Genomic DNA, 57,671 nt, shown 5'->3' on the forward strand with positions numbered 1-57,671 from the left:
AAAATGAGTGTTCTTAATGCTGTAAGAAACAAATTATTACATATTGCTATGGCTGTAATTAGAAATCAAACTTTTTACCAAAATCGCTTGTTTTTATCATAGAAATCGAACTGACAATTAGTTATTTCTCAGTGAATTATGAATTACATAGTGATTTCTTAGGTCGAACTCACGTGATATTACTAAAATATGAACTTTCAGAATGACGACTTTACAACTTTATAATGCTTAATAGATTTTCTAAGAACCTCTCCAAAAACATCAAGACAAAAAAATATTTTATCTTGATAAGTTGCACAAAACATCTTGATAAAAAATAATTTTATCAAGATGAAATTTATGGCGACTTAAAGTAAGTTGAAAAGTTAGTGTTTATTTTTCTTCTTCATTCTCACCTTGCAACTCCAAAATCATATCTTGAATAAATAACGGTAAGTCCTTAATCTCATACGATTTTGGGAAGAATTGATTGTTCAAAATACTGGCTGGCGTATAATGTACATCGTTGATATCGCACCATTGTTTGTGCGCTTCCAAATATTCGATAACCATTGAATTTTCAGAAATGCCAAACTTTGCCTGCCACGCGTCTACGTTTCTATTGGCAAACCAGTCTTGTAAAGCTTCGTACGATTTTTTGGGATCTTTTATGTATAAATCAACCAATTGAGAAGCAATTTGTGTGCTTTTATTGTCGGTATTTGGTGGTACATTAAAAATGAATTCAAGTTGAATATCATTTCCGTAGGTCTTCATTAATTTGTCATACGATTCAAAAGCTGCCGTGCAAAAACCACACAACGGATTGGTAACGCCTTGCAATTTGATTGCGCCATTTGGATTTCCAAACACAATACGCAATTGCTCAGGAATCACATTCGAATTGATGACCGATTGCTCTTGCAACATGGTTTTAAACAACTCTGGATTGCGCTTAAACTTTAAAAAGTCTGTTTCGGTAGTAGCCAATTTTTCGTGACTTTCCCAATACGATTTGCAATACGTCCAACCGATGTACAACAGCGCAAAAATGCTCACCAATTGTACTACATATTCAGCGAAAAAATACCAAGCATATTCAAAAGTCACCAATAATAAAGCAGTTTGTAAAACCAAAATTCCCGCAATTAGCAGACATAACGCACACCATTTTTTCAATACGACACCTTGTCGATACAACGCGTATAGTACAATAGGAATTCCCGCTAAGGACATTCCGAGTAATGTTGCTTGATGAAAGCCGATAGACGACAAGGCTAAAAATAATCCCGCAAAAAACACAAAAGAAGCATCGCTCAGCGAAATAACTCCAAAGATTTTGTTGCCTTTGGTATTGATAACTTCACCACAGGTACTATTTTTTGAAATGGCGCCGCATACTTTAGCAACAGCTTTACTTTTAATGCCCAAATCTTCTCGAATGATTAAAATGCTAACATACAGTCCAACAAGTGTCAATGCCGTATATAATAAGTACACCAAACTAAAATTGATAATCACATTGGCGGAAGCAACTGCTGCCACAATAAAATAGGGAAGTGCTGCCTGAATTGATTTTACATTCGAGATTTTTTCCTGCTCTTCAACCGCTACAATCGTTCCTGTCCAAATTTCGGTAAAAGCTACTTCAGAAAGTTTCTCTTTCTTTTCATCTGCTTTGGTAATTCGAATATCATTTCGCTTCTTTTCTGCTAACACAACTTCGTCGCCACGTTCTCCTTTTACCAAGGCTAAAAACGTATTCGGCATTTGGTCTAGTGCTTCTTTGGGAACAGTTGCTGCCAAATTATCAATTCCAAAATAATCAAGCGTATCGGTAATCGATTTTAAGCTCGGATATTCTGGATGCGATAAAAATTGTAGGTTTAATAATTCCCGATTGACATCTAAATAGCCATTATTAGTTAGCAAAGAAAGTATGATATGTTCCATCTAATTTCGTTTAATTTTGGTAGGGGAAATTAAAACTGTTTTTTTTACAGACTAAATATAGAAAGTATTTTTGAGCTAGAAGCAATGGATAGTTCTTTTTAAGAATTCACTTTGTTTAATTTATAAAATAGCACATTACTAGTTTAAAAAAGCGGACGCAAGTCCGCTGTATAATTTTCTCAGAATGATGTTCTTACTATGCGCAAGGTGAATTATATGGCAATTCACACAAAGGTGCGCTCCAATAACCGCCACAATTAAGGCATTCTTCTTCTGTTCGTGGCCAAGCGCCACCAGTAATTGTACTTTGTTCTTTTTTTCCGAGTACGGTTCCTAATTTTGAAATACTTTGTAACATGATTTGTATTTTTTTGGTTAATAATACTCAAATTACAAAACAGATGTAAGAAAAGTTTACGGTTATTCCGTACTTAACGTTTTTTTAATTTTTTGAAGGAATTAGGATGATTACCACTCATTAATGCGATTGGCATCCAACTTTATAAAGATAAATAGTAATATGGTGAAGCCCCAAAGTCCCGAACCACCATAACTAAAGAACGGCAGTGGAATTCCCACAGTAGGAAATAAACCAATCACCATTCCGATGTTAATGGCAAAGTGAAAGAAAAGAATTGCGGCGACACTATAGCCGTACACGCGACTGAATTTATTTTTTTGTTGTTCGGCTCTGTTTAAAATTCGTAAAAGTAAGATTACAAATAAAAAAATCACGACTGAGCTCCCAACAAATCCCCATTCTTCACCAACGGTTGTAAAAATGTAATCAGTATCTTGCGCTGGAACAAAATCACCTCGCGTACGTGTCCCTTTTTGCCAACCTTTTCCCCAAAATCCACCAGAACCAATCGCAATTTCTGATTGATTGGTGTTAAAACCAATGGTTTGTCGCATTTTTTCCTGCTTTACAGGATCTTTTTCCAAGCCCAATACCAAGGTAAAACGATCGCGTTGATGTTGTTGAAATACATTGTAAAAGATATAGTTTACAGCTAAAATAAATCCAATCGCAGCCACTAAAGAAGTAAGTGCTAAGGTCGTTTTTCGTTCTTGCTTTAGCTTCTTTTTAAAAATGATAAAAATGCACGCCAATCCGAACACGGCTGTCCCAATAATGGTGTAAATATATCCGAGCTTTAGCGTGATAACAAAGAGTAATACGAGTGAAAAACCAATCCATAAATAAATAGCAGGCAATCCTTCGCGATATAGCACAAAGAAAAAAGCCATATATACCATGGCACTTCCTGCGTCGGGTTGTAACATGATGAGCATTGGCGGCAATAAAATAATCGCAAAGGCAAATAATTGATGCTTAAAGTAGTTGATATTTGTTTGAATATCACTCAGAAACTTTGCCAATGCCAATACTGTGGCGACTTTGGCAAATTCGGAAGGTTGTAGTGTAAAGCTTCCAATAGCATACCAAGACGTAGCGCCATTGATATTTTTTCCTAACACCATTAAACCAAGCAAACTTGCCAAGGAGATAACGTATATAATACTCGAAAATCGTTCGTAAAATTTGGCTTCTATAGAGAGAATTAAAATAATGATTGCCACACTTGTGCCAATAAAAAACAACTGTTTTCCATACAATTGGTTCATATCGAAAAAGCCACCTGCACTTTCGGTAATGGAAGCGGAGTAGATATTTATCCAGCCCATTCCAACTAGTAAAAAGTATAGCAATATGGAAAGCCAGTCTATTTTTTTGACAAATTTTACTTCTCTACTCATTAATTGTGAATGGTTTTCCGCTTAGTGGTTTTGCATATTCTTCTTCCAAACTCTTCTCCAACACTTCCTTCTCCATGTATTTTAAAGTAACTTCGCCTTTTAAATATCTTTCTATTAGTAAACTAGAAATTTTTCCTGCCCAACGCGCTCCATAGTATCCATTTTCTACAAAAACAGCAATGGCAATTTTAGGATTTTCTTTTGGCGCGAATGCAATAAAAATAGAATGGTCGGTCAACTGTGTGCGTACTCCGTCGATTTTTACAAAGTTTTCAGCCGTTCCTGTTTTTCCACAAATTTCAATGCCTGGCACATTCAAAAAACGAGCGGTTCCACCTTTTTTCATGCTAAATACATCGTGCATTCCCTGAATAACAGGCTCAAAATGTTGTTTGTCTATCGTAGTATGTTTCGGTTCAGTAAAATGTGGATTGTCTATAGGTTTTCCGTCTATTTTTTTGATGATGTGTGGCGTGTAATAATGTCCTCTATTTGCAATAGCAGCTGTCATATTTGCCAATTGAATTGGTGTCAATTCTACTTGCCCTTGTCCAATGGCGTTGGAAATGGTATTGAGAACATGCCATTTGTCATGCTTAAAATAGTGATTGGTATAGTAATCTCCTGTGGGAATCAATCCTTTTCTTCCGGTAGATAAATCATTGCCAAAATAATCGCCCAAACCAAAACTTTTGATATGATTGCTCCAAACATTCATGCCTTCTCGTGGCGAATCGTATTTGCTAATGATTTGACGATAGGTATTCGCAAAATACGCATTACACGATTTGGCAACACCGTTGATGACATTTCGTTTTCCGCCGCCACAATGGCAACCCATTTTTCGTCCGCTACGTCCGTAAATATATCCGTGATGACAGGTATAGGTAGACGTTGGTGTAATGACACCTTCTTGCAAACCAACCAAGGCATTTAAGGTTTTAAAAGGCGAACCTGGCGGATACGACGCTAGCAAACCTCTGTCGTATAGTGGTTTACTGATAGAATCGTAATGCAATTCATTATAATTTTTGGAACGTTCGCGACCAACGAGCAAATCTGGATCATAGCTTGGTGCAGAAACCAATGCTAAAATTTCTCCTGAAGAGGGTTCAATAGCCACAATTCCACCGCGTTTATTGATCATCAATTTTTCACCGTATGCTTGCAATTCCGCATCAAGCGTAATTTGAATGTCTTTTCCGTTGACGGGAAGCGTGTCTAAACGCCCATTTTTATACGGGCCGATAACGTTGTTGTGAATGTCTTTTTGAATGCGTCGTACACCTTTTACACCGCGTAAAACTTCTTCGTACGATTTTTCAATTCCGGTACGCCCAATGAGTTCTCCCGATTGGTAGTTTGTATTTTTTTCTAGGTCTGAATTGTTTACTTCGCTAATAAACCCTAATACATTGGCACCATGATCGGTTTGATAGTTACGAATGGAACGTTTTTGAATATAAAATCCTTTGAAACGATGCATTTTTTCTTGAAGATACGCGTAATCCTTTTTAGCCATTTGTGCGACAAATACGGAGGGAATTCGCTTTGAATAGCTTTTGGCTTTTTCAAGTTTCTTCTCGTATTCTTCAGGTGTAATGCGTAATAGTTTACAAAACTCAGGAATGTTAAACGGTTTCACTTCGCGTGGAATGACCATCACATCATACGACGGCTGATTTGCCACAAGTAACTTTCCGTTTCTATCGTATACATAGCCGCGTTCAGGGTAGGTGTATTCTGTTTTGATGGCACTATCGTTTTGAAAATTCGTTGCCACTTTTTCTTCATTAAATAATTGAAGATAGGAGAGACGTCCTGTATAGATGACTCCAACAGCAATGACAACAAGGTATAACAAAAGTTTCCTCATGAATTTTTTCGACTAAATAAAGTTATTGATAGCGCGATGATTAGAATGGTAAAGATACTAAAGAATGCTGTATTTCTTAGGATGATTAGGATAGAAGAAATGTTAAATATTTCTAAGAGAAAAAAGAAGAAATGATGAATTACAGTTAAGATGATAATGTACACCAAACGCTGTCCTGTCGCTGTATTTTCAAGTTTTACAGATTGATGCTCGTAACTCACACCAAACGCAAAACGCAATACAAACGGACGAATGTAGGCAATAACAGTGCAGGCAAAAGCATGTGCGCCGCCTGTGTCTGAAAACATATCTACCGTAAGGCCTAACAAAAAAGCAATGATTAAGAAAGTACTTCGGTTGGCATTTAACGGAAATAGAAAGATAAAGTAGATATATACCAACGGATTGATATAACCCAAGAAGTCAATATGATTGCATATCAACACCTGCGCTAATACCGCTAGGACAAATCGGATGCTATTCCAAAAAATGACTGGGCCCATTTAGTTTTCAGGAGCTAATAAGTTATCAATTTCTTCTCTGTGCAAGTTTTCAATGATGTATACATGTTCCAAATCGGTCATGTCGTTGAACAATTGCACGTTTATCTTGTATAAGTTTTCTCGGGTATTGAGTTGAAAGTCTTTGACCGTTCCAATGGGAATGCCTTTTGGAAATAGCGTAGAGTTTCCACCTGTAATAATCGTATCGTTTTCGGTAAATTGAGCCAATTTTTCAATGTCTTCTAACTGTACGATATTTGGATTTTTCCCATCCCAAGTCAACGTTCCGAAATGATTGGTGTTTTTAAGTTGCGCATTGATTTTAGAGATGGAGTTTAAAATACTAATCACCGTTGCGTGACTGCCACCGACACGATCTACAATTCCAATAACGCCTTTGGCATTGATAACGCCCATGTCCGTCGCAATGCTGTCGTTGCTTCCTTTGTTAATCAGCAAAATGTTGTTACGACTTGAATAGCTGTTTTTGGTAATTTTTCCTGAGCGAAATAAATAATCTGTCGCATACGAAGTGCTATCCACAAACTGAATGGTTTGTAAGCTGTCTTCTTTATTGTAAAGAATGTTTTTGAGTCGGCGATTTTCTTCTACCAAACGTTCATTTTCTGACTTTAGATTGAAATAGGAAGAAATTCCATTTGCCTTTTCGTAAATACCGCCCGAAAGCCAATTGGCAGAGTTGATGAACTTACTTTTATGATACGAATGCGATTGAACGGTAAAGAGCAACGAAATAGATAGCAACATCAAAAACAGAATAAAATTTTTATTCCTGATTAGAAAGTTAATGATATGTTGCATGTCTTACTTAGTTCTTCTTCCCAATTAGTACACTTTTGAACTTGTTGAGGTTTTTCAGCGTAATTCCTGTTCCGCGCACTACAGCACGCAATGGATCTTCGGCAATATACACAGGTAAGTCAGTTTTTTGCGAGAGACGTTTATCCAATCCACGAAGCATAGAACCACCACCTGCAAGATAAATTCCTGTATTGTAAATATCGGCAGCCAATTCTGGTGGCGTTTGCGATAGGGTTTCCATCACCGCATCTTCAATTCGTAAAATAGATTTATCTAAGGCTTTGGCAACTTCACGATAGGAAATTTGTACTTGCTTTGGTTTTCCTGTGAGCAAATCACGTCCTTGTACTGACATTTCTTCTGGCGGAACTTCTAAATCTTCCGTCGCGGCACCAATTTGAATTTTAATTTTTTCAGCGGTACGTTCTCCCACATACAAGTTGTGTTGCGTACGCATATAGTACACAATATCGTTGGTAAATACATCACCTGCTACTTTTACCGATTTGTCACAGACAATTCCACCCAAAGCGATTACGGCGATTTCCGTAGTTCCACCACCAATATCTACAATCATGTTTCCTTTTGGTTGCATGATATCGACACCGATACCAATGGCTGCTGCCATTGGCTCGTGTATCAAATATACTTCTTTTCCATTCACTCGTTCTGCCGATTCTTTTACGGCGCGCATTTCCACTTCTGTAATTCCGGATGGAATACAAATCACCATTCGCAACGAAGGTGGAAATAATTTCTTTTTGAGTGCTGGAATATTTTTTATGAACAGACTGATCATTTTTTCAGAAGCATCAAAATCGGCAATCACACCGTCTTTCAATGGGCGAATGGTTTTAATGTTTTCATGAGTTTTTCCCTGCATACGAGCCGCTTCTTGACCCACCGCAATGATTTTATTCGATATGCGATCCCTGGCGACAATTGACGGACTGTCAACAACCACTTTATCATTGTGAATGATTAAGGTGTTTGCAGTTCCTAAATCTATCGCTATTTCCTCGGTTAAGAAATCAAAAAATCCCATCTGTTATGTCTGCTATTAATATGTGTTTTAGTAATTCCGTGTTTGTAACTTTTAAAGGTACGAAAATTTTAATGTTTAAAGTGTCTTGTGCCCGTAAATATCATTGCAATATTGTGCTCGTTACAGTAATCTACACTTAATTGATCTTTGATAGATCCACCAGGTTGAATAACCGCTTTTATTCCTGCCTTGTCTGCGATTTCTACACAGTCTGGAAACGGAAAAAACGCATCACTTGCCATGACAGCTCCGTTTAAGTCAAATTTGAAACTATTCGCTTTTTCAATCGATTGACGCAAGGCATCTACACGACTTGTTTGTCCAGTTCCGCTGGCACACAATTGTTTGTTTTTGACCAATACAATTGTGTTCGATTTTGTATGCTTGCAAATTTTAGAGGCAAATAATAAATCTTCTAACTGCGAATCTGTTGGTTTATTGTTTGTTGGATACGTTATATCTTCTAATGAATCCGTTTTATTGTCTTTATCTTGAACTAGCGCACCATTTAAACAGGTACGTACTTGTGTTTGTGGCAATTCCACTTCGTTTTGAATCAAGATGATTCTGTTCTTTTTCCCTTTTAAAACGGCTAACGCATCGTCATCATACGAAGGCGCGATTACGACTTCACAGAAGAGTTTGTGAATTTCTTCAGCCGTAGCTTTATCAATTTTTGTATTCGCGATTAAAATTCCACCAAAAGCAGATACAGGATCACCCGCTAAGGCATCTACATACGCTTGGTGAATGGTTGGGCGCGTTGCAAATCCGCAAGCGTTGTTGTGTTTTAAAATCGCGAAAGTTGGATCGTCTCCTGTAAATTCGTTCATCAAGTTTACAGCGGCATCTACGTCGAGTAAGTTGTTGTAGCTGAGTTCTTTTCCGTGTAATTTTTCAAACATTTCGTCAAAGTTTCCAAAGAAGAATCCGCGTTGGTGTGGATTTTCTCCGTAGCGCAATACTTTTCCTTGCGTTTCGCTAATTTTCAACGAAGCAATCGAATGATCGTGATTGAAATAGTTGAAAATTGCCGTATCGTAATGCGAAGACACATTGAATGCTTTCGCCGCAAAGGCTTTTCTATCTGCCAAAGAAAAAGCACCTTCTTGTGTTTCTAATAACTCCAAAAAGCTTCCGTAATCGTCTACCGAAGAAACGCACATCACATCGGCAAAGTTTTTCGCCGCAGCTCTGATGAGAGAAATTCCTCCAATATCAATTTTTTCAATGATATCTTGCTCACTCGCCCCAGAAGCAACGGTTTTTTCAAACGGATATAAGTCTACAATGACAATATCGATTTGTGGAATTTCATATTGTGCCAATTCGGCAACATCACTTTCATTGTTTTGACGATTTAAAATACCACCAAATACTTTTGGATGTAAGGTTTTTACGCGTCCGCCCAAAATGGAAGGATACGAGGTTACATCTTCTACAGGAACGACAGGAATACCAAGGTCTTTGATAAATTTTTCTGTTCCTCCCGTGGAGTAAATAGTAATATCTAATGCGTGTAGTTTTTGTACGATGGGCGCTAAACCGTCTTTGCTAAAAACCGAAATTAAAGCTGATTTCGCTTGTTTTTGGGAATTCATTCTAATTGAGTTGTTTAATTGTGTTGTGTGAAGCTGCAAAAGTACTAATTCACACGAAAAAAAAGGTATTTTATGTTAATAAAAAATTATGATCTAAATATTTCTATCCAATTCAAAAAAATGCATTTGAGCAATATATTTTTTCTTACTTTTATTGAAATAATAATTTTAACATGAGTATCGTAGAATCTTCTTTTGACTTTGTTAAGTCTATGACTGACAAATCAAAACCCTTGAGAACAAGATTAATTATAATCTTTTCGCTTTTAACATTGGTTCTTATATTCGAATTAGGCTTCAAAACAAGTTATAACATTCATTTAAATAATAAACTTTCTCAACTAGAAAAGTTACAAGATTTAAAAAAAGATTTTAGTAATGATCCTGTGAAAATGAAATCTATTTATGTATTAGAAAACGAAGTTATTGGTAGAAAGCATTATTTGGACTACTTTAGAACAAATGAGTTTAAGAAATATACTAATGCTGAAATTTTCCTGTTTCTAGAGAAGACAAATAAAAGAATAGATTCTTTGAATAGAATTATAAATTCTCTAGATGTTGATAGTCTAAGTAAATATTTAAAATATGAACACAGTAACATTGTTATTAAGTCCGTATCAAATGATAATAGTAATGATTTGTCATTATTTTGGACTTTTATATCATTTAGCTATCTAACTTTAGCATTCTTTGCAGGACTTATATTTGCTCCTTTGTTTGATAAAGACTTAAAACTTAAAGATTACTTTTTTGGACTAATTTTCTATTTAATATTTTTTACAGGAATAACATTTATCTTAGTATTGGTAGGTTCTTTGATTCCTGTAATTAATAATAATCCATTAATTAATTATTTTATATATGGAAGTGTTCATCTTGTATTAAGTTTATTAATAGTTTATTTAATACGCGGAAGAATATTTTAAGAAATTAAATTACTGTAAAAAAAAAACAGACAAACGCATCTTTAAATAGCATTTGTCAGTTTCAATATGTGTGATGCTGAACCACACTTCAATTCAACTCAGTGTAAAAGTTCAGCATGACATCTTTAATAACTAAAAGATTTCTTAGGAAAGTATCTCAATACTCACTACTAACATCTCAAAACCAATTTCGTTTCAAAGTACTTCTCGATACAAAATTTTTCCAAAATTTCACTCGAAGTGACGGTTTGGAACAATGTAAGATTATAGGTTCTTGAAACGTCACTTCGAGTGTTTTTCGTCAGAAAAATATATCGAGAACAGCTGTGAATTTCAGAACTTTATACGTTTAGATAGTTTTTTTTAAGAAAGAATCTCCGCCACTTTCGCATTCACAAATTCCAAAAATGCTTCGTCTTCTTTCGTAAACGGATCTGGCGTGTGTGAATCAATATCAATTTGTCCAATATTTTCACCGTTAACAAAAAGTGGAATCACGATTTCCGCTTTTACGTGAATGCTACACGCAATATAATTGTCTTGTGCGCTTACGTCTGGAACCAAGAAGTTTTCGTTAGAAACCGCTACTTGTCCACAAATTCCTTTTCCAAATGGAATAATCGTATGGTCGGTTGGTTCGCCCGCAAAGGCACGTAGTTTTAGTTCAGGTTTGTCGCCATTTTTAAAGTAAAAACCAACCCAGTCGTAATGTTCAAAGTTTTCCTGTAATACTTGGCAGACTTTCGTCAATCGGTCATCTACAGATAGGTTTTCTGTGGAAATGATGCTTGCTATTTGAGGTTTGTAGGTTTCGAATTTCATGTAGTTTTTCTTTAATACGAGACAAAAATAGTCGAAAAAAAGCTAAAAATCTTTCATCAAACTAAGAATAAAATCACAGAAAAAGCGAATACGACAAAACTTGTTGAAAATGTGATATTTTAAAGGTTTTAGAGTATGTTTGTAAGTGAATTTAAAAACTAGGTTTTAAAAATAAACCTTATTACAAAGGATAAAATTTTCGTTTTTAATTTTCGTTTTCTTTGCTTGCCCAACATTTCGACTGCGCTCAATGTGACAAGCGTAAACAAGAAACTTTTTACTTTTCACGAGTAATGAGGCTATGGATATGAAATTAAATTTTTACTGTGTTTAAAAGCATTCAAAAATACAAATCAGCACTGGGTTTTATCGTCAAGTTTTTTGTCGTGTATGCAATGTTGACGTATGTGTATAGTTTGTATTTGTCCAATTTTGATGGCGAACCTGATGGTGTCACTCGAATTGTAGCACAACAAACAGAAAGTATTATTAATACGCTAGGATATGAAGCTAGTGTTGAAGTGCACGATGCTGAACCTACCATGAAATTGTTAGTGCATGGTAACTATGTGGGGCGCATTGTGGAAGGTTGCAATTCGGTCAGTGTGTTGATTTTGTTTATTACGTTTGTGATTGCCTTTACAGGAAATTTGAAAAATACGGTGGTGTTTTTGTTAGTCGGAAGTGTGTTGGTATATCTGGCAAATTTGATTCGAATTGTGATTTTAGGCATCGGATTGTACAGTTTTCCTGAACAAGAATACTTGTTGCATCAAATTGTATTTCCGACGATTATTTACGGAATGGTGTTTTTGTTGTGGATGTTGTGGGTGCAAAAATTTTCAAAAAAGTAGATGAAAAAAGTTTGGAAATATATCGTAATCGGATTCCTTTTTGGATTGTTAGTGCTGATTCGTGCGTTTGAATATCAATTGTTTTACGATCCGTTTTTGGACTTTTTTAAGTACGATTATTTCCAAGGAACCATTCCCGAATATGAAACGTGGTCGCTCTTTTGGAATCACGTATTTCGCTATGGTTTGAATATGTTAGTTTCCTTAGCCATTATTTACGTAGCTTTTGAAAATACAAGTGTTGTAAAATTCTCAGTAGGTTTATATTTGGTAGCGTTTCTCATTTTGAGTTCGCTGTATTTTTATTTGATAAAACACGATTTGGCAGAAGATTATTTACTCACCTTTTACGTACGCCGTTTTTTAATTCAGCCACTTTTTGTGTTGATTTTGTTGCCAGCGTTTTACTATCAGCGGAAAATTAAGCATGAGGAATTTTGAATCGCTGCGCTGTTCGCTGCGCTTAATTCAAGGATTTAAAAATTCAATGATTCAAGGTTTTTCTTTTTGCTTTGCTGTTCGCTGCGCTCAATTCAAGGATTTAAAAATTCAATGATTCAAGGTTTTTTTCTTCGCTTTTTAGATTACTGTCGCTTTTAGAGTTTAGACCGCTTCGCTGTTCGCTGCGCTCAATTCAATGATTCAAGGTTTTTTGTTTGGTTTTACTCAATTTAAGGATTTAAGTTTTTTAGATTGTAGGCGGGAATCATTTTTGAACACTACAGTAAAGCTTCAAAATGCTGCCAATGTCTTTTTTTATAAGATTGTAGAGTAGTGGGATGTTTGTTGGTTTTAAGTGTTGTAATTTATGTGGCAAAATGTTCTTTTTACTAATTCTCATTAATTCCCCTAACTCTATCAATGAATGTTGAGAAATCGATTTCATCAGTGCCAAACCTCTGTATAAGTCGCTCAGAAATACTTCTTCCTCATTTCGATTTAGAATGAATATCCATTCCCTCTAGCAGTAACAACTTTTTTTGTAAAATCTATGACGTTGTAATGATTCTTTTTTGTAATAATCAAGAGAATGCAGAATCACCATTTTACGAATAGATCATACATCAAATAAATTAGTTGCCGTTCTACTGGTGGAACATTTTTTCCAACTTTAAATCCCATGAATAATATTATTGCATCTAACTGTTTTACAGTATGAAACGGTTGGGTTTCTAAGTGTGTTTTTATTCATCATGGAAAAAGTTGATGTGGAACAAATACCTGCAAGTATTGAATCCCAACTATTTTGTAATGGCATGTCGTGGACGGTTGATTATTAGAGCTATAATAGTCATTAATCCAATTTTAATAGATTAAGTCTCTTCTTATTAATTTTACCCTTATCAGTATCATAAAAAGCTTGATAGAAGGAAAATTCTTTTCTATCATGTTGTTTACATTTCTTCTCTATAATTCTCATTATATCGAGTTTGTGAGATTTTAATGTTTTTATTCCAAAAATAATTCCCTCTAAGTCATTAAAATCATATTTTAACTTTCGATTTTCTTTCTCGTGGTAAGCATTAAGCATATTAGTAATAATAAGTCGAAATTCATTCTCATAATCCCAATCATCTAGTTTTGTTGTCATCCCTATTTTATAATTTTCATGATGTTTTTTTATCCACTCTCCTGACTTATCTGTTATTGGTTCGGCACATGAACTTATATTTCCATTATCGTCTGTATACCATTGAGATTTTAGAACACCAACTTGTAATCTTCCTAAGTTTTTAAAAAAATTAATTTCTACATGTCTATTTTCATAAATAACCTCATGGAAAGTATGAGGTCGCATTCCAATTATTGGACCTGTATCATTATGACCGTATTCTGTTATCAAATCAATTTGCTTCTTAGATCCATGTGATTTGGTTTTGAATATTAAACATACTCCTCGGTGCTTGTCTGCATAGTTGCCCCAAACAGATGAGTTCTCACAAGTAGACATAAAACAAGCAGTAAACCACTCAGGATAAATCATAGTTTCTGCCTTAATTAAAAATGCATCAGGAAATTCTTTAAAAATAAAACTATATTTTGGCGGAATTTCTTTATCAAGATTATTATATGATGATATTAGGTCTAATTCCATTACAATAGAGTTTGTTGTAGAAAACAATTTTTCGCTTAAATTTTCTATTTCATGAAATTCTTTTTCTGATTTATTTATTAAAATAAAGTTATTAGAACTCTCTCTTTTTTTATCAAGGAATTTTTCTACGCTATTAATCTTAAATGGTTTTTTGAGTAATTGATTCTCATAATAGACAATTGAAATGATATTTATTAGCTTATAATGAATAAGTCTTAAATAAGATAATAGCTCATGACGGCGTATTTTATTTCTCCTATTAGCCAAATTTGCTGGTAACTCTTTCAATAACTCATCTTTGAATGACTTTTCTAAAATCTTTGTAATTATTTTTTTGTAGTTCGGAGATGGATATTGTTTGTGGTTCTTTAAAATTGGTATACTTTTAATGTCAATCAGCGAATCCTTTTTTGAAACAATGGTCAATGCAAACACATGCTCTAGACAGAGAATATAATGTTTTAAAAAGTTTTTCCAAATAATTTTATCTCCTTGCCAGAATAAGTCAAGATAACCTTCAATAGGGTCATTTAATTCTTCTAGTGAGGCAAAATAGATTTCTTGATTCTCAAGTTCTTTGTATTTACCTAATATATTTTCAATTGTTCGAAATCTATACATTCAAATGTTGATTTTTAGTAGCTATGCTTAGTAGTCCATAGCATACGTATAACAGAGATTCCTGTTATTTTTATTATAAACAAACATGTGTGTCTGTTGCGTTTTTATTTACGCTTAAAACTACAATTTTCTTATGTAGGGTCAAAATTAATTCATAATGAAGAAGTAGCATCAATCAAAAAGAACACTTAAAGCAAACTTATCAAAACACAAACAACAAACAACAAAGAACCAAAAAAACCTAATCACTTTCCACAAGTTCAATAATCCGTTTTTCGGAAATCAGGCTTACATCTTTGGAAATACCTTCAATATACATGACAATGGCTTTAAGGTTTATTGTTTGTATCAGTTTATATGTCAAAAGCCACAATAGAAAATCACTAGCCATAATCAAAAATTTTCTTTACAAATATTTCTTTTTGGATATAATGAAGCACGCTTTTTAGGTGTTGGTTTTTGGCTTTTGCATAAAAGTACGTGGAATTAGCATTGAATCGCAAAGTCTTGTTTTTAAATACATTATAAAATAATTCTCAGATTTTCATCCGTTCCCGTTCTCTTGATTGTCTAAAGAGTATAAACCACAAAATTATATTCAAGATGAAAGACAAAATGAAACAAGTCCAAATGCAAGATTACGGTTCACCCGAAGTTCTAAAGTTGGTTGAAACTGAAATTCCAACTCCAAATGCTGGCGAAGTGCTAATCAAAGTAAAAACAATAGGTGTAAACTACTCTGATATTCTTCGTAGAAAAAACACGTATTTTCAAGAAACACCATTACCGTTTGTTTTGGGTACAGAGGCAGTAGGCGAAATCGTTGCTGTTGGTGAAGGTGTAACTATTCCTTATATAGCTGGAACAACGGTATTAGCCATCTTACCACACGCAAGTGGATATTCCGAGTATGTCACGGCTATTGCCCAATACTGTGTTCCGTTACCGCCTGAAATTGATGAAGAAAAGGCTACAGCAATTTTCGTTCAGGGTACGACCGCTCAACTAATTATTTCGAAAGTTGCCAATGATTTAAAAGGAAAAATAGTTCTTGTGAATGCATCGGCAGGCGGTGTTGGTTCGCTTTTGGTGCAATTGGCGAAACGCAATGGGGCAACTGTTATAGGTGCAAGCAGTTCTGATACAAAGATGGAAATATCTAAAGAGTTGGGTGCTGATTTTACGGTCAACTATTCCAAACCTGATTGGTCAAAAAAAGTTAAAGACTTGACTGATGAAAAGGGTGTAGATATTGTTTTTGAAATGGTTGGTGGCGAAGTTTACAACCAAAGTTTACAGTGTCTAAAGCAAGGTGGTCAGATTATTGTTTTTGGTTGTGCCAGTGGTGTTCAGGGAAGTATTCATCCAGAGTTTTTTGTAGATGAGAATATCACACAATCAGGTTTTAATTTAGCATACTTTATCAATCATAAAATGGGATTATGGCGAGAAGCCTTGGAAACTGTTATCGGTCTTTTAATGCAAGGAAAACTAAATGTTGAAACAACGCATAGGTTTGCTCTTGAAGAAGCTTCTTCTGCTCACAAATCGATAGAGAGCAGAATCACTACAGGTAAAGTGATACTCACTACGAAATATCAAAATTGATTAATTTTATAAAATGAAACATACAGATCAGGATTTATTATTAGATGCGTTGAATGGAAACATCAACGCATTTCAATCGTTGTTTGCGGAATTTCAACCACAACTCAAATCGTATTTGTATCGTCTGTTGGCAAATCGAAATGATGCAGAAGATATTACACACGATACTTTTATTAAGGCATACGATAACCTAAAAACATTTAAAGGCGAGGCATCTTTAAAAACTTGGGTTTTTCAAATTGCTACAAGTATTACTTATAATTATTTGAAACGTAGAAAAAGATGGGTCCCAAATGTTTCCGAACAGGCAAAGAATTTGGTTCTGAGTAATGCTGATTTAGCAGGCAGAATTGTAAAAGTGGCTCAGACTTCTGAATATGGTAAATATGAAATAAAAGAGCATATTGACACTTGTTTCACTTGTATCTCAAAGAATTTGCCAATAGAAAATCAAATCGCTTTGATACTCAAGGATATTTATGATTTTTCCGTAAATGATATTTGTATGATACTTGAAAAAAGCGAAGGAACTGTTAAGTACCTTTTGAAAAATGCTAGAGGTTTAATGACAGATATTTTTGATAATCGTTGTGCACTGGTCAATAAAAATGGTGCTTGTAATCAATGTTCAGAATTGAATGGTTGGTTCAATCCAAAACAAAACCAGCAAGAGGCACTTTTAAAATTGGACTTGGTCAAAAAATCCAAAAAGTACAATCGAGAAGAGTTGTTCAAATTGAGAACCACTTTAGTCAAAGCAATCGACCCATTAAAATCAGATGGTTTTGAGTTACAGGAAATTTTATTAAAATGTAATCAGATGGCGATGGGTGAAATTCAAAGAGAATAAAGGTTCAGTTCAGAGTTAATTTTAGTTCAAATTGTGATTTTCGCGTATTGTGTACAACGTTTCGGCTATGCGCAGTGTACCGAAAGGCATTGCGTATAGGTTTTGTTGTTGGTAGTTATTTCTCATTTAATTCGACTACAAATTCTTTTCTTAGGTCTGATTTAATATTCACTTTTACAGGTTGAAATTCAACTGGCTCCTTATTCGATTCAAAATACTCCTTTGTACCTGTAGTGTCTTTTTCAAAATTCTCTGGTAATATGTTTAATCCAATCATAAAATTCAGAGTTATAATTGAGTCAGTTGTCTGAAAATAGCAAAAGGTCTGAGGCGTACTAAGTCCATGGTAATAACCTAAAGTGTCATTTTCGTTATTTGTCACAAAGCACCAAATTTCTTTAGGTCGTTTAAAAATTTTGTCAGGCAAATAACCTTCACTAAGTCCTAAAGTGTCAGTCCAATCTACGTAATACAAGTTCCTTTCATAGTCTTCTGGAATGAGTTCGTATTTCAACTGAATTTTGCTTTTGTCAGGTTTGCTAGTCTTCTAGCAACCAAATAGAATCATGATTAGAAAAAGTAATATGTAAATCTGCTTTGTCATTCTTTAATTGCCGCCAACGTACGTATAACAGAAACTAATTTTAAAAAGTAACTTCCTATTATTTTTCATAAATGTAAAACAAAACCCACAGATACACAATGCGGTTTTCCGTAAAGGTGAAAATTTACCTCTCAAAAACTCACACACTCATACACTCAAAACACAACAAACAACCAGCAACTAGCAACCAACACTTCGACAGGTTCATTGTGGACAAAAAACTAATCACTTTCCACAAGTTCAATAATCCGTTTTTCGGAAATCAGGCTTCCATCTTTGGAAATGCCTTCAATATACATGACAATGGCTTTAAGGTTTCTGTGTTGTACGCTAAAGTTGAGTGCGCCTCTTCTAGGAATCGTATTATTCGGTCGCCAATCGATAGCGCCAAATCGTTGGAATGTATTATCTGTATACGATTGGTATTTGGGTTCGTAATATTGTTTGGGAACACTAAAACCAATCGGTGGCGTATAGGCTACGTATGATTCGCGAGGAACATTTTCGCCAACGACTAACGGATTTTTTCTAGTGAAAATTTTAATCACACCACCAACGCCTCGCACGCCATATCCTTGTCCCGTTTTGTTGACAATAATTCGATCTACATTGGCGGAGGAAAAATTCCGTAGCATCGCAAAATCGGTTAAAGGCGCACCATCTACAAAGATTAACGGCGAAATATATCCTGGCGGATTTCCCGCTTGTAAGGTGAGTTTTTTGCGAGTAAATATGCGTAAATTTTGCATGTCAAAAGGATCATCAGAAACATCGTAACCACTGTTTTCAATAAAATCTTTTACTTGCGGATATTGTAAATATTCCTTCTCGCCAAATTTTGTTTCTTTTCCGTTGACCATCATCGGGTCGCGGGTTTCCTTTGTTTTTTTGTTAGAACCTTCTAAAAGCACAGCATCCAAGTCTACCGCGTCTTTTGGGAAGAATCCGTCAGGTAGGATGAAAATGGTGTTTTTGTTTAAGAATGAACGGTCAATTTTTGTATTTTTTGGAAGTGTTTCTTTTTCATTATTCGCACTGTAATTCAAGTATAATTTGGGTTTGATAAACGTTTGATTGTACCCAACCGCCGAAAAACGAAGTGCTTCTCCTTCTTGCGGATATAAATTTTTAATCACAAATTTTCGCTCATTGTTTAAAGGAATAAATTGTGCCGCTTGTGCTTTGGTATCATGTAAAAATAGTCCTTTTACACGTTTTACGGGGAAATTTAGCGTTCCGTTGATGGTAATTCCCCTGTCGGTGTTTGACTTTTTGGGAGCTTTTTCAAAAATAGGTGTCCAATCGTACGCGCTCCAACCTTGTGTAATGAGCAATGCGTCTAGCGCTTCTCTTTTCGTTTTGGTAGTATTTGGGAAGTAGTATTTCGGATTTTCAATTTCGCCACGCACATACGGTTTTAAATAAAATTCCGAAAAAATACTATGTGCGGGATTGTACGCTTCTGTTGTTGCAGGCAACACAGAAATGCTCACATTGGCATCTAAAATCCCCGATTTCCGCTTGACGAGATATACTGAAAAACTCGCATATTCGTTTTCAACAGTATCTTTTTTTACCATGACAGAAAGTTTTTTGGGTACTTTCTGATTGAAAAACATGCGTTCCAACACAGGAACTTTTCCATCAAAAAGCGTGATGGTATTTACACCATGAAAAAGTCGATTACGCGGAATACGGAGCAATGCTTTTTTATCATCTTTAAAGGAAAATGGCAATGTTCGTGCTTTTCCGTCTTTGTGAATTAATAGCGTATATTCTTTGGAAATGATAGACGACAAGGTTTCCGAATTGGTCTGTAATGAAATTTTGATGCTGTCTTGTTCAAAAGCATTTACTTGAATGGCAATTCCAGTATTTTTTGCTTTTGGCAAGAATTGCTCGCTAGTTTTTTCTTCTTCAAAAGTAATTTTTGCTTTGTAATTGGTGTTATTTTTTGGAGTAAGTTGAAATGTGCCAATTCCGTAGTTATTGCCTTCAAATGTGGTGATTTCAGTATTATTTTCATCATAAATTTGACCAGAAACATACACGCCTTTTCCTTCTTGATTGATGGCTTTAAAAGCAACCGTATTTTCAATATTCTTGACCAAATGTCCGCCTTCGGGTAAAAATTGAATATCGTAGGCTTTTGTTGTTTGCGAATCAGCTAGTTTATTTTTACCATAAACAACAATTTCTGCAATAAATGCATCTTTTTTTTGAACGTCTAGCATTTGTTGAGTAGCTGCTTTGATATAGTATGTCCCCGAATTGAATTTTTCATCCAATTCAAAGTTTCCATATCCTAATCCTTGTTGTAGTCGGATGAGTTTTTTTGATATTTCGGTGCCGCTTGCATCGTAGATTGCTACGTATAAATTGGTAGGATAGATGGCAATTTTTTCATCTTTTCTGCTAAAAGTATAGGCTTTGAACCAGACTTCTTCTCCCACCAAATAACTTGTTTTGTTAAGATGAAGATATACGGAAGCTTGGTCTGAGAGTTTAAAATGCGTTTGATACCGTTCAGAAACAGTTGTTGTTTGCGAAAATGCATTCCAACCAAAACAAAGCAATATGCATACAAAATAATAGATCTTTTTCATAGATAGCAAGTGCAACAGTTTTCATTTTTGACAATTGTACCCGACACTGTTAGGCGTTACTTGTAAATGATTTCTGCTGAAGTTTATAATTTCCTAAATGGGGGAATTTTATAAAAAAATAAACAACTACTGTATGTTAATTTAAAATACAGTAGTTGAAAATTAATCTACGTAAAAGATACTCTAAATTTTTGAAATTGAAAATGACGCGTTTTTATCGAATTTGGATCGTTTTTCGCTCCGAAATCAACTGTCCACTTTCGGAAATTCCTTCAATAAATAGTGTGATGTTTTTGGTGTATGTATCATATATTTTGAAAACAGTTGCGTCTTTTGTGTTGAGTTCTACCATGGGCAACCACGAAACTGTTCCGTATTTTTGAAAGATAGGATTCAAATACGAAGCATATTTTGGCGCATAGTATTTTTTGCCAGTTTCAAAGGTTTCAGGTGATTGCGCCGATAAGTACACAGCTGTATTTCCACTTTTCTTAAATAGTGGCGTTTGGCGCGAGTATATTTTGATGACACCTGTGGTTTGTTGTTGCATTGTGGGAATGACACTGTATCTATCGGTAACAATACGCTCAATTTCTGCCAAAGACATATTGTATAAAATATCAAAATTGCGCAGTCGAACATCATTGAAAAACACAGCAGGTTCACCTGCTTTGGGAATACGAGATGTAATAAATACTCTTCCCATATCTTCGGAAGCATTAAAACCATTAAAATTGAGATACTGTACAATATTAATGTAGCGACTATACTCTTCGAGTGTGATTTCAGTAACGCTAGGATTGTTCATAAAAAGATTGTTGAACTTCGGTGTTTCTTTTTTCTTTTCAGCTTTTAAAAGAACCGTGTCCAGTGCTTCAGCATTTTCATAAAAAAAGTCTTTCGGTATATTAAAATTAGAAGTTACTGATTGAATTTTTTTCGTTTCGTTCAAATAACTTTCCGAAAGTTTGTCTTCCTCATTCGAGATTAAAAATCGAAGATACATGCTTGGTTTTTTCAACGCACCTTTATCATTGATATACGAAAAACGTATTTCTTCCTCTTTTTCCAAAAAGAAATTAGTGAGTTTAAACGATTGATTTTCATCCAAATCAATGAATTTTGCAGGATGATTTTTTGTGGCGTGTAAAAAAAGCTGTTCCACACCTGACGCTGGTCGATTGACACGACCGGAAATGGTAATTCCGTTTTCGAAGCGATGTGTCGTTAACGGTTTTTTGCTAAAAATATCCTTCCAATCGTAGCGACTCCATCCTTGCGTAAGCAGTAAGATATCCAACTCGTATTTTTTCTTCTTATCCATATTCTCGAAATAATACTTTGGATTTTCTATAAAACCTTTTGCATGTGGTTTTAGATAAAACGCGGAAATAATGGAATGTTTCGGGTGATATGCTTCGGTTTCTTCGGGCAAAATAGAAATACTGACATTGGCGTTTTCGTTTAATTGCAATTCATTTACAGAAAGAATGATAGAATCTTTGACATTATTTAATTTTGTAACATTGATTTTTGAACTTTTAATGCCATCATCGTTAAAAAAGATGCGTTCTAAAATCGGCTTTTTATTTTCATCAAATACCGTAATAATGTTGATTCCTTTGAACAACTGATTTCTTTGAATACTTACCGCTTTTTTGACATCGCTAAATTGTAAGGTTGCTATTTTGAGTTTTCCACTTTGGTGGATTAAAATTTTGTACGCTTTCTCAGCATTGTTTTTTAGCGTTTCTTCATTCGTACTAAAATCTAAGATAACTTTATCATCTAACGAATTTTGAAGCATGAGCGAAATACCTTGTGTTTTTATTTCTGGTAATTTAGTGGTGATTGTAGAGTCATTTTTTAATGTAATTTCTGCGGTGTATTTCGTATTTTTTTGAGGTTGTAAGAGAAACTTTCCCATGCCGAGTGCGTTACTTTTAAACGACGCGACTTCCTTTTTGTTTGAATCGTACACAACTCCAGAAGCTATTACGCCTTTTCCGTTGTTATCAATCACTTTAAAACCGATATTGCTAAGTGTATTTGCTACTAAATGTCCGCCTTCTGGCAAGAATTGAAAATCGTATTTGGCTACTTCCCCTTTGGTGTTGTCAGTAGTTTGTGTGTCGGTAAGGATTTCAATTTTTTGGATGAAGGCATCATTTTCTTTAAAATTTTTCATCCAATTGGTTTCTGCTTTAATGTAATAAGTACCCGCCGAAAAGATAGAATCTACGGCAAAATTTCCGTATGTGACGCCATTTTGAGCGGCGTATAATCCTTTTTTGACTTGATTTCCTTCGTCATCATAAATACCAACTTTAATATTGGTAGTTCCCTTTGAAGCGAGTTGATTTCTTTGGTCGTACGCATAGCCTTTGAACCAAATTTCTTCACCTTTAAAGTAGGTTGTTTTGTTGAGATGTAGAAATAATCCTTCTCTTGGAAGTTTAAAGTACGAGTAGTATTCGTCTTCGATGGTAGTTTGTGTTTGTCCGAAAGAAATAAACGGTAAAGTGGTAATGAGACACAATAGGAAGAATGTTGTTTTTTTCATAAAAGTGGGATGTTAATGTGTGAAATTACACCACAAAAAGAATACCAATACATTCAAGCTTTAACAAAAAAGATGAAACTCTTGCGTAAAGTTCATAAAAAAAAGCCTTTCAAATTCAAGGAATTGAAAGGCTTTTTGAGTTTTCTATGGTGAGTGATATTACATCATTCCTGGCATTCCGCCGCCCATTGGAGGCATTCCGCCTGCAGGACTTTCTTCTTTGATGTCTACCAACGCACATTCTGTTGTGAGAATCATTCCAGCCACAGAAGCTGCATTTTCTAATGCGATACGAGTTACTTTTTTCGGATCAATGATTCCTGCTTTTAGCATGTCTACGTATTCGTCTGTTTTTGCGTTGTAACCGAAGTCTTTTTTACCTTCCATTACTTTTGATACGACAACACTTCCTTCGCCACCAGCGTTGGAAACAATCGTACGTAATGGCTCTTCAATGGCACGTGCAATGATTTTGATTCCTGTTACTTCGTCTAAGTTATCTGTAGTAATACTTTCTAATACACCTTTTGCGCGAACTAAGGCAACGCCACCACCAGCAACAATTCCTTCTTCTACGGCTGCTCTAGTTGCGTGTAATGCATCGTCTACACGGTCTTTTTTCTCTTTCATTTCTACTTCAGAAGCGGCTCCGACATACAAAACTGCAACACCGCCAGCTAATTTCGCCAAACGCTCTTGTAATTTTTCTTTGTCGTAGTCAGAAGTAGTAGATTCTATTTGTGCTTTTATTTGTCCTACACGTGTTTGAATCATTTCTGCATCACCAGAACCATTTACAATCGTAGTATTGTCTTTATCAATCGTAATTTTTTCCGCAGTTCCTAGCATGTCAATCGTCGCATTTTCTAGCGTAAATCCTCTTTCTTCCGAAATTACCGTTCCGCCTGTTAAGATAGCGATGTCTTCCAACATGGCTTTTCTACGGTCACCAAATCCAGGTGCTTTTACTGCGGCAATTTTCAAGGCGCCGCGAAGTTTGTTTACAACCAACGTTGCCAATGCTTCACCATCTACATCTTCGGCAATGATTAACAATGGTTTTCCACTTTGTGCCACTGGTTCTAAAACTGGCATTAAGTCCTTCATCGAAGAAATTTTCTTATCAAATAATAAGATGTATGGACTTTCCAATTCCGCCTCCATTTTTTCAGAGTTGGTCACGAAATACGGAGACAAATATCCTCTGTCAAACTGCATTCCTTCTACCACATCTACATACGTGTCCGTTCCTTTGGCTTCTTCTACGGTGATAACACCTTCTTTCCCAACTTTTCCAAACGCTTGTGCGATTAAATCACCCACAACATCGTCGTTATTTGCTGAAATAGAAGCGACTTGTTTTATTTTTTCAGAAGAATCTCCCACTTCCTTAGCTTGCTTTTGTAAGTCTTCTACAATTGCGCTTACTGCTTTGTCAATTCCGCGTTTTAAGTCCATCGGATTTGCACCAGCAGCTACGTTTTTCAATCCTTCTTTTACAATTGCTTGTGCCAAAACGGTTGCTGTAGTAGTTCCGTCACCTGCTAAATCGTTGGTTCTAGAAGCGACTTCTTTTACCATTTGCGCGCCCATATTTTCAAGTTCGTCTTCGAGCTCAATTTCTTTTGCTACCGAAACACCATCTTTCGTTACCGACGGCGCACCAAATGATTTGCTAATAATTACGTTTCTCCCTTTTGGTCCTAAGGTTACTTTTACTGCATTTGCTAAAGCATCTACACCACGTTTGAGTCCGTCGCGAGCTTCAATATCAAATTTTATATCTTTTGCCATAATTTTTTTAGTTTGTTATTCTTTAAATTAAATAATTGCTAAAATGTCATCTTCTCTCATGATGATGTAGTCGCCACCATCGAACTTGATTTCAGTTCCTGAGAATTTCCCATACAAAACAGTGTCATCAACTTTTACTGTCATTGGCTGGTCTTTTTTACCTGGACCGACAGCAACTACAGTTCCGCGTTGTTGTTTTTCCTGTGCCGAATCTGGAATGTAAAGCCCTGAAGCAGTTTTTGTTTCTGCTGGCAATGGGGCAATCAAAACTCTATCTGCGAGTGGTTTGATGTTAACTTTGCTCATTTTATTTGTATTTAATTTTTTAATTGTTTGATTATTTACACGTATCAATTAGACAGAAATTATGCCATTGTACGAATGCTGACATAGTGACAAGCTGAAACAAAAAATGCCAACTTGTATAAGACAAGCTGGCATTTTTTTATGCTAAAAAACGACAAAGAAATTATTTTCCTTGTCCGTTTGTAGTGTCGTTTGTTGTATTGGTATCATTAGTTGCAGGCTGCTCTGTTTGCTGAACTTCTTTGTTTGCAAGTTTCGACTGTCTATCGTTTGCACTCAAGTTGGTAAAGTTTGTAATTAAGATTAACGCAATTAAGATAGTTCCTAACGCCCATGTACTTTTATCTAAAAAGTCAGTTGTTTTTTGTACACCACCAATTTGCTGATTTCCACCGCCGCCAAAAGTAGATGATAATCCTCCACCTTTTGGATTCTGCACCATTATTACCAGCATTAATAAGAATGCTACAATAAGGATTAATACTATAAATACGTAATAAGTTGAACTCATTGTTTACTAATTATTTTGTTGTAATTTTTTTATTGCTCGAATTTGGTCTGCAAAGAAACCACTTTTTTCTGGATATTTCAAAATTAAAATGTCATAAGCTTTGATTGCTTTTTTATATTTTTTTTGTTCCAGATATACTTTCGCCAACGTTTCCGTCATCAGTACCGATTGATCTACGCTGGCATCACTTGCTAAATTGATGGTTTTTTCAAGTGTTGGCTTGGGTGTAATCTTCGGATTTTTGCCTATAAACTTGTCTATCAGCGCAAATCTTTTTTGTTTTTCTGCTTCGTTTGGTGCTGCTTTTTCAGATTTTGTAACTTCTTTTGGCGCTGTTTCTTCTTCGCTAGTAATGATTTTTGGACGTTCGTCAGAGCGATCAATTGGTTGGAAGTTTGTTAGTTGAAGCCATTCTGCAAACGAATGTTTTTCACTTTTATTGAACGATAACGGTTTTCCTAATTGTAAGGTTTCTTCAGGAGCTTCGGAAGTTGAAGTTACTTTTTTAGCGGCTTTTTCTTTTTTCTTTTTCTTCTTGTCCTTTTTTCGCTTCTTTTTCGATTTTTTCGTGTCTGTTTCAACTGGAGTTTCAGTTTCCGTAGCTGTTACCGTTTTAGTTTCAACTTCAACTTCAAGTTCAGGTTCAGATTCAAGTTCAGGTTCAACTTTAATTTCCTTAGGTTGAAATAACTCTGGATCGAGAATGGCATCTGCTTCTTGAATTTTTGTCTTAATGGCTTCTTCCATAAGAAGATGCTGATTTACCACAACTTCTTCCGCAGTGACGTCAATATCATTGATATTGTTGTGCGTTTCCTTGATGGTGCTCGAAATTTCGTGCTGCTCAAAAGTATTAGAAGTAATAAAATCAAACAAAATACTGCGGTCGGTCGTATATGCTGCGGTGATTTTTAGGTGTTGGTTGTATTGAAAACTATCTTGATTTTTTAGTCCTTTTAAATGTACTACGCGCGCTGCTTGAAAGTACGGAAACTGCTTTGCAATGGCTGCAATAGCTTCCGTTTGTGCCGCGTTGATATGCACAGGATTTTGAAGGATGTATGTAAAATCAGAAATGTTCATATTACCAATTTGCCAAACTTGCGTTGAAAATATCTAATGTGATACGGTCAAAAATTTCTTGATGCGCCGTACTTTTTATGGCAGGCAATTGCGTACTCGCAGGATAGTCGTAAAAGAACGAAAATCGTCTATCAAAGTCGTCTTCCGGTCTGTTTTTGTGCGTAAAACGAACTTGTACGCCTATCGTCAATCGGTTTTGTGCTGCTGTATTGTTAGCTGTTGCGGTCATTGGTGATACGCGATATTCCACAATTTCGCCTTCATAGGTTAAATCGCCATTGGCTCTTACCAAATCCAAACTTGTTTGGTTTAGAATAAAATCCTGTAAAGCTAACGTAAAATCTCTATCAAGTCCAGGCTCAATGATAGGCGCGTTGTTTTGGAAAAAGTTGACTTGGTATGTACTTGCATTCAAGTCACCTGTTCCTGTAAAGTTATATTTTCCACAAGCTGCGATGACTGCTGCAATAACAAGTGTTGTGATGATGTGTATCTTTTTCATGTGTTTATTTTTTGACATTATAAATCAAATTGTTTGATTTTTCGATAGAGCGTACGTTCAGAGATTCCTAATTCTTTGGCTGCTGCTTTTCGTTTTCCTTTGTTGCGTTCTAGTGCTTTTTTGATGAGTTCCAATTCTTTGTCGTGCAGCGAAAGTGTTTCTTCTTCTTCCACATCTTCGGCAAAATGATATTTGTCTTCTTCGTTCATAACGCTGACTTCAGGAGGAATGGATAATAATTTTACTGGCGGAGTCGTTTCTTCTTCCTCATGGAAAAATTCTTCCGTTTCATCGTCACCATATATTTTTTGAATCAAACTTTCGTTTTCGTCTTTTACTTTTTGTGAAACGCCATGTTGCATGAGTTCCATGGTAAGTTTTTTGAGGTCGTTTAAGTCACTTTTCATATCAAAAAGCACTTTGTACAAAATTTCACGTTCCGAACTAAAATCGCTATCGCTTTTTTCTTTCTCAATAACCGCAGGCAGATTTCCTGTGTTGTTCGGTAAATACTGACGTAATTTTTCAGCCGTAACGGTTCTGTTTTCTTCCAATACAGAAATTTGTTCAGCTACATTTCGCAACTGACGAATATTTCCGCTCCAGCGATATTTTACCAACATTTCGGTAGCTTCTTCATTTAAACGAATAGAAGGCATTTTATACTTCATGGCAAAGTCGGACGCAAATTTTCGGAATAGGAGATGAATGTCGTCTTTTCGCGCACGCAACGGCGGAAGGTGAATTTCAACCGTACTTAAACGATAGTATAAATCTTCTCTAAATTTTCCTTTTTTGATGGCTTCAAACATGTTCACATTCGTCGCTGCTACAATACGCACGTTTGTTTTTTGTACTTTGGATGAACCTACTTTGATGAATTCGCCATTTTCCAACACACGTAGCAAGCGTACTTGGGTTGTTAGTGGCAATTCTCCCACTTCATCCAAAAAAATAGTTCCGTTATCGGCTACTTCAAAATAACCGTTTCGGGTTTGCGTAGCTCCAGTAAAAGCGCCTTTTTCATGACCAAATAATTCACTGTCAATCGTACCTTCGGGAATGGCACCGCAGTTTACGGCAATGTATTTTCCGTGTTTTCTGTGTGAAAGTGAATGTATAATTTTTGGAATACTTTCTTTACCAACACCACTTTCACCCGTCACCAATACAGAAATATCGGTTGGCGCTACTTGTATGGCTTTTTCGATGGCGCGATTGAGTGCAGCATTGTTTCCAATGATTCCGAAACGTTGTTTGATCGCTTGTATGGATTCCATGTAGTTGTGGTAGTTTTTTAGTTTATATATTCAAATGTTTCGTCAATGGTAATGGTAACGTCACTAGAAACTGTTGGAACGGAAGTAAAAATGGTTCCGTTTCGCGTGATAATTCTATTACTTGCATCGTATTGAATGTCCAAATTAGAGCTTCCTTGCTGCGTCGTAACACTTGTGACATTATTAGGACTGTAAATCATCGCTTGCCAATGCTCGTATTGATCGTCGTATTCATCATTTAAGATAGAGAATACATACAAATCATTTAGCGAGTTGAGTAGCGGATTTGTGTTATTGTCATGCGCATACGTATAGGTATTTGCATCTTGTCCTGTAATTACAATAGACGTGATATTTCCAGCACTATCGTACGAAATGTTTTCTGTTTTAATAATCGTTCCATTTTCCATGGTTTCTCTCAATACTAATTTGCTCGTAGTAGCATCAAAAGTGAATTTGGTAGAACGATTGGTTCCTTCTCGTACACGTGTTATTTCGTTGTTTCCGTGTGTGTAAGAGAAAATGAAGTTTTCAGAAGTATCTTCTAAATCTTCATAGCTGATTTCGGTTATTTTATCAAGATTGTAGTTAATGGAAGTTCTGTTGACGAGTACACCATCTACAGACGTGTTTACTTGCGTCACTCTGCTAAATTCATCACGAAGAATAGTACTCACGCCATTTACGGTAATTCCTAAAAAGGTAAATGTGGTGTTTTGCGCTAAGAATTGATTGTTTAAATTAATAACAAAATCCGTGATAAACGTAGTATCATCTCCTGCAGATGAGAATGTTTTTATATAATCATAATCTGCAAGCTGCGTTGAAGTAATAGGCACAGGATCAGGGTCTACAGGATCCGGATCGGGTTCTGGGTCTGTCGTAGGATTGCCAGTAGCAGGTTGTTCAATGATAATTTCACCATCATACGGTTCATTATCGCACGAAATACAAACGAGCAATAGCGAAAGCAAAAGGTATGACAATGTTTTTTTCATGTAATTATTTGATGATTTTAATATTGAAATGCTTCCGATTGTGTAATATCTACGCCATCACCAAGGTCAATTATACTGTCTCTACTTGTGATGTCGTTATTCGCATTGTACATTACGTTGAAATCCACAGTTCCATCAGTAGATTGTAAACTAATCCAATTGTTTGCGGAATAGAAAGTGGCTAAATAGGAACCGATTTCGGCATCATTGTCTTGGTCAAAAATTGCAAATAAAATTTGGTCGTTAAAGACTGTTTTTAAGGGATTTGTGAAAGTATCAAACAAAAATGTATTGGTAACGTTAGTACCTCCAGAAATATCTGAACCTATACAATTTCCACTTGCATACGTTAATACTTCAAGCTGTGTGCTAGTAGTTCCAGAGAACGATTCGAATGAAATCAATCGGCTATTGGAATCAAACGTAAATACCGCAGATTCACCTGCGGCTGCATTGGTTCGAGTAACAGTATTTCCGTTGTATGCGAATGTATAGGTGTAATTTTCAGAGCTATCGTCAAAATCTTCAAAAGCTATTTGCGTGATATTGTTGCCAGTATAGGTAACAATGGTTCTGTTGGTGACATTTCCACCACTCATAGCTTCTACTTGAATGATTTGCCCATTTGTATCTCTAGTAATTAAACTTGTTCCTGTGTCAGTAAATCCTAATGCAGTTGTTTCAATATTGGCAGAGACTACAATTCCATTGTTAATGATGAAATCAGAGTTTACAATAATTTCTCCAAAAAATGGCACATTTGAAGTTGTATCAAGCGAATATGTTGATAATGTAGTACCGTTATTGCCACCATTATTTCCGCCACCGTTTCCGTTACCGCCACCGCCATTATTTCCACCGTTGCTTGCAGGTTCTTGAATGACAATTGTTGGGTCTAGCAATTCATTATCGCAAGAAAAACAGCAAAAAGCGAGTATAATTGTGGTGATTGACAGTATTTTTTTCATAATATGCTTTTTTGATTAATTATTATCTGAAAGTCCAACCGCTTCCCCAAGTAAGGTTGCTGAAGTACAATCGATGATTTTTACATTGACAAAATCACCCGGTTTGTAATTTTCTTTTGGAAATACGGCTACGGTATTTTCGGAAGTTCTTCCTTTCCAATGCGCGTCTGATTTTTTGGAAGTTCCTTCAATCAATACTTCTTTTATTTTTCCAACTTGCGCTTTGGTTCTGTACGCACTGTGTTCTTGTTGTAACGCGATGATTTCTGCCAATCGGCGCTTTTTTACAGGTTCTGGTACGTCATCTTCCATTTTTCGTGCTGCCATGGTTCCAGGTCGTTCCGAATAGGCAAACATGTATCCGAAATCGTATTTTACATAGCGCATTAAGGATAATGTATCTTGATGGTCTTCTTCAGTTTCTGTTGGAAAACCAGCAATCATGTCTTGTGAAATTCCGCATTCAGGAATGATTTCACGAATTTTATCGATGAGTCGGAAATATTCTTCGCGCGTATGCAAACGGTTCATTTCTTTTAAAATACGGTCGCTTCCGCTTTGTACAGGTAAGTGAATATAGTTACAGATATTTTTATGTTTTGCCATCACAAGTAATACATTTTCGTGCATGTCTTGCGGATTGGACGTAGAGAAACGCAAACGTAGTTTTGGAAATCTCGTTGCGACCATATCCAGCAATTTGGCAAAATCGACCGCCGTTGCTTTTTGCATTTCAGAAGCTTTGCTAAAATCTTTTTTCAAGCCGCCGCCGTACCACAAATAACTATCTACATTTTGCCCAAGCAAGGTGACTTCTTTGTAGTTTTTATCTACCAATTCTTGAATTTCTTCTAAGATGGATTGCGGATCACGACTGCGTTCGCGTCCACGTGTAAACGGCACTACGCAAAACGTACACATATTGTCACAGCCTCTAGTAATAGAAACCAGCGCGTTGATTCCGTTCGAATTTAAACGTACAGGCGAAATATCTCCATAGGTTTCTTCTTTGGAAAGAATGACATTCACCGCATTGCGACCTTCGTCAATTTCTTGTACTAAATTTGGCAAGTCCTTGTAAGCATCTGGTCCTACAACCATGTCTACAATTTTTTCTTCTTCCAAAAACTTACTTTTCAAACGTTCTGCCATACAGCCCAACACGCCTACTTTCATCGTCGGATTGTTTTTCTTTACCGCATTGTATTTTTCCAAACGCTTGCGGACAGTTTGTTCCGCTTTATCGCGAATAGAACAGGTATTTACCAACACCAAATCCGCTTCTTCCAAGCGATTGGTGGTATTAAATCCTTCTTTTGCCAAAATAGACGCCACAATTTCGCTGTCAGAAAAGTTCATCTGACAGCCATAGCTTTCAATATATAATTTTCGTGTATTCTTCGGATTTTGTGCTAAAACAATACTTTCTCCTTGTTTGCTTTCGTCAATAATCTTCTCCATTGTACTATATTCTGTAACTTGAATTTTTACTCGATAATCGAGATTTATAATGTTCCGACGTTTGCGTCGTAGTGTTTTAATAGTTTCTACTGAATACTTCGTGAACTTTCCCCCGAAGTAATTGATTCAAATAGGGTACAAAGATAGGATTATTTCCATCATAGTGACATAATGACATGTTAAATACCTGTTTTTTCAACGCAACCTTTTGGAGGTATTGGTATCTACGGTGTAAATCAACCAACTAACAACTGCACTTCATGAAAATCAATCGCGTATTTCTACTCATTGCAACATGTTTATTTTTGTCTTGTTCGAATGATAAAGACTATGAATATGTCAGCGTAGCAACACCAATTACCGTAACCTCTGCCGAATTACGTTCGTCTATCGAAGTGCAATCGCCCAAAAGCATTGTGCAATCGGGAAAAATTTACGCATACAATCAATATATATTTATCAATGATGTTGACAAGGGTGTACATGTCATTGACAATCGGAATCCGTTGCAGCCAACCATTGTCAACTTTTTGAAAATTCCGTTAAATAGAGACGTTTCTATCAAAGACAATTATTTATATGCTGATAGTGGAAGAGATTTGGTGGTTTTTGACATAAGTCAGGTCAATAGCATTGAGTTTGTGGGACATGTACAAAACGTATTGGAAAATTACCAAACGATTGATTATCCTGAAAATGCAGATTATTTTAATTGGGAAGGATACAATTATGAAGAAGATATTATTGTGGGTTGGGACATTGCCGTTGAACGAAGAGAAATTCAAGAAGATATTTATTATACTACGGGAGCAGAAGCAGCAAATGACGGCGGCGGAAATACAGGTTCAGGTGGCTCTTTGGCACGTTTTAAAATTGTAGACCAATATTTATATGCGGTTGATATAAATAAAATCAATGTGTTTGATATTCAAAATTTGGAAACGCCTGTAAAAGTCAAGGAAGAATACGTGACATGGGAATCGGAAACTATTTTCTATCAAGACAACAAACTATTCATTGGAACGCGCACGGGTATGTATATTTACGACATTTCACAGCCAAGCTCACCAACATTTATATCTAGCTATGATCACATGAAATTCTGCGATCCTGTCGTTGTAGATGGCGATTATGCGTATGTAACACTTCGCACGGGAGGAAGTTGCATGGATGGTGAACTGCAAATGCTAGAAAGTCGCTTAGAAATCATCAATATCTCTGACATTTACAATCCACAATTGGAAGAAACTTATATTATGGACGAACCGTATGGTTTGGGAATCCACAATGAAAAACTCTTTATCTGTGATGGCGCTTCTGGATTAAAAGTGTACGACAAAACCGATATTTCAAACTTACAATTATTGCAAAACTTTAATGCGAATGATGCGTACGATGTCATTCCGATGCAGGACAAACTCTTGCTTATTGGCGGAAACACGCTTTCACAATACAATTACACAGCAACAGGAATTGAGCTCATAAGTGAGTTTACAGTTCAATAATTACCATTACAACAACTTTCATTTTAGAAGAAGCCTGTTTTTTTTAGGAAAATGGGCTTTTTCGTTTTTTTCGGGAACCTTTTAAAAAATAAATGCGTCTATACTAATAGAAAGCAAAAACATTAACAAAACCCTATATGAAAAAGCAACTTTTAAAAATAACTTTTTTGTCTATTGTCGGAATGCTAATTTTTTCGTGTTCCGATTTAGACGACAATGAAGAAATAGGAACAGTTTCTCTTGAAAACATCATTCAAAAAGAATCAGAATTATTTAGTTTGATTGAACGTGTAGCTGAAACCGAAGACGAGGATGAAATCACTTGTATCAAATTTCTCTACGCGTTTACCATGTTGGAGTTTGATGCCGATTTAATGGTAGTGAATCAGTATACAGTATCTAGCGATGAAAACTTTAGTTTTATTTTGGAGAATATTTCAGATGGCAATAGTATCGGAATCAATTTTCCTATACAAAGTGTCTTAGAAAGCGGTGAAGAATTCCTCATTCAAAACAAAGACGAACTTAAACTAGCGATTGACGATTGTATAGAAGCACAGCAAGAAGAATTGGCGGGACAATGCAGTTTACTATTGCAAGAATGCGTGTGGATTGTAAGTCACGATGAAGAAACGGAAGATATGTATGAAAACGCCGTGTTTGATGTGGCTGAAGACGGAACGTTTAAATTTTACAACAATGGCGAACTGCAAGAAGGAACATGGATTGTGTATTTTATTGAAGACGAACTGCACACAAACATTACCTTTGAAGCAGAAGGAATAACGGCTGACGATTGGAATTTCGATTGGAAAGTCATCAGTTTTACCAGTGAAACCATGATTTTTGAAAACAACGGTATCAGTTATACACTTACCAAAGAGTGTGATGGCAACTATTGTACACAACTCATTTTTGAGGAATGTGAAGGAATTGACGGTTCGGGAATTTCAGAATTTGTGTTTGAAAATTACATACCTTGTATTTTACAAATTGAAGATTTAGCCGAATTAACCGATGACGATAGCATTGCATTCTACGAAACGCAATTAGATGCTGATGTGGAAACAAATCCGCTTTCGCAAACATCGTATCAAAACATCATGCAAGAGCAAACGATTTATGTGCGAGTGAATTACGGAGTTGCCAATGAATTTTTTATCATTCCAATCACGATTATTTCGACAACTTGTTAAAAACAATTCAAATACAAAACAACCAAATTGGGCAACCATTTTTGAAACACACAAACGCTACAACATATAACATAAAAGCTTTAATCAAAGGTGATGAGTTGGCTCAAAAAGCAGTGTACGATGCTTTTGCGCCCAAAATGTTAGCGGCGTGTCAAAACTTTATTTCCGATAAAACCATGGCGGAAGAAGCCATGAATAACGGTTTTGTGAAAGTGTTTTTCAATATCAAAAAATACAAAAATGAAGGAAGCTTTGAAGGTTGGATTCGCAAAATCATGATTCGGGAAAGTCTGTCGTATCTGCGAAAGAAAAAATTTCTCATTGCTTCGCAGAGTGACATTATTTTAGAGCAACAAAAAACCTATCAAAAACCTGTAGAAGAAGTTTCAGAAATTCAGCGACTAGTAATGCAGCTTCCACTGGAATTCAAGTTGGTGTTCAATTTATATGCGGTAGAAGGGTATTCGCATACAGAAATTTCGGAGTTGTTAAACATTCCTGAAGCAACCTCAAAAACACGTTTGTTTAGAGCGCGAAAACTACTAAAAGAACAATTGCAAACCCTAAAAAAAGCACATGGAAGATTTTGATTACATAGACGAGCTTGCTAAAAAAGCACTTTCGGACCGTACGGAAACGCCTTCCAAAGATGGCTGGAATGCGGTGCAGCAACAAATGGCACAAAAAAAACGTAAAAAAGCGTTCCTATATATAGTGTTGCTATTGCTTATTTGTTCTTTCGGAATTTTTATTGGCGTAAGTTCGATGACGGACGCAACAGAAACTTCTGTTTCAAACAAAAATGCCCAACAAACAAAAGCAACTCTTACAAATCATAACGCAACAACAATAAAAGATTCAAGTTCAATTTCGAGTTTAACTTCAAATGCAACAATCGTAGATGATGCCAGCAGAGATGAGCAGGATTCAACTGATAAAACATCAGAAACAACTCCAAATCAACACGTAACTACTAACAATTTTCATGGTGAAAAAAATGGATTGGCTTCAACTCAGACTGCGCATCATTCGCGATTAACTGAAAAAAATAACACAGCAAAAGAAACGGCAACGGCGAATCGTTCATTAAGCACATCACAATTTGACACAAAAACAACAGCAACTTTTTTCAGTGAAAAAGAGGAGTTGTATGCAAACGCTAAAGGTGTTATAGTATATGAGTGGGAATTAATCGCTCCAGAAATACTTCAAAAGAAACGCAGCAAACAAACCAAGAAAAAACCAACAAAAATTTACGAGCAATTGGATTTGATGGTTGGTTTCAATGGTTTTGCAAAACCGAACGATTACAATTTTATAGGTTCGTATGTATTTGAATTATCCTATACAGGCGAAAAAAAGCTAAACAAAAACTACTTTTATACGTATGGCGGCTCATTGCAATTCAGAAATCTGCGCTTTAAACAAGATTCGCTCAGTTTTAACAGAGGAGAGTTGAGCCTAAACATTCACACAGGAATCAAAAGAGGTTTTGGTGAGTTTGCTGTCGAAGCTGGCGGTTATGTGGGATATGAATTGTATTCGCCAAACAATGAATTTTTCAACAATAACAACATCAACTTCTTTGACCGTAAAATCAATTATGGACTTTTTTCAGTACTGCATTATAAAAAAGTTGGTTTGGTGTTCAAATATGAATTTTCGCCATACATAAACTATCTCGGAGCAAAGCAATTTGGGGCGTTTACCGTTGGTGTCAAATACGATTTTTAAGTGTGTAAAAAGTAAAAATGTGCAGCCATAAAAACGGTGGAATCTCAAAAAAATGTGTCCGTTTTTAAAAATCTAACTACTTTTGTACTCTGAAAAAATAATATATGGCAAAGAATCTGGTAATTGTTGAGTCACCCGCAAAAGCAAAAACGATAGAGAAATTTTTAGGAAAAGATTACAAAGTTGAATCGAGTTTTGGACACATTGCAGACTTACCTTCGAAAGAATTGGGCGTGAATGTTGAAGGCGATTTTGAACCTGAATATATTGTATCGAGCGATAAAAAAGCAGTTGTAAAAAAACTAAAAGATTTAGCAAAAAAAGCAGAAACTGTATGGCTAGCAAGTGATGAAGACCGTGAAGGAGAAGCGATTGCATGGCACTTGTCAGAAACGCTAAAACTCGATCCAAAACGCACAAAACGAATTGTGTTTCATGAAATTACCAAATCGGCAATTCTAAAAGCAATCGACAATCCAAGAGAGATTGATTACAACTTAGTAAACGCACAACAAGCACGAAGAATCTTGGACAGATTGGTAGGGTATGAACTCTCACCAGTATTATGGAGAAAAGTAAAAGGTGGATTGTCTGCCGGACGTGTGCAATCGGTTTCGGTGCGATTAATTGTAGAGCGCGAACGCAGTATTCAAGAATTCACACCAGAAGCATCCTATAAAATTTCAGCAGAATTCATAAACTCAGAAGGGAAAAAGTTCAAAGCGAAAATGAACAAAACCTTCTCAACACATGAAGCTGCTAAAAAATTCTTAGCAAAGAATGTAGGTGCCAATTTCAAAATTGCCAACTTAGAAACCAAGCCTGCAAAAAAATCGCCAGCAGCACCATTTACCACATCAACACTACAACAAGAAGCCTCACGTAAATTATATTTCTCGGTAAGTAAAACCATGACTTTAGCGCAACGTTTATACGAAGCGGGTTACATTACTTATATGAGAACGGACAGTGTAAATCTTTCTAATGATGCTAAAAATGCAGCAAAAGAAGAAATCATCCGTTCGTATGGTGAAGAATACAGTCAGCCAAGAAACTACAAAAGCAAAGCCAAAGGCGCACAAGAAGCGCACGAAGCCATTCGTCCTACAAACATGGAAAACCATTCAGTAGATGCAGAATACGATCAAGTGCGTTTGTATGAGCTTATTTGGAAACGAACATTGGCTTCACAAATGAGCGATGCTCAACTAGAGCGTACCAATGCCAAAATAGAAGCCAATACACACAGTGAACGCTTTACAGCAAATGGAGAAGTGTTAAAGTTTGAAGGTTTCTTAAAAGTATACCTAGAAGGAAAAGATGATGACGAAGAAGAGCAAGATGGCATGCTGCCAGAATTATTTGTGGGTGAAAACGTAACAAACGATTACATCACAGCAACACAACGCTACACAAAACCGCCCTATCGTTTCACAGAAGCTTCTTTGGTAAAACAATTGGAAGAACTAGGAATTGGGCGACCATCTACGTATGCGCCAACCATTTCAACCATTCAAAATCGTGGATATATCGAAAAAGGAACGGTAGAAGGTGAAGAACGACAATACGAGCAACTGACCTTAAAAAAGGATAAAATCATTGAAAAGCAACTCACAGAAAAAGTAGGTTCAGACAAAGGAAAGTTGGTGCCGACGGACATTGGAATGATTGTGAATGATTTCTTAGTGAAAAATTTCTCATCAATTCTCGATTATAACTTTACAGCAAAAGTTGAGCAAGACTTTGACGATATTGCCTCTGGAAATGAAGAATGGAAAGACATAATGAAAGATTTCTACAAAGATTTCCATCCAAAAGTAGAAGATGTCAAAGAAAATGCTGAGCGCGAATCGGGAGAACGCATCTTAGGAACTGATCCTGAAACTGGAAAACAAGTTAGTGTGCGTTTGGGAAGATTCGGGCCCATGGTGCAAATTGGAACGGTTGACGACGAAGAAAAGCCAAAATTCGCCAGTTTAAGTCCAGATCAGCAACTGAATACCATTACGTATGAAGAAGCGATGGATTTATTCAAATTACCAAAAACCTTGGGTGAATACAAAGGAGAAACTGTTGAGGTGAACAATGGTCGTTTTGGTCCGTATGTGAAATTTGGGAAAAAATTCATTTCGCTAGACAAAGGAGAAGATCCGCTAAGCGTAGAAATGGATAGAGCCAAAGAATTGATTGACGAACGCGAAAAAGCGGATGCGCCAATTGGAAAATATGAAGGACATGATGTTACCAAAGGTGTTGGTCGTTTTGGACCATTCTTAAAATGGAATGGCATCTTTATCAACGTGAATAAAAAATACGACTTCGATAATCTCTCGCAAGCAGATATTGAAGAATTAATTGAAGATAAAAAGCAAAAAGAGCGCGAAAAAATCATTCACAATTGGGAAGCAGAAGGTATTCGTGTTGAAAAAGCGCGTTGGGGAAGAAGTAATATCATTCAAGGAAAAACCAAAATTGAGCTTCCAAAAACAGTGGATGCTACCAAATTAACCTTGGAAGAAGTTCAAAAAATCATAGCGGAAAAAGCTCCAAAGAAAAAAACAAAGGCAAAAGCAAAAGCTAAAAAATAATGGAGTTCGAATTTTTATCGCCTGTTAATGACTTATTAATAGCTCATAATGAACTGTTATCTAAGCAAGCTTTAGGAAATCAAATAGACATTCATTCGTCCAAAAACGGGATTCCTGAATCAATTGAAACGGCTAAATTCGCCATCATTGCTGTGTTGGAAAATCGCAGCGATATCAATTATTTGGGTGAAAACTTAGACTTACTCGAAATCCGAAAAGCCTTTTACAGTCTATATCCAGGCAACTGGAATCACAACATTGTTGATTTAGGAAATCTTCAAAAAGGAAATACTGTTGATGATACCTATGTGGCGCTCAAAAGCATTATGGAGCCGCTGCTCAAAAAAAATATCATCCCTATCATTTTAGGCGGAAGTCAAGACTTGATGTACGCGATGTATCGCTCGTACGATAATTTGGAGCAAACGGTCAACATTGTCAATGTAGACAGTAAATTTGACTTTGGTGCTGTTACGCAATCGGTGAGTAATCATTCGTACATGGGAAAAATCATCACGGAAGCACCACACAATCTATTCAACTACAGTAATATTGGGTATCAAACCTATTTCAATGCGCAAGAAGAAATTGACTTGATGCAAAAATTGTTCTTTGATGCGTATCGTTTAGGAAAAGTTTCTAGCGATATTAGTATTGTAGAACCAATTACACGCGATGCCGATATTGTCGGAATTGACTTGTCTGCTGTTAAAGCTTCAGAAGTTAGCGGAAATCAAAATACTTCGCCCAATGGTTTGGATGGAAAAGAAATCTGTGCCATCAGTCGCTATGCAGGAATCAGTGACAAAGTATCTTCCTTTGGTATATTTGAATACCGAAACTCCAAAGACGAAGAAATTACCGCAATGTTGGTGGCGCAAATGATTTGGTATTTTATAGAAGGTGTTAATTATCGCGTAAAAGACTATCCATTTACCTCAAAAGACGATTATTTAAAATATATTGTGCCAAACGACGTTGAAGAAATGGTCTTTTACAAAAGCAACAAAACAGAAAGATGGTGGATAGAAATACCATTTATTTCAAGTTTGAATAATAAATTAAAAAGACATACGTTATTACCTTGCACACACCAAGATTATTTGAATGCTTGCAACCAAATAATCCCTGAAAGATGGTGGATGGCGTATAAAAAAAGTATAAATTAAATAAGCGTGTTAAAAAAACCTTAAATTTGTATTGATAAAAAGCAATTTAAAACCATTAGTTTTTAGAACAAAAAATTGTTTTTTTAAAAATAAATAGATAGGTTTACGCCCTTAAAATCTATAAAAAACGTATTAACCTCAATAATTCCGTATGAAAAAGATTGTTGTATTAACAGCCGTTTTAGCATTTCTTTATAGCTGTGGTTCAAAAGACAGAGGTGAACTAGTCGGTGTCAAAGGAAAAAAATGGCATCCTGAAAAACCGTATGGTATGACGCTAGTTCCAGGTGGGTCATTTATCATGGGTAAGTCTGACGACGACATTGCTCAAACAAAAAATGCACCTACAAAAACTGTAACCGTTCCATCGTTCTACATGGATGAAACAGAAATCACAAACAGCGAATACAGAGAATTTGTGTACTGGGTTCGTGATTCTGTTATCCGAACAAAGTTGGCAATTTTAGCTGATGAGGAAGGAAAAACTGATCCCAACGAAGACGGAATAGCTAAGTATGCTTTTAAAGATGCAGACACGACAGACATGACTGCTTGGGAAAAGTATTATAATGCGAATTATGCGGGAATGGGACCAACAGGTTACGAAGGAAGAAGGTTAAATATGGACGAGGAGTTAATATGGGATTTTTCTGAAATTCCTGACGAGTTCTATGCTGAGGTAATGGATTCTATGTATATCTCTGAAGAAGAATCATACAATGGTCAACGTACGATTGATTGGACAAAGGTTCGTTTTCAATATACGTGGATGGACATTGAAAGTGCTGCAAAAAACAAAGGGAAAAAGCGTACGGATTTTATCAAAAGAGAAAACTTAGAAATTTATCCTGATACTACAGTTTGGATTAGAGACTTCGAATACTCTTACAACGAGCCAATGCACAACGACTATTTTTGGCACGATGCATACAACGACTATCCTGTAGTTGGTGTTACTTGGAAACAAGCAAAAGCATTTTGTGAGTGGAGAACACTAAAAAAGAATATCTACAGAAAAGAAAGAAAGCGTCACCTAATCAACAAATTCAGATTGCCATCTGAAGCAGAGTGGGAATACGCTGCAAGAGGTGGACTTGAAGGAGCAACGTATCCTTGGGGTGGTCCTTACACAATGAACGACAGAGGTTGTTTCTTAGCAAACTTCAAACCATTACGAGGAAACTATGCAGCTGACCAAGCATTATATACTGTAGAAGCGGATGCGTTTGAGCCGAATGATTTCAACCTATACAACATGGCAGGAAACGTTTCAGAATGGACAGCATCTTCCTATGATCCTAGTTCGTATGAATACATGTCAACCATGAGTCCAAACGTAAACGACACACTCAACAAGCGAAAAGTAATTCGTGGAGGTTCTTGGAAAGACGTTGAATACTTCTTGCAAGTAAGCACTAGAGACTTCGAATATAAAGATTCAGCACGAAGCTACATCGGTTTCAGAACGGTACAAAGCTACATGGGAACAGATGTTATCGGAACAGTCAAAAACTAATTATCGTAATACTTAAATAAACCACGGTTAACCCAACACTTAAATTTATTAACTAAACACTAAACTAAAAATTAGATTATTATGGCAAAGAATGGCAAGATCACGCTAACGAACATGGTATATGGCCTTGGAGCGGCAATTGTAATTGTAGGAGCATTATTTAAAATTCAGCACTGGCCTTACGGTAGTGAAATTTTAACGCTAGGAATGATTGTAGAAGCACTTGTATTTACATATTCAGCATTTGAAAGACAAACAGACGAATTAGACTGGTCGTTGGTATACCCTGAATTAGCAGGAGGATCGGCAAAAGCAAAAGCTAAAAAAGAAGAAGCTGCTGACGCAGAAGGATTGTTATCTAAAAAATTAGACAACTTATTAAAAGATGCTAGAATTGATAGCGAATTAATGAGCAGCTTGGGTGAAAGCATTCGCAACTTCGAAGGAGCAGCAAAAAGCATTTCTCCAACTGTAGATGCAATTGCATCCACTAAAAAATACAGTGAAGAAATGTCTTTAGCAGCAGCACAAATGGAATCATTAAACAGCTTGTACAAAGTACAAATGGAAAGTGCTAACCGTCAAGCAGCAATCAACGAAGAGGCTGTAGAAAATGCAGCGAAGTTAAAAGAACAAATGCAATCATTAGCATCGAACTTATCATCATTAAATGGTGTATATGGTGGAATGTTATCTGCAATGAATAAGAGCTAATTAGTTACTTACCTAATTTAATTCAACAAAAATTAACAAAAAAACTAATTAGAAATGGCAGGAGGAAAAGTATCTGCAAGGCAGAAAATGATTAACCTGATGTACTTGGTGTTCATCGCAATGATTGCAATGACGATGACCAAAGAAGTATTATCAGCGTTTGATTCTATGAACTCAAAATTTGTCAGCACCAATGAATTGACTGACGAATCTAACGACCGTTTATTAAAAGGGTTAGAGCAAAAAGCAAACGAAAAACCAGCGGAATTTAGCATTCCAGCGCAAAAAGCAGAGCGAATCAGAGCAATCTCAGATGATTTCAATGCGTATCTTGAAGATATTAAAAAAGATATCTTAGAAGGTGGTCAATATGAAAGAACTGAAGAAGGTGCATTACCAGCTGAAAAAATGGACAAAGGTGACTACTTAGATGAAAAGTGGTTTACAGGTGACCGTTTAACGAAAGAAGGAGAAGCGGTTATGGCGCGTATTCGTAAATATAAAGACGATATCAGAGGTGTACTTGGTGATGACCAAACATACACAACGGCAATCGAAAACTTTGAAAAAAGATTTGATTTGAGCGATGTAAAACCAAATGAAGGAGCGAAGCTAGGTTATTTAGATTATAATTTTAAAGGTTTTCCAGCAGTTGCATCGTATGCTAAAATTACAGCAATGCAAAATGATGTAAAATCTACTGAAGCTAACTTATACAACCTATTCTTAGGAAACTCGTTAGAAGAGGCAATTACATTGAAAAACTATCAAGCAATTGTACTTCCTGAAAAGAATGCGTTTTTTGCAGGCGAAGAATTTAGAGGAACAGTTGTATTAGGAAAATACGCGAACGTATCTCCAATCAAACTTTCTGTAAACGGAAACGATATATCTTTAAAAGAAGAAGGCGCACTAGACTCAGTAGGAAATGCTTTGGTACGATTCAAAACAGGAAACGTAGGAGAACACGAAGTAAAGGGTACATTTACCTTTGTTGAAAAAGGGGAGGAATTACCAATTGAATTCAAAGCAAACTATGTAGTAGTACCACGTCCAAACTCAGCAACAATTTCTGCTGATAAAATGAACGTAGTATACCGTGGAGTAGACAACCCAATGACAATTTCATTTGCGGGTGTTCCTGATAATAAAGTAACTGCTTCAGCACCTGGATTACAGAAAAAAGGAAATGGTTCATATAATATGAAGCCAACTGCAGGCGGTAGAGAAGTAACTATTAATGTTAGAGCTACACTTGATGATGGTTCATCTTCAACAGATAGCAAAACATTTAGAATTAAAGAAATCCCTGCGCCAACAGGATTCTTTAGAGGACTTTCTGGATCGCAAAAAATGTCTAAATCTGGAGTTGCAAAAGGAACCGTAAAAGCTGATTTCGAAGATTTCGATTTCGATTTACCGTTAACTGTAACACAATTTGACTTTAAAGTACCTGGACAGCCAACAATTACTGTTCAAGGAAGCAAGTTAGACTCAAGAGCACAAAACGCTTTAAATAGAGCAAAAAGAGGACAAACGGTACAAATTCTTAATATCAAGGCGAAAAGTAATGGTCCGCTTATTAAGAAAGTATCACCAGTAATTATTGAAATTACAAACTAAAATTATTAAACTATTTGTTATGAATTTGAGAAGTTTATTTACGATTGCATGTACATTCCTAGTTTCAGGATCAATGTTTGCACAAGCAAATTTATTGAATGCCAAAGATCCTAGTGAAATTGGTGTAAAAACGGAAGCGCAGAAAAAAGCTGACAATGATGGTCCGTTACCGTATGGATATGTAGATGACAGAGATATTCTTTGGTCAGCAACGACTTGGGAAATTATTGATCTTGATGAAAGAGTAAACTTCCCTTTGTACTATCCAATTGACACAGTTGGAATGCGTGCCGACAGACGTTCTTTGTACGATGTCTTAATGAAGAATATCAAGTCTAATAAAATCCAAAAAATTTATGCAGACGGTAACTTTACTGAAGTTCGTACATTAAATGATATTCAATCAAGTTTAAAGAAAGTAGATACCTTACCAGAAGGTATCGACCAATTAAACAGAGGTGAAAAATTATCTGATGAATTTATTGAAGTAAGAGAGCTAACAGCTGGAGACATTGAAGCATATCACGTAAAAGGTGTTTGGTATTTTGACAAGCGTCAAGGTGAATTAAAATACCGCTTGCTTGGAATTGCTCCTGTATCACCTGAAGCACAATTTGTAGATTTAGACGGACAGCAAGATTTAATTGAATTGTTCTGGGTTTTCTATCCAGATGCACGTGAAATTTTGCACGAAGCGAAAGCTTTCAATGACCGAAATGCGGCTGTGCCATTGTCGTTTGATCACTTGTTAAACTCAAGAAGATTTAACGGAATCATTTACAAAGAAGAAAATGTACAAGGCGATAGGCGTGTTAGAGAATACGTAAAAGATAATTCACTCATGCAGTTGTTAGAATCGCAACGAATCAAAGAAAAAATTCGAGGAAGAGAACAAGACATGTGGAATTACTAAAATTCATAACATAACAATACTGAAAACGCTCACTAATTAGTGGGCGTTTTTTATTTTTGCACTATGGTAGATTATATAATTGTCGGATTAGGGTTGGCTGGTATCGCTTTTTGTGAAGAACTTGAAGCCGCAGGGAAGAGTTTTATCGTGTTTGAAGACAACTCTCAGCAATCGTCAACAGTGGCTGGCGGATTGTACAATCCCGTAGTTTTAAAGCGATTTACACCGGTGTGGAATGCTGATGAGCAATTGGAAGTCGCGCTGCCTTTTTACGAAGCTTTAGAAGAAAAACTCAACGCACAATTTGATGAAAAACTCCCTGTATTACGACGCTTTGCTGCTGTTGAAGAACAAAACTTATGGTTTGAAGCCGCCGACAAACCCAAACTTACACGCTATTTAGATACCAAATTAATTCACAATACCAACGAATCAATCAACGCGCCTTTCTCACTTGGAAAAGTAAACGAAACAGGCAGAATATTTACAGAAAAACTGCTCAAGGCTTATCGTAACTATTTGACGGCGAAAAATCGTTTGCAAAACGAGCGTTTTCAATATGAAAAAATAGTATTCACCAACAATGAAGTACATTATGGAAAGCTTCAAGCAAGGCATATCGTTTTCTGTGAAGGTTTCGGTGTCAAGCAAAATCCGTACTTTTCATACTTACCATTAAACGGAACCAAAGGCGAATTACTTACTATCAAAGCACCCAATTTAAAAGTTGAGGAAGTTGTAAAATCGGCTGTTTTTATCATCCCGATAGGAAACAACACCTATCGAATTGGAGCAACCTATAATTGGACAGACAAAACCAATCTTCCCACAGAAAAAGCCAAAAAAGAATTAACAGAAAAACTCGATACACTCATCAATTGCGATTACGAAATCATAGACCAAGTTGCAGGCATACGACCAACAGTTGTGGATAGAAGACCGTTAGTAGGAATACATCCAGCACATTCACAATTGGCCGTTTTAAACGGTTTAGGAACACGCGGTGTGATGATTGCACCAACTGTAGCCAAACAACTCTACAATCACATCGAAAACAGCGCTGTATTGCCAGAAGAAGTCAATATTGAACGTTTTAAAGATTATTTTGAGAAAAATACAGATTAACTCCGTTTCGGATCCTTTTCCTTATCGTAAGAAATAAACAAATTAATCCAAATATTTCGTGAAAGTCGCATAATGATTGGCATAAACCCAATCAACGTTCCCATGATGATAAAAAATGTTGTCAATAAATCTGAAATTCCAATAAAATAACGCGCAATAATAAAAGCAGCGACAGCAAAAGCAATTCCTACGCCATAACTTACATACATAGCGCCGTAAAAAAAGGAAGGTTCAATCTTATACCGTGTACCGCAATGCGAACAAGTTTCGTGCATTTTCAGCGTAGTATTCAGTTTATACGGATTTTTCACCTGATACATGCTTTCATTTTGGCATTTTGGGCAACTTCCCGTTAAAATACTATTTAATTTCGTTCCTTTTTTTAACATTTGTAAAATATATTTTCAGACAGTCTTACGCTGCAAAAGTAAGACATACATTTTACAAAAACGGTAACTTTTGTCACACACATGATAAATATTCACAACATAGCTGTTGCTTTTGGCGGCGAGTATCTTTTTAAAGAAATTTCGTTTCGACTTAACGCGGGTGATAGTGTCGGATTGATAGGGAAAAATGGCGCAGGAAAATCTACCTTGTTAAAAATTCTTGCCAAAGAAAACGAGCCAGATGAAGGAGAAATTGCCACAGATAAAGATGTTTCCATTGGTTTTTTAAAGCAGGATATTGAATTTATGCAAGGACGTACCGTTTTGGAAGAAAGTTATGAAGCTTTTGAGGAAATTCGCGAACTCGAATTGCAAATCGATCGCATCAATCATCAACTGGCAGAACGAACCGATTACGACAGTGAATCGTACAATGAGCTCATTGTGAATTTAAGTGAATGTACTGCGCGTTATGAAATTTTAGGCGGTTACAATTACAAAGGCGATACCGAACGTGTGCTGCAAGGATTGGGTTTTAAGCGTGAAGATTTTGACAAAAAAACAGATACTTTTTCGGGCGGTTGGCGCATGCGAATTGAATTGGCAAAATTATTATTGCAACAAAACGATATTTTACTGCTAGATGAGCCGACGAACCACTTGGATATTGAATCGATTATTTGGTTGGAGCAATTTCTAAAAAACTTTCCAGGAGTTGTTATTATCGTATCGCACGATAAAATGTTTTTGGACAATGTCACCAACAGAACAATTGAAATTTCTTTGGGAAGAATCTACGATTACAACAAACCCTATTCAAAATATTTGGTGCTGCGTGAAGAAATTCGCGAACAGCAATTGGCGACGCAAAAAAATCAGGAAAAGCAGATTCAACACACGGAAAAACTTATTGAAAAATTTCGCGCAAAAGCTTCCAAAGCTTCTATGGCGCAATCGCTCATCAAAAAACTCGAACGCATTGATCGCATTGAAGTCGATGAAGATGACAATGCTGTGATGTCTATTCAATTTCCTATTTCGATTCAACCTGGAAAAGTGGTGATAGAAGGTGAAAACATCTCTAAAAATTACGGTGAAAAAAAGGTGCTTTCCAGCGTAGATTTGTTTGTGGAGCGCAGTAGTAAAATTGCGTTTGTTGGGCAAAACGGTCAGGGGAAATCTACCTTAGCGAAAATCATCGTTAATGAAATTCCGCACGACGGGCGATTGGAATTAGGTCATAACGTACAAATTGGCTATTTCGCGCAAAATCAGGCAGAATATTTAGATGGCAGCCTTACGGTAGAAGAAACCATGATTGAAGCGGCTGACGAAAAAACACGACCCAAAGTGCGTGATATGTTAGGTGCTTTTCTCTTTAGAGGTGAAGAAGTGGATAAAAAGGTAAAAGTACTTTCTGGAGGCGAACGAAATCGATTAGCGCTGTGTAAAATGCTCTTACAACCCTTCAATGTATTGGTGATGGACGAACCGACAAACCATTTAGACATTAAATCGAAAAACGTGCTCAAAACCGCATTGCAAAACTTTGAAGGAACGCTCATTCTCGTTTCGCATGATCGTGACTTTTTACAAGGATTGACCAATAAAGTTTATGAATTTAAAGACCGAAAGTTAAAAGAATATTTAGGCGATATCAATTACTATTTGGAAGAACGACAAGTGTCTGATTTACGCGAAGTAGAAAAACGAACGGTTGTAAAGCAGGAAACAGAAGAGAAAGAAGCGCCAAAGCAATCGTACGAATCGCAAAAAAAATTAAAATCGCTCAACAACAAACTTAACAAAGTAGAACGTGCCATTTCCGATTTAGAAAAGGAAATAAAAGACATCGATATGGAATTGGCGGTAAACTACGAGGAAACCATTGCGCAACCTGATTTCTTTGATACATATCAAGGAAAAAAGAAGGAATTAGAAGTGTTGATGCAAGATTGGGAAGTCATACAAGAAGAAATGGAAGCTTTGGAAGCTGAATTATAAAAGTCGTATTTTTGCAGGATGAACGAACATTTTTTTCAATGTCCTTACTGTTGGGAGGAAATCTCCATGTTGATTGACACGTCGGTACGTGAGCAAAAATATATTGAAGACTGTGAAGTTTGTTGCAATCCGATAGAAATTTACGCACAAACAGAAGATGGTGAAATCACAGTTTTTGACGCAAAAAACATTGAGCAATAAAAAAGTTTAAAATTTCATTGCTAGAATAAAAAATGATTGTATATTTGCAGTCCAATATCGCGGGATAGAGCAGTAGGTAGCTCGTCGGGCTCATAACCCGAAGGTCACTGGTTCGAGTCCAGTTCCCGCTACTAGAGTTGACAAGGCTTCACAGAAATGTGAGGCCTTTTTTGTTTTAATGGGTAAAACATAGGTAAAACAAATGGTTGAATAACTTGTGTCGAAATGATGTAATATGCAACCTGTATAAAAACCTGAAATCAAAATAAACCATATTGAATCATATAAATATTAAGCGAAGCAGAGATAAGTTCTTCCTTGAAAGTACTCTTTGTTTTTCAGGATAATATCACGGTAAACAAAAATGAAATTTATTTGTTTAATATCAAATTGTGAGTGATAACCAATTCTCCATTGTCTATTGCAAAATAAACATAATCAGCCATATCAAGATCTTCTAGGATATCCTGTATTGTATTTACAGCATACTCTTCAAATAAATAGGATGCCAAATTGACAATAATATTTCCATTTTTCGTAATATTATTGAAAGCAAACGATATTCCTAATGGCACTAAAAAATCACTACAAAATTTAATGATATCACTTTTTGTGGAATTCCTAGGCAGAAGTTTCATGTTTAAAATAGTATCATCATAATGAAGTGAGAAGAATCGGATATATCCTTTTTCATCTATGAATGCCTGATTACGGTATATTATAATCTCTTTAGTAACACCATGACTTAATGTTACGTTCGCTTTTATATTATTTTCATTATATGGCATAGGGCGCGTTTTATGTTAATAAGTAAAATATAAGCAATTACTTACTTTTAAGTTGTGCAAAATTTTATATTTTTATAATCAAAAATATATTGATTAATTTGAAGAGGGATAAAAATTATCGCTACCAGTAAGTATGTGATCCCAGTCATAGTTAGTGTTAGGCCTTACTAAATTCCATAAAGTTTTAATTACGGGGTCTCCATTCTCATTTTTTTGACATTTACCAGTCCAGCTAGTAATACTTCCTATACTCCCCCACCTAACAGTAAAGGAAATAACTTTAGCATTATTTGTTTTACACGTTTTGCATAAGTCTTCTGAGTCTACAATTGCATCATTAACCCATCCTATTAGTGGATAACTAGAAGAACCTCCTCCTGAAGGAGACGTGTAAGTTCCTGTTATTTTACCTGTGGCTGTATCTAATGTATCAATAGCCAAGGTAGAACCACTATCATTTTTCCAAGCCCCTATTGGGTTTTCACAGGTTGGTTTTGTATTAGTTTCTTGGCCCCAAGCAGAAATAGAAAACAATAATATTAGAACTGAGAGATTTAAAATTTTTTTCATGATTAAGAATTTTAGATTAGTTGAGTATACATATTTTATTTTCCTTTAAATCTAAATTTTTCGTTTATCATTTCCTTACGGTTTTCCTCAATCACGTAATATTTTTTCAATTATTTAAATTAGAGCATAGAAAAAGCAGACCAACTAAAGCCTGCTCTAATCTTTTAAAAACAAAACGTTTTACAATAAACTCTCATCCGCAAAGCTAAAATAACTATCTTCTGTAATGATAAGATGATCGAGGAGTTTGATATCTAGCATTTCACCAGCATTTTGTATTTTTTTCGTTATGGCTTTATCTGCACTAGATGGTTTTAATGTTCCGGAAGGGTGATTATGCACCAAAATCATGGCGACTGAATTTGAAAGCAATGCGGCTTGTAACACTACGCGGATATCAACTAGCGTGCCGGTGATGCTGCCGATACTGATTAGATAGTAACCAGTGATTTTATTTGAGTTGTTGAGATAGAGTGCGTACATGTGTTCTCTGTGATTGATTTGATCGAGCGGGAAGAATTTACGAACGCATTCATTGACATGTCTTGAGCTTGATATTTTTTCGAGTTCAATATTTTTTTGTTTGATGTAATTGAGCTGAATTTCTCCGATTAAGTTTTTTGAATTTGTGATTATCATATCTGCCAAATTTTAGTGAACAATTATTTGGCGAAAACAAGCAATCTTGAACAGCGTACATAACACAAGGAAAAGTTTCACTACATGAAACCCTTGTGGTTTTACGCCAAGATTAGCTTTGACAAAGAATTGTTAAGCGAATTTGGCTACTTGAAGAATAAGCTAGAAATAATTAATGATTGTAGCATATAATCAATGAACTTTTGTGAGAATAATGTCGGTAGGGATATTAAAGGTTCTATCATCTGTTTCTAATCGCAAATCTTTTTTTTCTTTTATTTTCCAAGTTGCTGTAGGGCTGCATCCTATACAGTTTCCTGTGTTGATAATTTCCATTGTCAATGAGCCAGAGATGTGAGTATAATTAGGGTTATTAATTGTGTTATCATCAATTCCAGCTTTTAAAAGAGTTCCGTTACTACTTCCATAAATTACAGAGCCGTATGTTAATCCATGCCCTATATCTTTGTTTGATTTGTAAATAACAGTAGGGATTCCATTAGAGTTTGTTTGTAACAATGAATAATGTCCACCTATATCCCCATCCTCATCTAAAAAAAGTTGAATGCGAAATATTTGATTGCCATTTTCCCACTCCCATGTACCAACAAAGGGTGTGTTAATATTTTGACTCACAGTTTTAGTTTGTGCTTTAACGTTTGTAGAAGCACCGCAAGAAATTAATAAAAATATGATTGTGGTTATAAAAAGTCTCATAATGAATAGTTTTAGATGCAAGGCGTTTCTTTTATTAAGTTTGGTGATGTGTTTTCAAAAGATACCTGTGTGAAATTTTGAAATGAACTGTCAGATTTAAACAAATTAATACCCATGTCAGCCTCACTCAGCATTAGTAAAAAAGAGGCAAGTACAGCTTCATTGTTTGTATTGTTAATTGTAATTTGAGTAGTGTTTCCTTCGAAATATTTTTTATAAAGTTTGTTGTATTTATCTTTTGCAGCAAGCCATTTTTGTGCCAAAACAAAGTCTGATGGAATGGATGGTGTTAATTTATAATAGAAAAAATCTACGAATTTACTCATGTCATTAATTGTTAAAGCATAATGTGTGCCTTTTCCTGTTGCTAAAAAAGCAACAAAATTATTATTTATATTATTGTTTTGCGATAGTCTTGCAAATGATTCTATATCTTCCATAGTAAATATAGAGTAAGTGTCTTGCCCTGTTGTAGTCGCTGTTTCGTAATGCGTATGGATGAATGCCATTATAATTACGTTAGCTGGAATGTTTGGTATTTTTATCTTTGGGTCATTTGCCGTTCCCTGTACAGCACCTAATTCATTCATATTCGCAACTTTAAACAATGCTTTTTCATATGCTTCATCTAAATCATTATTTAAATTATTGGCAGCAACTCTAAAATTTTCATTTTCAGTGATAAAAGTTTTTATTTTATTGCATTCTGCTTCAATATTCAGATCACCAATAGGAATAGTTTCTACGGGCTCTTCATCATCTGGCATACTGTCTGGATCATCACCTCCGCTTCCGCCAGCATTGTTATAGTCATTCCCATCTGAAGCAGTTCCGCTGCCAGTACAACTCCATATATTGACAGTTTCCCAACCGCATTCTTGTGACGCACGTGAGCAACTAAAAACTGTAATCATACACGGGCAGCTATTATCGCCCCATTCATGATGCTCATTACCACTACATGTTATATAGGAGCAAGTGTAAACCTCTTGCGTGTCGATAAGTTGAGGTGCGCCGTCCAGACAGGGACTAGTTCCACCGATTCCACTTTTATTTTGTAAAATTACATTTCCACCCAGTTGATTCATAGTCGCCTGTGTATAATCAAGTACTATACCATCATTATTGTCGATAATCGGGTACTTGATTAAATATTGATATTCCGTACCATCATCATAAATAAGGAGCATGTAATTTACTAAATTTACATTTGATTCTGGGTGCTGAGCTAATAGGGTATATTGAGTGTAATAATTTTTTTCAATTATTTGGATGTTTTCTAAATCAAGCGTAAAGCTTTGTGTTTCCTGAGTTTTAGATAAATCTTCTTCAATAGCGAGTTTTTGAAGTTTTTTGAAAACATAACTATTGGATGCTCGCAAATGTTCTCCATTAGACATTTTAATAATAAACTCGGGTTTATTTGGAATTTGCGTAGTTTGGTCATCTATCTCTTGGCATCTAGGCATCAAGAAAATTGTGATAATCGTGATAAAAAAAGTTCTAAAAATGTGTTTCATAAATTACGTATTGTTTGCAAAACAGTCCGCTTGGGGGAGCCACATCTTTTTCTATCTTTAATAAAGATATCTAATTTCTTACAAAAAAATGGTGTTTCACTGACATTTTTTTATGTCTGCAATATATATAACTCTTTTCGGCAATAATTACGGGATTCCACAATTAGGTGAATTTTTTCAATTTTTTTTAAACAAAGAAAGCCACTCAATTGAGTGGCTTTTTAGTGTAAAAAGCTTTTGAGAATTTTAGAGCTCAAACTCCATAAGCTGCTTTTCCAGTTCTTCTTTTTTGTTTTCAAGCGTGGTTTGTAATTGTGTTGCGACAAGCGTAATCAAATTACTATTGGTGGTTTTAAACTCCATGCCCGATGCGTCTTTGAGGTAAAAAGAACAGCTATCACTGCTGTTGTAATTAAAGCGTGAAAGGCTCAAAAGCGTTTCCACCAAACGTTCTCTTTTTGCACTGATGCCTTTAAGCTTTTCCAATCGCTGAATGCGTTCCAAAAGATTGACAGGCTGTTTTGCAGAATCGGGATTTTGCTTTTGCGGCGTTTCCTTAGCTGGTTTTACTGCCTCTTGTGCCAGTTTTTTTGTAACGGCTGTTTTGGCTGTTGTCGTTTCTTTTTTCGCGCTTCCATTTTGTTTTACTGTTGCTGTTTCCATGATTTAAAGTTTTAAATTATTAAAATGTTTTCGTGCTTTGGCGGATATTGTGGCAAGTGCCAAAGCAGTGCATAAATGGCCGCAGCAGATGAAAAGGCAAGGCATTTATCGGTTATTTTTTGTGCGCAAAAAATGCTGGTAAATCCCGAAAGGGTTGCCTTGCAAGCGCGCAAAGGCGAACGGCTAAATTTGCAAATGATTTGGGATTTGTGCGCAATGGACAATGCGAGATTGTAAAAAATTAAAACAAATAAGCAGCTACGAAGTATATAAAAAATAAAATTAAAGAGTAGTAAGTTTAAAATTTTTAAAAATATTGGATTAGAGTTATTTTTCTTTACTAAGACTGACATTCTGAGATGTGACTGAAATTCTTTCTTAAATCTTTGTTTTATTTAATTAACTTTGTAAGTTTAAGTTAATTTTTATTTATTTAAGTTTGAAAAGTATTGCTGCAGATTTTTTTGATAAATTAGGTTTTAGTTTTGGTGAAGATTTAAGACCTGAAAAAATCTTTATTGAAAATGCACCTGAACTTAACGGAAAAATAATTCATTCCACTTTTTATTACGATAGTCCTAACCAAACAAATACTTCTTTTTATTTTATAAATAAAGCTTTAAGTAAGAATGAATTAAAAGAAATTAAAAAGTATGTTTGGAATGAAAATAAAGTTGATTTATTATTTTATTTAAAAAATGATGATTCCTCAAAACTAGTATTACAATACGCTAAAGTTTCTCCTAAAACAGCAGATAGTGATTCGATATTAGATGTTTTTAAAATATCAAATGAAGAACAAAGCAAAATTGAAAATATCCAACGTTGGAAATTTGATAGTGGTCTATTTTGGACAAACTACCAAGAATTTTTAACAAGAAGTAAAAACTTCAAAAGCATTGACAAAGAGTTAGTATCTACACTTGAGGCTCTTAAAAATCAATTAAATGATGTTCTGACCTTATTTTTAGAAGATGAAGAAAAAAAAGAAGAATATGTTCAAGCCCTAATTGATAGAACTCTATATATAAAGTATTTAGAAGACAATCATATTATCAACTCCTACTTTTATGAGCATCATTTTAAAGATAGCGAAACTGATTACAAAAAATTGTTATATAATGCAGATAGTTCAGGCTTAAATAAATTGTTTGAGATTATTCACGACATATTTAATAATGAATTATTCGAGAAACCAACGATACCAGAAAAATACTTAAATACTGCTATTTGTAGTTTAATACACGACTCTTTAAATCACAACATTGAGGTTGGACAACTACGGCTTTTTGATTTTAGATTTGACATAATACCTGTTGAATTTATTAGTTATATCTACGAAATATTTTTAACAGATAAACAAAAGGAAAACGGCATTTTCTATACACCAAAAAAATTGGCTCAACTAATAGTTGATGATGTTATTCCAGAAAATGAAATAGGTTCAGTATTAGACCCCTCTTGTGGCTCTGGGATGTTCTTAATCACTGCTTTTCAAAGACTTTTAGAAAACAGCAATGAAGATACATTAACCGATATTGCTACAAGAATTGAGTTTAGAACTAAACTTTTAGAAGATAACATCTTTGGTATAGAGAAACAGATCACAGCACAAAGATTTACGCTTTTCTCATTATCATTACAACTATTTAGAGGGTTAGAAAAAACTCAGATAAGAGACTTTATTGCAAAACAATTAAAGGAAAAAGGGCAGGTAGAGTTATTTAAAAAGCATCGTTTTTTCAAAAACATTCAACACGCCAATTCATTAGAGGTTGAGGCAGATAAAATACCTCACGCAGATAAAACATTTTCATACATAATAGGAAACCCACCATTTACAACTAAAAATGTTAGTCCTGATACTCGTAACTTTGTGAAAGAATACAAATCAAATACTCTTAACGAAGAACTGACCACCGAGAAGATAATTGGTAGTCTTCAAATATCTCAATGCTTTTTTCTTAAAATTAGGGATTGGAGCAACCCTAATACTAAATTCGGGTTTGTATCTAATAGTTCAAACTTCTATAATGAAAACTCAAAAGATTTTCAAAAATTCTTTTATTCTGAATATAAAATAGATAAGATTTATGAACTTTCGAGAGTAAAAAAAATACTGTTTGAAAATGCAGTTGAAAGTGTTGTTTCTCTAATTTTCTCCAACAACGATAATAATGCTGTTAACAACCTAATCAAATACTACCTTGTTGATGAGGGCTTATTTTCTAAAAAACCTTTTGAACTTCTCATTATTCAAGAGGATAAAATAAGAGAAATTTTACAAAGCGATTTACAGACCTGTAAAGCCAACCTTAGAGATTATTTAATAGGAAATGACTTTGATTTAGAATTAGTAAAGAAACTAAACCAAAACCCTACTTTGAATGGTTTTTTAAAGAAAACTAAGAGTTATAGAGGATTTGAAATTTGGGGAGAAGATGCAAGGAAAAAAGAATTTGAACTAACCAAAGAAAATTGGAAAGGATTATCTCCACAGTATAAAAATGAATATCTTCAAAAGTTTATTTCAAAATACTTTAAGAATGAAAGAGATACTCATTTTGACAAGGCTTATATTAAACCCAAGAACCTACAGCCGTTTGTTATCACTCCAGTTGACAAATACATAAGTTCTATAGATAATTTTCATAGACCTCGACCAAAAGAAGTATATACAGGAAATAAGTTATTGCTTAGAAGAATTGGCAGTCATTTAAACTGTGTCTACAGTAATAAAGAAGATTATTTTGATTTTTCAGTATATACTATCAAGTTAGCAAACGAAAAAAATTATCCTCTTTTTTGTGCTTTATTAAACTCTTATATCGTTCAGTTTTTTTTAGATTTTTACTTGAGAAAAAGATTGTTAGACTCTTTCTCCAGAATTGGAGTAGATGACATAAAAGAAATTCCTATACCAAAGGATTTAGAGAGCGATACAGCCATCAAATTATCTAAAATAAGTGATGACCTAACAAATGGTTTAGTTGATTATAGTGAAGTGAAAAATGAGTTAAACGAACTCGTGTTTGACCTCTATGAATTATCTTTTTTAGAACGCCAAAGAATTAAAGATTTCTTTATTGAAAAGAAAACAATTAGTGTATCTAAAAATGAAATAGGCGAGTATATAGAAACCTTAAATACTTCCATTGAAATCTTTTTAAAGAACTCTGTTAGTTTTGAGACAAAACACAACAAAGGCATAGGATTGGTTGCTATAAAAGTTAACTTAAACGGTTCATCTAATACTCCTTCCGCCAAGAAAACAGGCTTATATCTTTTAAATGAAATTTTTGAGCAAAACCCTCAAGAAAACTTTTTAGCATCTCGTGAAAAAATTTGGGGAAAGGATTGTGTTTACATCATTAAGCAAGACTTGAATATTAATTGGAGTAAAACAAAAGCCTATGAAGATGGGCAAGAGGTGTTAAAAAAATTGATGCGTTAATGGAGAAAAGAGAGTATATAAAAATTGCTGAACCAATTTCTCATTTCCCTACAGATATTAATCTTTTAAGGGAATTAAATAATGATTTTTGGAAAGATTGGGTACTTTACTACCTCCTTGATTTTTATAAAAATTACAACGCTCAAGAGCTATTAACTATTATACAGAATGAGCAAACTAAGAAGTTTCCAAGAACAGAAAGAGAGTTAGCCAAATATCTTAGAAAACATCTCAAAAATAATATAAAATTAAACTTGCAAGGATTTAAAGTTATTGGAGAAGCAACTAATGACGAAGATATTGAAGGTAATTATGATATGATAATTCTTCATTCTTATTGGGAGGATGAGTTTTATTTTGAATGTAAAAACCTGTCACTTAATTCCGAAAAAGCTCTCATAAAAAAATACATATACACAAAGATTTACCCTAAAGGTCAACAATCAAAAAAAGATGGCGGAGTGTATCGTTATTTTAATGGTAAGTACGCTCAAAGCCAAAATTTCGGTGGTATGCTTGGCTTTGTTTTAGGTGATGATATACAGGAAATAAAAAATAAGATCATAAATGATTTAAATGAAAAATTTGATACCACACCTGAGGGAGATTTGAAACAAATTCACCTTGACTCAATACAATCGAATAACT

At 35.4% G+C, this 57,671-nt stretch carries 51 protein-coding genes and 1 tRNA gene (1 of these 52 running past the window's edge); 22 read left to right on the top strand and 30 right to left on the bottom strand.

What is annotated here, in order from left to right:
• Positions 1-372: 372 nt before the first annotated feature.
• From C8N46_RS19030 to purH, 8 genes are all read right to left on the bottom strand, one after another.
• Complete coding sequence (locus tag C8N46_RS19030; protein WP_108116705.1) at positions 373-1,932, bottom strand: vitamin K epoxide reductase family protein; 1,560 nt, start codon at positions 1,930-1,932, stop codon at positions 373-375.
• A 196-nt stretch (positions 1,933-2,128) separates the two neighbouring features.
• Positions 2,129-2,290 (bottom strand): hypothetical protein, encoded by a 162-nt coding sequence (locus C8N46_RS20780; RefSeq protein WP_170110104.1) that lies wholly within the window; start codon positions 2,288-2,290, stop codon positions 2,129-2,131.
• Positions 2,291-2,400: 110 nt separating this feature from the next.
• Entirely contained in the window at positions 2,401-3,693 is a 1,293-nt protein-coding gene (gene rodA, locus C8N46_RS19035) for a rod shape-determining protein RodA (protein WP_108116706.1), read from the bottom strand.
• Entirely contained in the window at positions 3,686-5,569 is a 1,884-nt protein-coding gene (gene mrdA, locus C8N46_RS19040) for a penicillin-binding protein 2 (protein ID WP_108116707.1), read from the bottom strand. Before mrdA ends, rodA begins: the two co-directional genes overlap by 8 nt.
• Positions 5,566-6,072 carry a rod shape-determining protein MreD gene (locus C8N46_RS19045; RefSeq protein WP_108116708.1) on the bottom strand — a complete coding sequence of 169 codons (507 nt, stop codon included), beginning with the start codon at positions 6,070-6,072 and terminating at the stop codon, positions 5,566-5,568. Before C8N46_RS19045 ends, mrdA begins: the two co-directional genes overlap by 4 nt.
• Positions 6,073-6,894, bottom strand: a complete 822-nt coding sequence (gene mreC, locus C8N46_RS19050) for a rod shape-determining protein MreC (protein ID WP_108116709.1) — start codon at positions 6,892-6,894, stop codon at positions 6,073-6,075.
• Positions 6,895-6,901: 7 nt separating this feature from the next.
• A complete protein-coding gene (locus C8N46_RS19055; protein ID WP_108116710.1) occupies positions 6,902-7,939 on the bottom strand; it encodes a rod shape-determining protein in 1,038 nt (345 codons plus the stop codon).
• Positions 7,940-8,007: 68 nt separating this feature from the next.
• Positions 8,008-9,540: a bifunctional phosphoribosylaminoimidazolecarboxamide formyltransferase/IMP cyclohydrolase gene (gene purH, locus C8N46_RS19060; RefSeq protein WP_108116711.1), complete on the bottom strand. Its 1,533-nt coding sequence runs from the start codon at positions 9,538-9,540 to the stop codon at positions 8,008-8,010.
• 173 nt (positions 9,541-9,713) lie between these two features.
• On the opposite strand from purH, the gene C8N46_RS19065 reads away from it, so the two are divergent.
• A complete protein-coding gene (locus tag C8N46_RS19065; protein WP_108116712.1) occupies positions 9,714-10,469 on the top strand; it encodes a hypothetical protein in 756 nt (251 codons plus the stop codon).
• A gap of 363 nt (positions 10,470-10,832) precedes the next feature.
• On the opposite strand, the gene C8N46_RS19070 is transcribed toward C8N46_RS19065, so the two are convergent.
• The gene (locus C8N46_RS19070) at positions 10,833-11,291 is read right to left on the bottom strand and encodes a GAF domain-containing protein (RefSeq protein WP_108116713.1); all 459 of its coding nucleotides are present in this window, start codon (positions 11,289-11,291) and stop codon (positions 10,833-10,835) included.
• 326 nt (positions 11,292-11,617) lie between these two features.
• On the opposite strand from C8N46_RS19070, the gene xrtF reads away from it, so the two are divergent.
• Both xrtF and C8N46_RS19080 read left to right on the top strand, forming a co-directional pair.
• A complete protein-coding gene (xrtF, locus tag C8N46_RS19075) occupies positions 11,618-12,145 on the top strand; it encodes an exosortase family protein XrtF (RefSeq protein WP_108116714.1) in 528 nt (175 codons plus the stop codon).
• Positions 12,146-12,586 (top strand): exosortase F system-associated membrane protein, encoded by a 441-nt coding sequence (locus C8N46_RS19080; protein WP_108116715.1) that lies wholly within the window; start codon positions 12,146-12,148, stop codon positions 12,584-12,586. It abuts the gene before it with no gap.
• 853 nt (positions 12,587-13,439) lie between these two features.
• Here C8N46_RS19080 and C8N46_RS19085 read toward each other — a convergent pair.
• A complete protein-coding gene (locus C8N46_RS19085) occupies positions 13,440-14,861 on the bottom strand; it encodes a DUF2971 domain-containing protein (protein ID WP_108116716.1) in 1,422 nt (473 codons plus the stop codon).
• A gap of 241 nt (positions 14,862-15,102) precedes the next feature.
• The gene (locus C8N46_RS20700) at positions 15,103-15,252 is read right to left on the bottom strand and encodes a hypothetical protein (RefSeq protein WP_158269211.1); all 150 of its coding nucleotides are present in this window, start codon (positions 15,250-15,252) and stop codon (positions 15,103-15,105) included.
• A gap of 212 nt (positions 15,253-15,464) precedes the next feature.
• On the opposite strand from C8N46_RS20700, the gene C8N46_RS19090 reads away from it, so the two are divergent.
• Together C8N46_RS19090 and C8N46_RS19095 are read left to right on the top strand one after the other, a co-directional pair.
• A complete protein-coding gene (locus C8N46_RS19090) occupies positions 15,465-16,469 on the top strand; it encodes a quinone oxidoreductase family protein (protein WP_211314516.1) in 1,005 nt (334 codons plus the stop codon).
• Positions 16,470-16,482: 13 nt separating this feature from the next.
• The gene (locus C8N46_RS19095) at positions 16,483-17,319 is read left to right on the top strand and encodes an RNA polymerase sigma factor (protein WP_108116717.1); all 837 of its coding nucleotides are present in this window, start codon (positions 16,483-16,485) and stop codon (positions 17,317-17,319) included.
• Positions 17,320-17,434: 115 nt separating this feature from the next.
• On the opposite strand, the gene C8N46_RS19100 is transcribed toward C8N46_RS19095, so the two are convergent.
• The 12 genes from C8N46_RS19100 to miaB form a co-directional block, all read right to left on the bottom strand.
• Complete coding sequence (locus C8N46_RS19100; RefSeq protein WP_108116718.1) at positions 17,435-17,833, bottom strand: hypothetical protein; 399 nt, start codon at positions 17,831-17,833, stop codon at positions 17,435-17,437.
• Between the two features lie 311 nt (positions 17,834-18,144).
• Positions 18,145-20,529: a hypothetical protein gene (locus C8N46_RS19105; RefSeq protein WP_108116719.1), complete on the bottom strand. Its 2,385-nt coding sequence runs from the start codon at positions 20,527-20,529 to the stop codon at positions 18,145-18,147.
• 214 nt (positions 20,530-20,743) lie between these two features.
• Entirely contained in the window at positions 20,744-23,092 is a 2,349-nt protein-coding gene (locus tag C8N46_RS19110) for a hypothetical protein (protein WP_108116720.1), read from the bottom strand.
• A 159-nt stretch (positions 23,093-23,251) separates the two neighbouring features.
• Positions 23,252-24,886: a chaperonin GroEL gene (gene groL / locus C8N46_RS19115; protein WP_108116721.1), complete on the bottom strand. Its 1,635-nt coding sequence runs from the start codon at positions 24,884-24,886 to the stop codon at positions 23,252-23,254.
• A gap of 27 nt (positions 24,887-24,913) precedes the next feature.
• Positions 24,914-25,192, bottom strand: a complete 279-nt coding sequence (locus tag C8N46_RS19120) for a co-chaperone GroES (RefSeq protein WP_108116787.1) — start codon at positions 25,190-25,192, stop codon at positions 24,914-24,916.
• A 163-nt stretch (positions 25,193-25,355) separates the two neighbouring features.
• On the bottom strand, positions 25,356-25,703 hold the full coding sequence (gene secG, locus C8N46_RS19125) for a preprotein translocase subunit SecG (protein WP_108116722.1): 348 nt from the start codon (positions 25,701-25,703) through the stop codon (positions 25,356-25,358).
• Positions 25,704-25,709: 6 nt separating this feature from the next.
• Entirely contained in the window at positions 25,710-26,786 is a 1,077-nt protein-coding gene (locus C8N46_RS19130) for a hypothetical protein (RefSeq protein ID WP_108116723.1), read from the bottom strand.
• A gap of 1 nt (position 26,787) precedes the next feature.
• Positions 26,788-27,288 carry an LPS assembly lipoprotein LptE gene (gene lptE, locus C8N46_RS19135; protein ID WP_108116788.1) on the bottom strand — a complete coding sequence of 167 codons (501 nt, stop codon included), beginning with the start codon at positions 27,286-27,288 and terminating at the stop codon, positions 26,788-26,790.
• Between the two features lie 17 nt (positions 27,289-27,305).
• The gene (locus tag C8N46_RS19140; protein ID WP_108116724.1) at positions 27,306-28,568 is read right to left on the bottom strand and encodes a sigma-54 interaction domain-containing protein; all 1,263 of its coding nucleotides are present in this window, start codon (positions 28,566-28,568) and stop codon (positions 27,306-27,308) included.
• 17 nt (positions 28,569-28,585) lie between these two features.
• On the bottom strand, positions 28,586-29,566 hold the full coding sequence (locus tag C8N46_RS19145; RefSeq protein WP_108116725.1) for a hypothetical protein: 981 nt from the start codon (positions 29,564-29,566) through the stop codon (positions 28,586-28,588).
• Between the two features lie 17 nt (positions 29,567-29,583).
• Entirely contained in the window at positions 29,584-30,534 is a 951-nt protein-coding gene (locus C8N46_RS19150; protein ID WP_108116726.1) for a hypothetical protein, read from the bottom strand.
• Between the two features lie 15 nt (positions 30,535-30,549).
• Positions 30,550-31,995 carry a tRNA (N6-isopentenyl adenosine(37)-C2)-methylthiotransferase MiaB gene (gene miaB, locus C8N46_RS19155; protein WP_108116727.1) on the bottom strand — a complete coding sequence of 482 codons (1,446 nt, stop codon included), beginning with the start codon at positions 31,993-31,995 and terminating at the stop codon, positions 30,550-30,552.
• 260 nt (positions 31,996-32,255) lie between these two features.
• Between miaB and C8N46_RS19160 the strand changes: the two genes are divergently transcribed.
• The 11 genes from C8N46_RS19160 to C8N46_RS19210 all read left to right on the top strand — a co-directional run bounded on the left by C8N46_RS19160 (position 32,256) and on the right by C8N46_RS19210 (position 46,078).
• Positions 32,256-33,500: an LVIVD repeat-containing protein gene (locus tag C8N46_RS19160; protein ID WP_108116728.1), complete on the top strand. Its 1,245-nt coding sequence runs from the start codon at positions 32,256-32,258 to the stop codon at positions 33,498-33,500.
• Positions 33,501-33,637: 137 nt separating this feature from the next.
• Positions 33,638-34,696: a hypothetical protein gene (locus C8N46_RS19165; RefSeq protein WP_146169894.1), complete on the top strand. Its 1,059-nt coding sequence runs from the start codon at positions 33,638-33,640 to the stop codon at positions 34,694-34,696.
• Positions 34,697-34,737: 41 nt separating this feature from the next.
• Complete coding sequence (locus C8N46_RS19170) at positions 34,738-35,286, top strand: RNA polymerase sigma factor (protein ID WP_245896966.1); 549 nt, start codon at positions 34,738-34,740, stop codon at positions 35,284-35,286.
• Positions 35,273-36,430 (top strand): hypothetical protein, encoded by a 1,158-nt coding sequence (locus tag C8N46_RS19175; protein WP_108116731.1) that lies wholly within the window; start codon positions 35,273-35,275, stop codon positions 36,428-36,430. The genes C8N46_RS19170 and C8N46_RS19175 overlap by 14 nt, the downstream gene beginning before the upstream one ends.
• 104 nt (positions 36,431-36,534) lie before the next feature.
• Positions 36,535-39,018 carry a type I DNA topoisomerase gene (gene topA, locus C8N46_RS19180; RefSeq protein ID WP_108116732.1) on the top strand — a complete coding sequence of 828 codons (2,484 nt, stop codon included), beginning with the start codon at positions 36,535-36,537 and terminating at the stop codon, positions 39,016-39,018.
• A complete protein-coding gene (locus C8N46_RS19185) occupies positions 39,018-40,187 on the top strand; it encodes a formimidoylglutamase (RefSeq protein ID WP_108116733.1) in 1,170 nt (389 codons plus the stop codon). Before topA ends, C8N46_RS19185 begins: the two co-directional genes overlap by 1 nt.
• Positions 40,188-40,338: 151 nt before the next feature.
• Positions 40,339-41,703, top strand: coding sequence for a T9SS ring complex lipoprotein PorK/GldK (gene porK / locus C8N46_RS19190; RefSeq protein ID WP_108116734.1), 1,365 nt, complete (start codon positions 40,339-40,341; stop codon positions 41,701-41,703).
• An 81-nt stretch (positions 41,704-41,784) separates the two neighbouring features.
• Complete coding sequence (gene porL, locus C8N46_RS19195; protein ID WP_108116735.1) at positions 41,785-42,417, top strand: type IX secretion system motor protein PorL/GldL; 633 nt, start codon at positions 41,785-41,787, stop codon at positions 42,415-42,417.
• 54 nt (positions 42,418-42,471) lie between these two features.
• Positions 42,472-44,040, top strand: coding sequence for a type IX secretion system motor protein PorM/GldM (gene porM, locus C8N46_RS19200; protein ID WP_108116736.1), 1,569 nt, complete (start codon positions 42,472-42,474; stop codon positions 44,038-44,040).
• A gap of 19 nt (positions 44,041-44,059) precedes the next feature.
• A complete protein-coding gene (porN, locus tag C8N46_RS19205; protein WP_108116789.1) occupies positions 44,060-44,953 on the top strand; it encodes a type IX secretion system ring subunit PorN/GldN in 894 nt (297 codons plus the stop codon).
• Positions 44,954-45,016: 63 nt separating this feature from the next.
• The gene (locus C8N46_RS19210) at positions 45,017-46,078 is read left to right on the top strand and encodes an NAD(P)/FAD-dependent oxidoreductase (protein WP_108116737.1); all 1,062 of its coding nucleotides are present in this window, start codon (positions 45,017-45,019) and stop codon (positions 46,076-46,078) included.
• On the opposite strand, the gene C8N46_RS19215 is transcribed toward C8N46_RS19210, so the two are convergent.
• Complete coding sequence (locus C8N46_RS19215; protein ID WP_108116738.1) at positions 46,075-46,467, bottom strand: DUF983 domain-containing protein; 393 nt, start codon at positions 46,465-46,467, stop codon at positions 46,075-46,077. The genes C8N46_RS19210 and C8N46_RS19215 overlap by 4 nt on opposite strands.
• An 81-nt stretch (positions 46,468-46,548) precedes the next feature.
• Here C8N46_RS19215 and C8N46_RS19220 point away from each other — a divergent pair, with 81 nt between their 5' ends.
• From C8N46_RS19220 to C8N46_RS19230, 3 genes are all read left to right on the top strand, one after another.
• Complete coding sequence (locus C8N46_RS19220) at positions 46,549-48,471, top strand: ABC-F family ATP-binding cassette domain-containing protein (protein WP_108116739.1); 1,923 nt, start codon at positions 46,549-46,551, stop codon at positions 48,469-48,471.
• An 18-nt stretch (positions 48,472-48,489) separates the two neighbouring features.
• Positions 48,490-48,672 carry a CPXCG motif-containing cysteine-rich protein gene (locus C8N46_RS19225; RefSeq protein WP_108116740.1) on the top strand — a complete coding sequence of 61 codons (183 nt, stop codon included), beginning with the start codon at positions 48,490-48,492 and terminating at the stop codon, positions 48,670-48,672.
• 58 nt (positions 48,673-48,730) lie between these two features.
• Positions 48,731-48,803: transfer RNA gene (locus C8N46_RS19230), tRNA-Met, on the top strand.
• 240 nt (positions 48,804-49,043) lie between these two features.
• On the opposite strand, the gene C8N46_RS19235 is transcribed toward C8N46_RS19230, so the two are convergent.
• The 6 genes from C8N46_RS19235 to C8N46_RS19260 all read right to left on the bottom strand — a co-directional run bounded on the left by C8N46_RS19235 (position 49,044) and on the right by C8N46_RS19260 (position 53,569).
• Complete coding sequence (locus C8N46_RS19235) at positions 49,044-49,460, bottom strand: hypothetical protein (RefSeq protein ID WP_108116741.1); 417 nt, start codon at positions 49,458-49,460, stop codon at positions 49,044-49,046.
• Positions 49,461-49,553: 93 nt separating this feature from the next.
• Positions 49,554-50,030 carry an avidin/streptavidin family protein gene (locus C8N46_RS19240; protein ID WP_108116742.1) on the bottom strand — a complete coding sequence of 159 codons (477 nt, stop codon included), beginning with the start codon at positions 50,028-50,030 and terminating at the stop codon, positions 49,554-49,556.
• Between the two features lie 180 nt (positions 50,031-50,210).
• Entirely contained in the window at positions 50,211-50,669 is a 459-nt protein-coding gene (locus C8N46_RS19245; protein ID WP_108116743.1) for a JAB domain-containing protein, read from the bottom strand.
• Between the two features lie 192 nt (positions 50,670-50,861).
• The gene (locus tag C8N46_RS19250; protein WP_146169896.1) at positions 50,862-51,386 is read right to left on the bottom strand and encodes a DUF6705 family protein; all 525 of its coding nucleotides are present in this window, start codon (positions 51,384-51,386) and stop codon (positions 50,862-50,864) included.
• An 11-nt stretch (positions 51,387-51,397) separates the two neighbouring features.
• Positions 51,398-52,906 carry a hypothetical protein gene (locus C8N46_RS19255; RefSeq protein WP_146169898.1) on the bottom strand — a complete coding sequence of 503 codons (1,509 nt, stop codon included), beginning with the start codon at positions 52,904-52,906 and terminating at the stop codon, positions 51,398-51,400.
• Positions 52,907-53,152: 246 nt separating this feature from the next.
• Entirely contained in the window at positions 53,153-53,569 is a 417-nt protein-coding gene (locus tag C8N46_RS19260; RefSeq protein WP_108116746.1) for a hypothetical protein, read from the bottom strand.
• A gap of 75 nt (positions 53,570-53,644) precedes the next feature.
• On the opposite strand from C8N46_RS19260, the gene C8N46_RS20705 reads away from it, so the two are divergent.
• The 3 genes from C8N46_RS20705 to C8N46_RS19270 all read left to right on the top strand — a co-directional run.
• Positions 53,645-53,806 carry a hypothetical protein gene (locus C8N46_RS20705; protein WP_158269212.1) on the top strand — a complete coding sequence of 54 codons (162 nt, stop codon included), beginning with the start codon at positions 53,645-53,647 and terminating at the stop codon, positions 53,804-53,806.
• 202 nt (positions 53,807-54,008) lie between these two features.
• Positions 54,009-57,023, top strand: coding sequence for an N-6 DNA methylase (locus C8N46_RS19265; protein WP_108116747.1), 3,015 nt, complete (start codon positions 54,009-54,011; stop codon positions 57,021-57,023).
• Positions 57,023-57,671, top strand: partial view of a hypothetical protein gene (locus C8N46_RS19270; protein ID WP_108116748.1) — the 5' portion only. 77 nt of this gene lie beyond the right edge of the window; the window shows 649 of its 726 coding nt (coding positions 1-649); the start codon lies at positions 57,023-57,025; its stop codon lies off the right edge, out of view. Before C8N46_RS19265 ends, C8N46_RS19270 begins: the two co-directional genes overlap by 1 nt.

Source organism: Kordia periserrulae (genome assembly GCF_003054265.1).
GTDB classification, from domain to species: Bacteria; Bacteroidota; Bacteroidia; order Flavobacteriales; family Flavobacteriaceae; genus Kordia; species Kordia periserrulae.

Coding starts and splice junctions, on each gene's coding strand:
- C8N46_RS19030 (WP_108116705.1), bottom strand. CDS start 1,932: ATGGAACATATCATACTTTCTTTGCTAACTAATAATGGCTATTTAGAT.
- C8N46_RS20780 (WP_170110104.1), bottom strand. CDS start 2,290: ATGTTACAAAGTATTTCAAAATTAGGAACCGTACTCGGAAAAAAAGAA.
- rodA (WP_108116706.1), bottom strand. CDS start 3,693: ATGAGTAGAGAAGTAAAATTTGTCAAAAAAATAGACTGGCTTTCCATA.
- mrdA (WP_108116707.1), bottom strand. CDS start 5,569: ATGAGGAAACTTTTGTTATACCTTGTTGTCATTGCTGTTGGAGTCATC.
- C8N46_RS19045 (WP_108116708.1), bottom strand. CDS start 6,072: ATGGGCCCAGTCATTTTTTGGAATAGCATCCGATTTGTCCTAGCGGTA.
- mreC (WP_108116709.1), bottom strand. CDS start 6,894: ATGCAACATATCATTAACTTTCTAATCAGGAATAAAAATTTTATTCTG.
- C8N46_RS19055 (WP_108116710.1), bottom strand. CDS start 7,939: ATGGGATTTTTTGATTTCTTAACCGAGGAAATAGCGATAGATTTAGGA.
- purH (WP_108116711.1), bottom strand. CDS start 9,540: ATGAATTCCCAAAAACAAGCGAAATCAGCTTTAATTTCGGTTTTTAGC.
- C8N46_RS19065 (WP_108116712.1), top strand. CDS start 9,714: ATGAGTATCGTAGAATCTTCTTTTGACTTTGTTAAGTCTATGACTGAC.
- C8N46_RS19070 (WP_108116713.1), bottom strand. CDS start 11,291: ATGAAATTCGAAACCTACAAACCTCAAATAGCAAGCATCATTTCCACA.
- C8N46_RS19080 (WP_108116715.1), top strand. CDS start 12,146: ATGAAAAAAGTTTGGAAATATATCGTAATCGGATTCCTTTTTGGATTG.
- C8N46_RS19085 (WP_108116716.1), bottom strand. CDS start 14,861: ATGTATAGATTTCGAACAATTGAAAATATATTAGGTAAATACAAAGAA.
- C8N46_RS20700 (WP_158269211.1), bottom strand. CDS start 15,252: ATGGCTAGTGATTTTCTATTGTGGCTTTTGACATATAAACTGATACAA.
- C8N46_RS19090 (WP_211314516.1), top strand. CDS start 15,465: ATGAAAGACAAAATGAAACAAGTCCAAATGCAAGATTACGGTTCACCC.
- C8N46_RS19095 (WP_108116717.1), top strand. CDS start 16,483: ATGAAACATACAGATCAGGATTTATTATTAGATGCGTTGAATGGAAAC.
- C8N46_RS19105 (WP_108116719.1), bottom strand. CDS start 20,529: ATGAAAAAGATCTATTATTTTGTATGCATATTGCTTTGTTTTGGTTGG.
- C8N46_RS19110 (WP_108116720.1), bottom strand. CDS start 23,092: ATGAAAAAAACAACATTCTTCCTATTGTGTCTCATTACCACTTTACCG.
- groL (WP_108116721.1), bottom strand. CDS start 24,886: ATGGCAAAAGATATAAAATTTGATATTGAAGCTCGCGACGGACTCAAA.
- C8N46_RS19120 (WP_108116787.1), bottom strand. CDS start 25,192: ATGAGCAAAGTTAACATCAAACCACTCGCAGATAGAGTTTTGATTGCC.
- secG (WP_108116722.1), bottom strand. CDS start 25,703: ATGAGTTCAACTTATTACGTATTTATAGTATTAATCCTTATTGTAGCA.
- C8N46_RS19130 (WP_108116723.1), bottom strand. CDS start 26,786: ATGAACATTTCTGATTTTACATACATCCTTCAAAATCCTGTGCATATC.
- lptE (WP_108116788.1), bottom strand. CDS start 27,288: ATGAAAAAGATACACATCATCACAACACTTGTTATTGCAGCAGTCATC.
- C8N46_RS19140 (WP_108116724.1), bottom strand. CDS start 28,568: ATGGAATCCATACAAGCGATCAAACAACGTTTCGGAATCATTGGAAAC.
- C8N46_RS19145 (WP_108116725.1), bottom strand. CDS start 29,566: ATGAAAAAAACATTGTCATACCTTTTGCTTTCGCTATTGCTCGTTTGT.
- C8N46_RS19150 (WP_108116726.1), bottom strand. CDS start 30,534: ATGAAAAAAATACTGTCAATCACCACAATTATACTCGCTTTTTGCTGT.
- miaB (WP_108116727.1), bottom strand. CDS start 31,995: ATGGAGAAGATTATTGACGAAAGCAAACAAGGAGAAAGTATTGTTTTA.
- C8N46_RS19160 (WP_108116728.1), top strand. CDS start 32,256: ATGAAAATCAATCGCGTATTTCTACTCATTGCAACATGTTTATTTTTG.
- C8N46_RS19165 (WP_146169894.1), top strand. CDS start 33,638: ATGAAAAAGCAACTTTTAAAAATAACTTTTTTGTCTATTGTCGGAATG.
- C8N46_RS19175 (WP_108116731.1), top strand. CDS start 35,273: ATGGAAGATTTTGATTACATAGACGAGCTTGCTAAAAAAGCACTTTCG.
- topA (WP_108116732.1), top strand. CDS start 36,535: ATGGCAAAGAATCTGGTAATTGTTGAGTCACCCGCAAAAGCAAAAACG.
- C8N46_RS19185 (WP_108116733.1), top strand. CDS start 39,018: ATGGAGTTCGAATTTTTATCGCCTGTTAATGACTTATTAATAGCTCAT.
- porK (WP_108116734.1), top strand. CDS start 40,339: ATGAAAAAGATTGTTGTATTAACAGCCGTTTTAGCATTTCTTTATAGC.
- porL (WP_108116735.1), top strand. CDS start 41,785: ATGGCAAAGAATGGCAAGATCACGCTAACGAACATGGTATATGGCCTT.
- porM (WP_108116736.1), top strand. CDS start 42,472: ATGGCAGGAGGAAAAGTATCTGCAAGGCAGAAAATGATTAACCTGATG.
- porN (WP_108116789.1), top strand. CDS start 44,060: ATGAATTTGAGAAGTTTATTTACGATTGCATGTACATTCCTAGTTTCA.
- C8N46_RS19210 (WP_108116737.1), top strand. CDS start 45,017: ATGGTAGATTATATAATTGTCGGATTAGGGTTGGCTGGTATCGCTTTT.
- C8N46_RS19215 (WP_108116738.1), bottom strand. CDS start 46,467: ATGTTAAAAAAAGGAACGAAATTAAATAGTATTTTAACGGGAAGTTGC.
- C8N46_RS19220 (WP_108116739.1), top strand. CDS start 46,549: ATGATAAATATTCACAACATAGCTGTTGCTTTTGGCGGCGAGTATCTT.
- C8N46_RS19225 (WP_108116740.1), top strand. CDS start 48,490: ATGAACGAACATTTTTTTCAATGTCCTTACTGTTGGGAGGAAATCTCC.
- C8N46_RS19235 (WP_108116741.1), bottom strand. CDS start 49,460: ATGCCATATAATGAAAATAATATAAAAGCGAACGTAACATTAAGTCAT.
- C8N46_RS19240 (WP_108116742.1), bottom strand. CDS start 50,030: ATGAAAAAAATTTTAAATCTCTCAGTTCTAATATTATTGTTTTCTATT.
- C8N46_RS19245 (WP_108116743.1), bottom strand. CDS start 50,669: ATGATAATCACAAATTCAAAAAACTTAATCGGAGAAATTCAGCTCAAT.
- C8N46_RS19250 (WP_146169896.1), bottom strand. CDS start 51,386: ATGAGACTTTTTATAACCACAATCATATTTTTATTAATTTCTTGCGGT.
- C8N46_RS19255 (WP_146169898.1), bottom strand. CDS start 52,906: ATGAAACACATTTTTAGAACTTTTTTTATCACGATTATCACAATTTTC.
- C8N46_RS19260 (WP_108116746.1), bottom strand. CDS start 53,569: ATGGAAACAGCAACAGTAAAACAAAATGGAAGCGCGAAAAAAGAAACG.
- C8N46_RS20705 (WP_158269212.1), top strand. CDS start 53,645: ATGGCCGCAGCAGATGAAAAGGCAAGGCATTTATCGGTTATTTTTTGT.